Origin of the sequence: Paracoccus sp. AK26 (genome assembly GCF_011801365.1) — a bacterium.
GTDB classification, from domain to species: Bacteria; Pseudomonadota; Alphaproteobacteria; order Rhodobacterales; family Rhodobacteraceae; genus Paracoccus; species Paracoccus aerius.
The window spans coordinates 2,654,478-2,710,330 of record NZ_CP041041.1 but is presented as its reverse complement, the minus strand read 5'-3'; the positions used below and the strand labels follow the sequence as shown (position 1 = coordinate 2,710,330).

Genomic DNA, 55,853 nt, shown 5'->3' with positions numbered 1-55,853 from the left:
AGGGGGGAGAAGGTGAAGGCAATTTTCCACACGACCGTGGCCTTGGCCGCGTTGCTGGCGGGATCCGCGCAGGCCCAGCTTGTGATCGAAAAGGGCAGCGACGACCGCATCAACTGGCAAAGCCTCGAGGATTTCGGGGCGGCCCATGCCGATATCGACGGCCAGAGCGTCACCATCCTGGGCCCCTGGCTGGGCGCGGACCAGGAGCTTTTCGCCTCGATCATCGCCTATTTCGAGGACGCGACGGGCGCGACCGTCAATTATTCCGGGTCGGACAGTTTCGAACAGCAGATCGTCATCGACAGCGAGGCCGGGTCGCCCCCCGATATCGCCGTCCTGCCGCAGCCGGGCCTGGCGGCGGAACTGGCCGCCAAGGGCCATCTGCGCGACCTGGGCGAGGAAACCGCGCAATGGGTGCGCGACAATTACGCGGCAGGCGACAGCTGGGCCGAGCTTGGCACCTATGCAGGCGCAGACGGGGCCGACAAGTTCTTCGCCTTCCCCTACAAGGCCGACGTGAAGTCGCTGGTCTGGTATGTCCCCGAAAACTTCGAGGATGCGGGCTACGAGATCCCCGAAAACTACGAGGATCTGAAGGCGCTGACCGAACAGATCGCCGCCGACGGGGAAACCCCCTGGTGCATCGGCCTGGGGTCGGGCGGCGCGACGGGCTGGCCCGCGACCGACTGGGTCGAGGACCTGATGCTGCGCCTGAACAGCCCCGAGGACTACGACGCCTGGACCACCAACGCGCTGCCCTTCAACGACCCCAAGGTCGTGGCCGCCATCGAGGAGTTCGGCTGGTTCGCCAAGAACGAGGATTTTGTGGCGGGCGGGCCGGCCTCGGTCTCCTCGACCGATTTCCGCGAAAGCCCGAACGGTCTCTTTGAAAGCCCGCCCGCCTGCTACATGCACCGGCAGGCCAGCTTCATCCCGTCCTTCTTCCCCGAAGACATGATGGTGGGCGAGGATTTCGACTTCTTCTATTTCCCGGCGCCGGCTGATGGCAGCCTGGGCCAGCCGGTCCTGGGCGGGGGCACGCTGTTCGCGGTCTTTTCGGAAAATCCGGTCGCCACGGCCTTTATCGAGTTCCTGAAGACGCCCGCCGCGCATGAATTGTGGATGGCGCAGTCGGGATTTACCACGCCCCATACCGGCGTGAACATGGAGGCCTATGCCGACGACACCCGCCGCAAGATGGGCCAGATCCTGCTGGATGCCACGACCTTCCGCTTTGACGGGTCCGACCTGATGCCGGGCGCCATCGGCGCGGGCGCCTTCTGGACGGCCATGGTGGATTTCGTGGGCGGCGCCTCGGCACAGGATGTCGCCGATCGCGTCCAGGAAACCTGGGCTGCGCTGAACTGACGGCCGGGCGCGGCGGATCTTCCGCCGCCTTCCATCATGGGTGAGGGGTGAGGATGGAACTGTTCTGGCTGGCCATCGGCACGATCGTCGTCGGCGTCTTCGGCTGCGTGGCGTGGTTCTGGGGATCGAACATGATCCTGGACCGCGTCTATCCCCCGCGCGGCCCCAACGCGGGCGACAATATCCGCAAGGCCAACCAGATCCGGCCCTGGCTGTTCCTGGGGCCGGCGATCCTGTTTTTGGGCGTTTACCTGGTCTATCCGATCTTCGACAGCCTGTGGCGGTCCATGCATAACGCAAGGGGCAGCGAATTCGTGGGCCTGTCGAACTATGCCTGGCACATGGGCGACGGCAAGTTCCGCGAATCCATGCGCAACAACATGCTGTGGCTGCTGGTGGTGCCGGCGCTGTCCACGCTGTTCGGGCTGATCGCGGCGCAGCTGACCGACCGGCTGAAATGGGGCAATATCGGCAAGTCGCTGATCTTCATGCCCATGGCGATCAGCTTTGTGGGCGCCGGCGTGATCTGGAAGTTCATCTATGAATACCGCGCGCCCGGCGAAGAACAGATCGGGCTTCTGAACGCCATCGTGCAGGCGCTTGGCGGCGATCCGCAACTGTGGCTGACGCTGATTCCCTGGAACAACTTCTTCCTGATGATCGTGCTGGTCTGGATCCAGACAGGGTTCGCCATGGTCATCCTGTCCGCCGCCCTGCGCGGCATCCCCGAGGAAACCATCGAGGCCGCGATCCTGGACGGCGCATCCCCCTGGCAGGTGTTCTTCAAGATCAAGGTGCCGCAGATCATGGGCACCATCGCGGTGGTCTGGACCACCATCACCATCGTGGTCCTGAAGGTCTTCGACATCGTCTTCGTGATGACCAACGGGCAGTGGGGCACCCAGGTTTTGGCGAACCTGATGTATGATTGGATGTTCCGCGGCACGCCCGACTATGGCCGCGGATCGGCCATCGCCATCATCCTGATGCTGCTGGTCACCCCCATCATGATCTGGAACATCGTCAACGCGCGTCGAGAGGTTCGCTGATGGAAGGCATGGCCGGACAGAAATCCTCGCTGGTCTGGGCGGTCAACATCGCCGCCTTCCTGCTGGTGCTGCTGTGGACGATCCCGACGCTGGGGCTTCTTGTGTCGTCCTTCCGCGACCGCGACCAGATCCTGACCTCGGGCTGGTGGCAGTCCTTTTCCGCGCAAGAGGCAACGGGCTTCGTGCGCACCGGCACCGGCGACGACGCGGTCCAAGAGGACGGGCAATATGTCATCGAGGGCACCGTCTTGGAGGAAGGCCAGAGCCTGATCGGCTGGGGCATCCGCGCCCGCGAACCGGCCGCCTTCCAGCCCGGCGAGACGACCGAGATCGAGGACGGCTGGCAACTGACCGTGGCCGAGGACGGCAGCTATCGCCTGACCTCGGACACGCCCTTCGAGATGCGGCGGGGAGAGCGGATCTTCGTCACCACCGGCGCCCCCGCCCGGCTGACCACGGAAAACTACAATCGCGTGCTGACCGCCGAAGGCTTGGGCCGCGCCTTCATGAACACCATGACCGTGACCATCCCCGCCACCGTGATCCCGATCCTGATCGCGGCCTTCGCGGCCTATGCCTTGGCCTGGATGGAGTTTCCGGGGCGTGCCCTGCTGACGGCCGCCGTGGTTGGCCTCTTGGTCGTGCCCTTGCAAGTGGCGCTGATCCCGCTGCTGCGGCTGCACAACGAACTGGGCATCGGCAAGGGATACCTGGGGATCTGGCTGGCCCATACGGGCTTCGGCCTGCCCTTGGCGATATACCTGCTGCGCAACTACATGGTCGGCTTGCCGCGCGAGGTGATCGAGAGCGCCCGCGTGGACGGCGCGACCGAGTTCCAGATCTTCCGCAAGATCATCCTGCCGCTGTCCTTCCCGGCCCTGGCAAGTTTCGCCATCTTCCAGTTCCTGTGGGTCTGGAACGACCTGCTTGTCGCGACCGTGTTCCTTGGCAATACACGCGAACAGCTGGTCATGACCGGCGTGCTGCGCGAGTTGATGGGATCCAAGGGCGGTGAATGGGAAATCCTCGCCACCTCGGCCTTCATTTCCATCGCGGTGCCGCTGATCGTGTTCTTCGCGATGCAGAAATATCTGGTCCGCGGCCTTTTGGCCGGGTCCGTGAAAGGTGGATGAGACTTGACGGAAGTGAAAATCGACTGGTGGAAGGGTGGGGTCATCTATCAGATCTATCCGCGCAGTTTCCAGGACACGACGGGCGATGGCATCGGCGACCTGCCGGGCATCACGCAGCGCCTGCCCTATGTCGCTTCGCTGGGCGTGGATGCAGTCTGGATCTCGCCCTTCTTCACGTCGCCGATGAAGGATTTCGGCTATGACGTGTCCGATTACCGCGGGATCGACCCGCTGTTCGGCGACATGGAGGATTTCGACGCCCTGATCGCCCGCGCCCATGAACTGGGCCTGAAGGTGATGATCGACCTGGTGATGTCGCATTCCTCGGACCAGCACCCCTGGTTCGTCGAAAGCCGCGCCAGCCGCGACAATCCCAAGGCCGACTGGTATGTCTGGGCCGACCCGAAACCGGACGGCACGCCGCCCACGAACTGGCTGTCGATCTTTGGCGGACCGGCCTGGCAATGGGATGCGCGGCGGGAACAGTATTACCTGCACAACTTCCTGGCCTCGCAGCCCGACCTCAACTTCCACAACCCGGCCGTTCAGGACGAGCTGCTGGAGATGGCGCGCTTCTGGCTAAACCGGGGCGTGGACGGGTTCCGCCTGGACACGGTCAACTTCTATTTCCACGACGCTCAGTTGCGCGACAACCCGCCCCTGCCCAGGGAATTGCGCAAGGCGGACACCGCGCCTGCCGTGAACCCCTACAACCACCAAAGCCACAGATACGACAAGTCGCAGCCCGAGAACATCGCCTTCCTTGAACGCTTCGCGGCGCTGCTGCGCCAATATGGCGCCGCCGTCATCGGCGAGATCGGCGACAGCGAACGATCGCTGGAGCTGCTGGAGGAATATACCGGCGTCGCGGGCCGGATGCAGATGTCCTATGTCTTCGACTTCCTGTCCGGCAACGACCTGGCCGCAGCCCGCATCAGCGAGGTCTTCGACAGCCTGCACGCGGTGGCGCCCAATTCCTGGCCCTGCTGGGCGATGTCGAACCACGACGTCGTGCGCCATATCAGCCGCTGGAACCTGACCGACCAGGCCGCCAAGGCCTATGCCACGGTGCTTTTGTGCCTGAAGGGGTCCGTCTGCCTGTACCAGGGCGAGGAACTGGGCCTGCCCGAGGCAGACATTTCCTATGATGATCTGCAAGATCCCTATGGCAAGGAGTTCTGGCCCGAGTTCAAGGGCCGCGACGGCTGCCGGACGCCGATGGTCTGGGACATGGGCGTGAACGGCGGCTTCTCGACGGCCAAGCCCTGGCTGCCGGTGCCCCATGCCCATCTGCAACGCACCGTCGTGGGCCAGGAAGCCGACGCGCAGTCGATGCTGCACCATTACCGGTGGGCCATCGGGCTGCGGCGCAAGCATTCGGCGCTGCGAGGCGGCGACATGACCGACATCCATGCCGAAGGGCCGGTCCTGACCTTCAACCGCGCCGACAGCCAGCAATCGCTGCAGATCCGGGCAAACCTGTCGGCCGAAGAGGCGGGGGGCCTGCGCCCCTGGCAGGTGCAGATCATCGAGGGATAGGGTTCAACAGGGGGGACGCCGATGGCCGATCTTAAACTGACCGATGTCGCCAAGTCCTATGGCGAGGTGAACGTGCTTCGGGACATCAACCTGGATATCCGGTCCGGCGAGTTCATCGTCTTCGTCGGCCCCTCGGGGTGTGGCAAGTCGACGCTGCTGCGGATGATCGCGGGGCTGGAACGGATCAGCGGCGGCACGCTGGAGATCGACGGGCAGCGGATGAACGACATCCCGCCCAGCCAGCGGGGCATCGCGATGGTGTTCCAGTCCTATGCGCTGTACCCGCACATGACGGTGCGCGACAACATGGCCTTTGCCCTAAAGATCGCCGGCAAGTCCAAGGCCGAGGTGCAGGAGGCCACCGACCGCGCGGGTCGGATGCTGCAACTGACGCCCTATCTGGACCGCCTGCCCAAGGCGCTGTCGGGCGGGCAGCGGCAGCGGGTCGCCATCGGCCGGGCCATCGTGCGCGACCCCAAGGTCTATCTGTTCGACGAACCCCTGTCGAACCTGGACGCCGCGCTGCGCGTGGCGACCCGGATCGAGATCGCGCAACTGAAGGCCGCGATGCCCGACCGCACGATGATCTATGTGACCCATGACCAGACCGAGGCGATGACCCTGGCCGACCGCATCGTCGTGCTGGCCGGCGGGGGCATCGCCCAGGTCGGCGCGCCGCTGGAGCTTTACGAACGGCCCGTCAACGAATTCGTGGCCCAGTTCATCGGCAGCCCCGCCATGAACCTGCTGCCCGGACGCGTCACCGGCATCGGCCCGGTGACAACGGTCGAGCTGGCGGGCGGCGGCAGCGCCCAGGTTGCCATACCGACCCGCCCCGGGGACGAGGGGATGCGCGTCAACCTGGGCGTCCGCCCCGAGGATATGCGCGAAACCGACGGTCCAGCGATCTTCGAGGGGACGGTTGACCTGACCGAGGCCCTGGGCGAGGTCACGCTGCTGTATTTCGGCACGCGGGGCGAGAAGGCCCCTGTGATCGCCAAGCTGCCGGGCATCCATCCGGGCCTGGACGGCCGGTCAGTCCGCCTGACGGCCGACCCCGCGGCGCTGCACCTGTTCCACGACGGGCAGTCGCTGCTTTATCGGGCAGGGGTCGACCTGCCGCCCTATCAACCCCGCGTCGCCGGGCAGGCTGCGCGCCTTCCGGCATAGCCCCAGGGCGTTTTCGGGGAACAATGCTGACCGCACACGGTTCGGTGACCGAAAGGGGACAGGACCATGCGCATTTTCATGACCTTGCTGTTTGGCATCATCGGGGCCGTTTTGCTGGGGGGCGGGGTTTATCTGGCGACCCTTGGCGGAAGCCTCTTTTTCGGATTTTCGGGTCTGGCCCTGCTGGCGGTCGCGGTGCTGGTCTTCCGGCGCAACCCGGTGGCGCGCTGGATCTATGCGGCCTTCCTGGTCGTCCTGGCGGTCTGGTCCTGGCTTGATGCCGGATACGACTGGTGGGCGCTTGCCTCGCGCATGGGGCTGTTCCTGGTCCTGGGCCTGCTGCTGCTTCTGCCCTTCGGGGCGCGGAACCAGCGGTCCAGCCGGCTGGGCCTGTTCGCCGTCACGGCGGTCACCGGCCTGGCCCTTTTGGGCAGCATCACCACCGACCCGCACCGGATCGAGGGCGCGCTTCCCGAACAGGTCGCCAATGCCGAACCCGCCATGGGTCCGCCCGGCGGCCCCGAGGACTGGCTGGCCTATGGCCGGACCAGCTTCGGCCAACGCTTTTCGCCCGTAGACCAGATCACGGCCGAGAACGTCTCCTCGCTCGAGGCGGCCTGGACCTATCAGACGGGCGACGTCCGTCTGCCAGAAGACACGGACGAGACAACCTATCAGGCTACCCCGATCAAGGTCGGCAACACCCTTTACCTTTGCACGCCGCACAACTGGCTGGTGGCGCTTGATGCCGACACGGGGGCGGAACGCTGGGTCTACAAGGCGGCCATCGGCCCGCTGGCCCAGCGTCAGCACCAGACCTGCCGCGGCGTCAGCTATTGGCCGGGCGAGGGCGCGGCCCCGGCTGCGGCGCAGGCCCCCGTTCCCGCGGCCCCCGATGCCGCCCCTGCCGCACCCCCTGCGCCAGCGCCGGCCCCGGCCGTGCTGCCTGCCGACACCGAGCACCCCCAAAGCCCCGCCGTCAGCGCGGACACCCAGTCCTCGGGGCCCTGCACCGACCGGATCTTCATGCCGACCTCGGACGCGCATATGCTGGCGGTTAACCCGCAGACGGGCCAGTTGTGCAGCGACTTCGCCGACAACGGCATCCTGAACCTGATCCACAACATGCCCTTCCGGCAGGAAGGGTTCTATTATTCCACCTCGCCCCCGGTGATCGTCGGCAACGCCTTGGTCGTCGGCGGCGCGGTCAACGACAACTACAGCGTCAACGCACCGTCGGGTGTGATCCGTGCCTATGACGTGCGGGACGGGCGGCTGCTGTGGAACTGGGATTCCGGCAATCCCGAGGCCACCGAACCTTTCGACGTGAACGACCCGAACCAGACCTACACGCCCTCCTCGCCCAACAGCTGGGCGCCGCTGTCGGCCGATCCCGGCCTGGGGCTGGTCTATGTGCCGATGGGCAACCGCACGCCAGACCAGCTTGGCATGTTCCGCAACGAGGCCGAGGAAACCTATGCCAGTTCCGTCGTGGCCCTGGATGCGGCGACGGGCCAGGCCCGCTGGGTCCAGCAGTTCGTCCACCACGACCTGTGGGACATGGACACGCCTGCACAGCCGACGCTGCTGGACCTGGACATGCCGGAAGGCCGCGTGCCGGCCCTGGTGGTTCCCACCAAGCAGGGCGACATCTACGTCCTGAACCGCGAAACCGGCGAGCCGATCCTGCCCATCACGGAACGCCCCGCGCCCCAGGGCACCATCCCCGAGGATTTCGCGGCACCGACCCAGCCCGTGTCCGCATTGTCCTTCGAACCCGAGCCGCTGACCGAATCGCAGATGTGGGGCGCCACGCTGATCGACCAGATGATGTGCCGGATCCAGTTCCGCCAGTTGCGCTATGAAGGGCGCTATACCCCGCCGTCGCTGGAAGGCACGCTTGTCCATCCCGGCAATTTCGGCGTCTTCAACTGGGGCGGCATCGCTGTCGATCCGCGCCGGCAGGTGATGTTCGGGATGCCGCTGCAACTGGCCTTCACCTCTCGGCTTGTTCCGGCCGAGGAGATCGCCGGCCGCGCCACGAACTCGGGCGAACAGGGGCTCAATTCGAACGCGGGGGCGCCCTATGCAATCGAGATGGGGCCGTTCCTGTCGCCCCTGGGCGTCCCATGCCAGCAGCCGCCTTGGGGTTTCGTGGCGGGCGCGGACCTGCGCACGGGCGAAATCGCCTGGAAGCACCGCAACGGCACGACCATGGACATGACGCCGCTGCCCCTGCCGCTGCCCTTGGGGATGCCCGGGATCGGCGGGCCGATCATCACCGGCTCGGGCGTGGTCTTCATGGCGGCCGCGGTGGACAACTACCTCCGCGCCTATGACCTGACCACTGGACAGGAACTTTGGCGCGGCCGCCTGCCGGCTGGCGGGCAGGCGACGCCGATGACCTATCTGGACAGCCAGGGGCGCCAGATGGTCGTGCTGGTGGCGGGGGGTCACGGGTCCATCGGAACGGATCTGGGCGATCACGTGCTGGCCTGGCGGCTGCCTGATGCCAGGGGGGCCAATTAGCCCTTGGTCGAATTGCGCTGACGCGTGCTATAGTGCCAGCTACCGACCGAGGAGGAGCCGGCCCGGTATGCGTCACGCAGATCACGTCGCCAGAGAGTCGCAGTCCAATTCCGCGACCTCTGCCCTTGCCGCGTCATGGCGGCGATCGCTTCTGAAGCACGGGCTGGACCCGTCGGACGGGCGTCGCCCCGAACGCCTGACCTTCGAGGAACTTGCCCGCCGCCGCCAGGCGATGGAGCAGTTCCTGCGCGTGGCCGGCCCGCAGCTGGACCAGTTGTTCAGCCTGGTCGGCCTGTCGGGATGCAATGTCCTGCTGACCGATGCGGACGGGGTGGTCCTGGACCAGCGGGTGAACGGCGCCGATGCCGAGCAGTTTCGGGACTGGGGCCTTTGGCAGGGGGCCAACTGGTCCGAGGCCGCGCAGGGCACCAACGGCATCGGCACCTGCCTGGCTGAAGGTCGGCAGGTCACCATCCACCGCGACGAACATTTCCACACCCGAAACACCGCCATGTCCTGCATGGACGCGCCGATCTGGGGACCGGACGGGCGGCTGCTGGCGGCGCTTGATGTCAGTTCGGCCCGCGCCGACCAGACCGAGCGTTACAACCGCCTGATCGGCGCCCAGGTGGCCCAGACCGCCCGTGCCATCGAGGCGGTGTTCTTCCGCGCCAGCTTCCCCGAGGCGCGGATCATCGTCGCCTCCGAGGACAATTGCGACGCCACGGTGCTGCTGGCGGTGGACAAGGACGACCTGGCCATCGGCGCGACCCGCGCCGCCCGCCGCGCCCTGGGCCTGGAACGCGAGGGCGCGATCCGCCCGCGCCCGGCCGCCGACCTGCTGGGCCGCGACGACGACCTGACGGGTTTCGACAAGGCGGAACGCGCCGCCGTGGCGCGGGCGCTTGCGCGGGCGGATGGTAACGTCTCGGCCGCCGCGCGGGCGCTGCGGATCGGGCGCGCGACGCTGTATCGGCGCATGGCGAAGCTGGGTCTGGCCGAAAAATCCGGCTGACTGTCTCAATCGTGAGACAGTGTGAAGGCCGGGCGCGGCAAAGCCCTGTTGCAACGAATCGCGCGCTTGCCAAGCTTTCTTCCATGCCCGGAGAGGGAGAGACTCCGGGGTCTATCCAGAGGAGGAAACGATGCCGAACGACCAGACGCACGAGTTCAAGGGCGTGGGCGTGATGCCCTTTGCCAAGCGCTACGACAACTTCATCGGCGGGCAGTGGACCGCGCCGAAATCGGGCAGGTACTTCACCAACACGACCCCCATCACCGGCGCCGCCATCGGCGAGATTGCCAGGTCGAACGCCGACGACATCGAGGCTGCCCTTGACGCGGCCCATGCCGCCAAGGACAAGTGGGGCCAGACCTCGGCCGCCGAACGCTCGCTGGTCCTGCTGCGCATCGCGGACCGGATGGAGCAGAACCTGGAACTGCTGGCGACGGCGGAGACCTGGGACAACGGGAAGCCCATCCGCGAGACGATGGCAGCCGACCTGCCGCTGGGCATCGACCATTTCCGCTATTTCGCCGGTGTCCTGCGGGCGCAGGAAGGCGGCATCTCGGAAATCGACCACGACACCATCGCCTATCACTTCCACGAACCGCTGGGCGTGGTGGGCCAGATCATCCCCTGGAACTTCCCGCTGCTGATGGCGGTGTGGAAGCTGGCGCCTGCGCTTGCCGCCGGCAACTGCGTGGTGCTGAAGCCCGCCGAGCAGACGCCGGCCAGCATCATGGTCTTCGTGAACCTGATCGCCGACCTCTTGCCGCCGGGTGTGCTGAACGTCGTCAACGGCTTCGGCCTTGAGGCCGGCAAGCCGCTGGCCAGCAATCCGCGCATCGCCAAGATCGCCTTCACCGGGGAAACCACCACCGGCCGGCTGATCATGCAGTACGCGTCGGAAAACCTGATCCCGGTCACGCTGGAACTGGGCGGCAAGTCCCCCAACATCTTCTTCGAGGATGTCGTTCGCGAGGACGACGATTTCTTCGACAAGGCGATCGAGGGCTTCGTGATGTTCGCGCTGAACCAGGGCGAGGTCTGCACCTGCCCGTCGCGCGCGCTGATCCACGAATCGATCTATGACCGCTTCATGGAACGCGCACTCAAGCGCGTCGAGGCGATCAAGCTGGGCGACCCGCGCGACGCCGCGACCATGGTCGGCGCGCAGGCGTCGTCGGAACAGAAGGAAAAGATTCTCTCCTACTTCGACATCGGCCGCAAGGAAGGCGCCGAGGTTCTGATCGGCGGCGAGGCTGCGGATCACGGCGGGGAGCTGTCGAACGGCTATTACATCAAGCCGACCGTGTTCCGCGGCAACAACAAGATGCGCGTCTTCCAGGAGGAAATCTTCGGCCCAGTCGTGTCGGTGACCACCTTCAAGGACCAGGACGAGGCGCTGTCGATCGCCAATGACACGCTTTACGGCCTGGGCGCGGGCGTCTGGTCGCGCGAGGCCAATACCTGCTACCGCTTCGGCCGCGCGATCAAGGCGGGCCGGGTCTGGACCAACTGCTATCACGCCTATCCGGCCCATGCGGCCTTCGGCGGCTACAAGCAGTCGGGCATCGGGCGCGAGAACCACAAGATGATGCTGGACCATTATCAGCAGACCAAGAACATGCTGGTCAGCTACAGCCCGAAGAAGCTGGGCTTCTTCTGATCCGGCACAAGCAGGGGCGGGCCGCCGAGGCCCGCCCCGTCCGCGCAACCAACCACCGCCTGCAGCGTTGATCCCAAAGCCCATCCCGCTTTCGGAACAGCCATCATGCCCAAGGATGCCGTCATCTCGGACCCGCGCGACGCCGCCAAGGAGGCGGGGCTGGTCTATGTCAACGACGACATGCCGGGCATCACGCGCAGGAAATCGGGCAAGGGCTTTTCCTATCGCGGCCCCGACGGGCGCGCGATCACCGACAAGGCCGAACGCCAGCGCCTGGCATCCCTCGCGATCCCGCCGGCCTACACAGACGTCTGGATCTGCCCCGATCCGCGCGGCCATATCCAGGCCACGGGGCGCGACGACAAGGGGCGCAAGCAATACCGCTATCACCCCGACTTCCGCGCGGTCCGCGACAGTGCCAAATACGACCACATGCTGGAATTTGCCCATGTCCTGCCGCAGATCCGCGAACGGGTGGACCAGGACATGTCGCGGCGCGGAATGCCCGCCGAAAAGGTCGTGGCCACCGTTGTCCATCTGCTGGAAAACACCATGATCCGCGTGGGCAATGCCGATTACGTCAAGCAGAACAAGTCCCACGGGCTGACCACGCTGCGCGACCGCCACGTGACCTTTGAAGGCAACGAGGTCCGGTTCCGCTTCAAGGGCAAGTCCGGCAAGGAATGGAAGCTGGGACTGCGCGACCGCCGCGTCGCCCGGATCGTGCGCGCGGCCCAGGACATTCCGGGCCAGCACCTGTTCCAGTATCTGGATGACGAGGGGCAGCGGCAGAAGGTCACCTCGACCGAGGTGAACGCCTATCTGCGCGAAATCTCGGGCCGGAACGTCACCGCCAAGGATTTTCGAACCTGGACGGGGACCGTGCTGGCGGCGCTGGCGCTGATGGAATACGAGAAATGCGACAGCCAGGCCGCCGCCAAGCGCAACATCCGCGAGGCGATCGAACGCGTCGCGAGCCGCTTGGGCAACACCCCCACGATCTGCCGCAAATGCTATGTCCACCCGCAGGTGATCGACGCCTATCTGGCCGACGAGTTGAAGCTGGAATTGCGCGAAGAAATCGAGGACGATCTGCAACAATCCGGCCTGCGTCCCGAGGAACGGCAGGTGCTGGAGTTCCTGAAAAAGAGGTTGAAGGCATGAGCACGGTTTCCGCCACCCCCGCCGCCCTGGACCTGATCGCCGAGATCGTGGCCGATCACGGCCCCGTCCTGTTCCACCAGTCCGGCGGCTGCTGCGACGGATCCTCGCCCATGTGCTATCCGCAGGGCGATTTCCGGGTGGGCGAGCGCGACGTGAAGCTGGGCGAGATCGGCGGCGCGCCCTTCTATATCAGCGCATCGCAGGCCGCGGCATGGGCCCATACCGACCTGATCATCGACGTGGTGCCGGGGCGCGGCGGCATGTTCAGCCTGGACAACGGGCGCGAAAAGCGCTTCCTCACCCGCTCGGAAATCTGCCAGATCTGACTCCGCGCCGATTGGCAGGGGGCCAGGGCTCCCCTATAACCCCTGCACATTCTGCAGAGGACAGGACCATGGCATACAGCGTTTTCATCGATGGCGAGGCAGGCACAACGGGCCTGCAGATCCGCGAGCGGCTGGAAACGCGCGACGACATCCGCCTGATCGGGATCGACCCGGCACGACGCAAGGATGCCGATGCCCGGCGCGAAGCCTTTGCCGCGGCCGACGTCGCGATCCTGTGCCTGCCCGACGACGCCGCGCGCGAGGCCGTGGCCCTGGCGCAGGATCTGGACACGCGGATCATCGACGCGTCCACTGCGCACAGGGTGGATCCCGATTGGGCCTTCGGCTTTCCGGAACTGAATGCTGGCGCGCGCGACCGCATTGCCGGGGCGAAGCTGGTCAGCAATCCCGGCTGCTATTCGACCGGCGCCATCGCCATCATTGCGCCCCTGGCCGCCGCCGGCCTGATCGCGCCGGACGAGGGACTGACGATCAACGCCGTCAGCGGCTATACCGGCGGCGGCAAGGCTCTGATCGCGGAATACGACAGTGGCGAGGCTCCGGCACATTTCGTCTATGGCCTGACCCAGCGGCACAAGCACATCCCGGAAATCATGGTCCATGCGGGCCTGGACCGGCAGCCGATCTTCGCGCCCGCGGTGGGCAATTTCGCGCAAGGCATGGCCGTGCAGGTGCCGCTGTTCCTGAACGAACGCCGCACGATTGACGGCCTGACCGCCGCCCTCGATGACCACTATGCCGGGCAGCGCTTCGTGGAGGTGGCGCAGGGATCTGGCGCACGCATCGTGCCGACGGATCTGAACAACACAAACCGTTTGCGCATCACCGTGCAGGGCGATGCCCAGAACGGCTGCGCGACGGTGGTGGCGGTGCTGGACAACCTGGGCAAGGGTGCGTCGGGCGCGGCGGTCCAGAACCTCAACATCATGCTGGGCGTGGACGAAGGCCTCAGCCTGTAATGCCCAAGGCGGCACCGGCTGAACGCCGGTGCCTGCCATCTTATTCCGCCGCCTCGGCATAGCTTTCCAGGGGCGGGCAGGTGCAGATCAGGTTGCGGTCGCCATAGGCATTGTCAACCCGGCCCACCGGCGGCCAGTACTTGTCCACGCGGAAGGCACCCGCCGGGAAGCAGCCCTGTTCGCGCGAATAGGGGCGGTCCCAATCGGCCACCAGATCCTCGACCGTGTGCGGCGCATGGCGCAGCGGGCTGTCGGTGGCGGCGATGCGTCCTTCGGCCACGTCCGTGATCTCGTCCCGGATCGCCAGCAGGGCGGTGATGAAGCGATCGATCTCGGCCTTGGTTTCCGATTCCGTGGGTTCCACCATCAGCGTGCCGGCGACCGGCCAGCTCATCGTCGGCGCATGGAAGCCGTTGTCGATCAGCCGCTTGGCGATGTCGTCCACCGTCACGCCGTGATCGGCGAAGGGCCGCGTGTCGATGATGCATTCATGCGCCACCCGGCCCCGATTGCCCATGAACAGGATCGGATAGGCCCCGGCCAGGCGCGACGCGATATAGTTCGCGTTCAGGATCGCCACCCGCGTCGCCTGCGTCAGCCCCGCCCCGCCCATCATCAGGCAATAGGCCCAGGAGATCAGCAGGATCGAGGCGCTGCCATAGGGCGCCGCCGAAACCGCGCCCTCGCCCGTCTGCGGGTCGCCCGGCAGGAAGGGCGCCAGATGCGCCTTGACCCCGATCGGCCCCATGCCCGGACCGCCGCCGCCATGCGGGATGGCAAAGGTCTTGTGCAGGTTCAGGTGGCTGACATCGCCGCCAATCTCGCCCGGTTTCACCAGCCCGACAAGCGCATTCATGTTGGCCCCGTCGATATAAACCTGGCCGCCGTGCTTGTGGGTGATGTCGCAAACCTCGCGCACGGTATCCTCGAAGACACCGTGGGTGGAAGGATAGGTGATCATCACCGCCGCCAGCTTGTCACCGGCCTTGGCCGCCTTGTCCGCGAAATCCTCGAGGTCGATGTCGCCGTTCGGGGCCGATTTTACCACGACCACCTTCATCCCGCACATCTGCGCAGAAGCCGGGTTGGTGCCGTGGGCGGACACGGGGATCAGGCAGACATCGCGATCCTCGCCGCGCGACCTGTGATAGGCGGCAATCGTCAGAAGCCCCGCATATTCCCCCTGCGCGCCGCTGTTGGGCTGCATGGAGAACGCGTCATAGCCGGTGATCTGGCACAGCTTGTCGGTCAGATCGCCAATCGCTTCTGCATAGCCTGCGGCCTGGTCGGCGGGCGCGAAAGGATGCAGCGCACCAAACTCGGGCCAGGTGATCGGCATCATCTCGGCCGCCGCGTTCAGCTTCATGGTGCAGGACCCCAGCGGGATCATCGCCCGGTCAAGCGCCAGGTCCCGGTCCGACAGGCGGCGCATGTAGCGCATCATCTCGGATTCCGCGCGGTTCATGTGGAAGACCGGGTGGGTCAGGTAGTCGCTTTCCCGCAGCAAGTCATCGGGAATCGCCGGGCCGGTCGCGGCAGCCGCCGCCTCGGTGATGCCGAAGGCGTCCAGCAGCCGCGCGATGACGCCTGCATCGGTGGTCTCGTCCACGCTGATGCCGACCCGGTCGCGGCCCACCTTGCGCAGGTTGATGCCGCGATGGCGCGCAGCCGCCATGATGCCCGCCTGTCCCACGCCCACCTTGACGGTGATCGTGTCGAAGAACGCCTCGGGTGCAACCTCGGCCCCCGCCGCGCGCAGCGCATCGGCAATGGTGACCGCCTGCAGATGCACCCGCTGCGCAATGGCGCGCAGGCCAACCGGCCCGTGGAAGACGGCATAGAAGGACGCCATCACCGCCAGCAGCGCCTGCGCCGTGCAGACGTTGGAGGTCGCCTTCTCGCGCCGGATATGCTGTTCGCGCGTCTGCAGCGACAGGCGATAGGCCTTGTTGCCCTTTGCGTCGATCGACACGCCGACGATGCGGCCCGGCATGGCCCGCTTCAACTCGTCCCGGCAGGACATGAAGGCCGCGTGCGGCCCGCCATAGCCCATCGGCACGCCGAAACGCTGCGCCGATCCCACAGCGATATCGGCGCCCATCGCGCCCGGCTCCTTCAGCAGGCACAGCGCCAGCAGGTCGGTGGCCACGACGGCAAGCGCGCCTGCCGCGTGCAGCGCCTCGATTTCGGGCGTCAGGTCGCGGATGTGGCCATAGGTGCCCGGATACTGGAAGATCGCGCCGAAGACCTGATCGGCCTTCAGGTCATCGATGGAGGCCTTGACGATGCGGATGCCCAGGGGCGCGGCCCGCGTCTCGATCACGGCAATGGTCTGGGGATGCAGGTCATGGGCCACGAAGAAGGCGTCGGCCTTGGATTTCGACTGCCGCCGGACCATCGCCATCGCCTCGGCCGCCGCAGTCGCCTCGTCCAGCAGGGACGCGTTGGCAACCGGCAGCCCGGTCAGGTCTGCCACCATGGTCTGGTAGTTCAGCAAAGCCTCCAGCCGTCCTTGGGCAATCTCGGGCTGGTAGGGGGTATAGGCCGTGTACCAGGCCGGGTTTTCCAGGATGTTGCGTTGGATGGCGGGCGGCGTCACCGTGCCGTAATAGCCCTGGCCGATCAGGCTGGTCATCACGGTGTTCTTGGCGGCCACCTGCCGCATCCGGTCCAGCAGCGCCGCTTCGGACAGCGCAGGCCAATCGAGACTGCTGTCCTGCCGGATCGCGGCGGGCACGGTCTGGTCGATCAGCGCGTCCAGGCTTGGGGCGCCCACGACCTTCAGCATCTCGGCCATCTCGGCGGGCGAAGGGCCGATGTGGCGGCGGTTCGCGAAATCGTCGGGGTTATAGTCGGTCGGTTTCCAGCGGGTCATGCGCGCCACATCTTCTGTATAAAAATATCCTCGGGGGTCCGGGGGCAGACAGCCCCCGCGCGACATCAGCCGATCAGTGCCTGATAGGCGGCCTCATCCATGAAGCCCTCGATGGCCTTCGGATCGGCGGGCTTGATGCGGAAGAACCAGGCGGCCTGGGGGTCGTCGTTCACGCTGCCCGGCGCATCGGCCAGGGCTGCGTTCACCGCCGTGATAACGCCGGCGATCGGCGCGGAAATGTCGGATGCGGCCTTGACCGATTCGATCACCACGACCTCCTCGCCCGCCTCGACCTCGCGGCCCTCGTCGGGCAGTTCGATGAATACGACATCGCCCAGTTGCTCGCTGGCATGGGGGGTGATGCCGACGACGATCTCGTCACCCTCGGCGCGCAGCCATTCATGGTCTTCGGTATATTTCAGCATGGGATCCTCAGCGTTTGTAGGACGGGGTGACGAAGGGCAGGGCGGCTATGGCGACGGGAACGCGCTTGCCACGCAGCTCGGCATAAACGGTCGCGCCTCCCGGCAGATCGGCGGGCAGGCGCGCCATGGCGACGGGACCGCCGACCGAGGGGCCGAAGCCGCCCGACGACACCTGGCCGATAGATGCGCCGCCCGCGGCCTCGGCATAGATCGCGACGCCTTCGCGGATGGGCGCGCGACCCTCGGGGCGCAGTCCGCGCCGTGTCGTTGCAGGCCCAGCGGCCAATTCCGCCAGCACCGCATCGGCACCGGGAAAGCCGCCCGCGCGCGCGCCACCCGTGCGGCGGGACTTGGGAATGGACCAACCAAGCGCGGCCTGCGCCGGGGTCACGGCCGCGTCCATGTCATGCCCGTAAAGCGGCATCCCCGCCTCCAGCCGCAGGCTGTCGCGGGCGCCAAGGCCGATGGGGGCCACTTCCGGCTGGTCCAGAAGCGCCCGGGCGAAATCCGCAAGCCGCGCCTCGGGGACCGAGATCTCGAACCCGTCCTCACCCGTATAGCCCGACCGAGAAATCCACAGTTCGGCCCCGTCCCAGCCATGGCTTTGGCTGTCCATGAAGCGCATGTCGGCCACGGCAGGCACCAGTCGCGCCAGCGCTTCAGCCGCAAGGGGGCCTTGCAGCGCCAGCAGGCCGCGGTCGGTCACCGGCGTCACTACGACCCCCTCCATCGTCTGCAGATGCGCGATGTCCTGGTCTGCGCAGGCCGCATTTACCACCAGCAGGAAATGATCGCCCCGGTTGGCGAACATCAGGTCGTCCAGAATCCCGCCGGCATCATTGGTGAACAGCCCGTATCGCTGCCGCCCCTCCGGCAAGCCCAGCACATCGGCGGGGATCAGGCTTTCCAAGGCCAGGGCGGCAGTTTCCAGGTTGCCGTCCCTGGGCGTGACCAGCACCTGTCCCATGTGGCTGACGTCGAACAACCCGGCCTGGGCGCGGGTGTGCAGATGCTCGGCCATGACGCCCATCGGAAACTGCACCGGCATGTCCCAACCCGCAAAGGCCACCATGCGGGCCCCCAGCGAAACATGCAGATCGTAAAGCCCCGTCTTGCGGCTCTCGGTCCGGCGCGGATCGTCGGTCATGTGACCTCCCTCTCTAACAGCCGGACAGCCGGCATCGGATTGCGGGCGGATGCCCGTTCGATGCCCCCTCTGTCCCTGCCCCAGCGGGGCGCCTGAGATCGTTATCCCTTCGGCGGGCCGGATCGGCCACTCTCCAGAGTTCTAACGGAAAACGGTCCTTCTGCCTGAGAGTTCGCCGGGGCGGCTGCTCCTTCGGCACTGGCGCGGGGCCAGCTTCTCCCGAGTTCCGATGGCTGACAGCTATCCGGGCGCCGATTCCAAGGCAAGCCTTTTGTCGTAGCCGGCAACCTTGGCGCGATTGACAGCCCGCCGCACCCGCCGCAGGGTCGCCGCTCAACAAGGGGGGCGGCGTGGCGCGGAAATTCTTTCAGATCGGCTTCAACAAATGCGGCACGACCTTTATCGCCAAACTGTTCCAGATGAACGGCTATTCTGCTGTTCACTGGGCCGAGGGCGCCCTGGCCGAGGACATCGGCTATTCCAAGCTGGTCGGGCGCAAGCCCTTGCAACCCTGGGCCGGCGGCACGGTGGCCTTTACCGACATGGAATCGGTGCGCTACCTGAACATGCCCATCGTCCAGGGCTTCCGAGAGTTCCGCCTGCTTGACGAAAGCTATCCGGGCTCGGTCTTCCTGCTCAACACACGCCGTGTCGAGGACTGGATCATCAGCCGCTACAGTCACCGCGGCGGCAGCTATGCCCGCGCCCAGGCCCAGATCCGCGGCGTGGCCCTGGGCGATCTTGCCGACATCTGGGCCGCGGAATGGGAAAGTCACCTGGCTGATTGCCGGACCTATTTCGCGGGCCGGGCCGAGTTCGTCGAAATCGACATCGACCGCGCTGCCCCCGGCGATTATCGTGACGCGCTTGCGCCCTGGTTCCACCTGCCGCAATGCCCGCCGCGGCCCGACGCCAAGGCGCGCGCCAACCGCGCGTCCTATCTGCCGGGGCTGGCGAGGATGCTGACCGCCGCCGAACCCGCAATCGCGGCGGACGAGCGTGACGCGATGTCCGACGCGGTGGTCGCGGCCGCCTGTCCGGCGCGCCTTGCCGCGGCGGTGCATCGCCATGCCTCGCCCCAGGCAGCGGTGGTCGATCTCGACCGGGACGAGGTCCGTGATCCGGGCGGCGCGGCCCTGCCGCTGCGGCGGGGTCCTGACGGCTTCTTCCATGCCGATCCCGCGTTCCCGCGCCTGTTGCGGATCGCGACCGCCGCCAACGACATTGCGCAGGCTGCGGACCGGGGCATCTACCACATCGACATGACGCCGGGCTTTCCGGGCGATCAGGATGGGCCGCTGCTGGCAGGATGCCGCCGGGCGGGCGCTGCCAATGTCTTCCTGTGGCCGATGCCCTGGATCCACCGGCTGGGCAATGACGGGCATCTGGGTCGCCCCGGCCGCGCAGATCCGCCCTTCCCCGCAAAGCAGGATCGGGCGGTCTTTCGCGGCGGCTTGTCGGGGTATGCGCTTGATCCCGAAGGCCAGCCATTGCGGCCCGCGCATGAGGTAGTGGGGGACGTGTTGGTAGGCGCATCGAAAGCCGATCTGCGCGCGGTGACGCGGGTGGCCTTGGCCCTGCGCCATGCAGGGGCGGCGGATATCGACATCGGCCTGACCCCTGACGCACGCGGGGAAAGGGCGATGCATCGCGCGGGCCTGTCGCATCTGATCGCAGCCCGCGGGGGCGACGATTTCCTGCTGTCGCACCGCTATCTGGTCTGCTTGGGCGCGACCTCGGGCCCCGAGGATTTCCTGCCGCTTGCCAACAGCCATTCTGTCGTCCTGCTGGAGGAGGACGGGTGGGAGATGTTTTCCCGGGCACTGTTCAAGCCCTGGCAGCATTACATCCCCCTGCGCCCAGGTGGGGGCGATTTGCCCGAAAGGCTGGCCTGGGCGCGGGCAAACCCTGGCGAATGCCAGCAAATCTCTGCCCGCGCCCGGGCGCTGTGCAGGCTGCTGGGCGATCGCCGGGCGCGGCAGGACCAGCTTGCGCGGATCCTGCGCGATTATCGCCTGGCGACCGGGCAGGGGGCCTAGATCGTCACGTTCAGGGCGCCGCCGTCCAGCAGGATGTTCTGGCCCACGATGAAACGGGCCTGCTGGCTGCACAGAAAGGCGCAGGTCGCGCCGAAATCGCCGGCCGTGCCATAGGTGCCGGTGGGAATGCCCGCCTGCCGCTGGCGGCGTGCATCCTCGATGCTGATGCCCTGCTTGTCCGACACGCCCTTGTCCAGGCTGTCGGCCCGGTCAGTGGCGTGAATGCCGGGCAGGATGTTGTTCACGCAAACCCCGTGCCCCGCCACCTGCCGCGACATGCCGGCGACAAAGCCGGTCAGCCCGGCCCGCGCCGTGTTTGACAGCCCCAGCACCGCGATGGGAGAGCGGACGGATTGCGAGGTGATGTTGACCACACGGCCCCAGCCCCGGTCCATCATGCCCGGCACAAGTGCCTGCATCAGGGCCACGGCCGACAGCATGTTGGCGTCGATGGCGCGGATGAAGTCGTCGCGGTTCCAGTCGCGCCAGTCGCCCGGCGGCGGGCCGCCCGCGTTCGTCACCAGGATATCGGCCTGGCCTACCGCCTCCAGCACCCTGGCGCGGCCTTCGTCCGTGGTGATGTCGGCGGCGACGGGGGTAACGCTGACGCCGTATCTTGCCGCGATTTCATCGGCGGTGCGGGTGATGTCAGCCTCGGTCCGGCTGTTGATGACCAGATCCACGCCCGCCTCGGCCAGCGCTTCGGCGCAGCCGCGTCCCAAGCCCTTCGACGCCGCGCAGACCAGCCCGCGTTTTCCCCTGATGCCCAGATCCATTGCCATCTCCTGTTGCTGGCCGCAGGATGCGCGTGGAATGGAGAATGTCAAACCTTGCTCGCCATAAGGGTTGAGGTGGCATCCCGTCGCCTCGTCCCTTGCCTTCTGGAAAGCGGCGGTTCAGGGACGGGCTGCGAGGCTTGCGCGGGGGGAAGAATGGTCAAGCTGGTCCTGATGCACAAGGCGGGGTCGATCTATGACGATCTGCCCGACCAGGTTTACGATTTCCCGCGGCAGTATCTTAAGGCCATGAAAGAGGCTGTTGGCGACTGGATCGTTTACTACGAGCCGGTGAAGGCGGGACCACGCGGCTATTTTGCCACCGCGCAGATCGACCGGGTCATTCCAAAGCCGGATCAGGAAGGGCGCTTTCTTGCCCTGATCCGCCCCGGCAGCTTTTTGCCTTTCGACAGAGAGGTGCCGCGGCTGCTTGACGGCAGCCCGCTGGAGTCGGCATTGACAGCCCTTGACGGAACGCCGCTACCGGGCGGGCTTGCCCAGTCGGCTGTTCGCCGCATTCCCGAACCAGACTTTGCAAGGATCGTCGACCTTGGCCTGCCGCAGCAACTCGAGGAGATCGAGGCCAGGCGCTACGATCCCCGTTCCTTCGACATGGCCGAAGGCGCCCAAGCGTTCGAGCGCCCGGTGGTCGAGCGTCTGTTGCGCAGATCCTATCGGGACATCGCCTTCCGCCGTAAGGTTCGCGACGCCTATGACTATCGCTGCGCCATTTCGGGGTTGCGGCTGCGCAACGGCGGCGGCCGACCCGAGGTTCAGGCGGCCCATATCCGTCCTGTCGAGCATGGGGGGAGCGATTCCGTTCGCAACGGACTTGCCCTGTCCGGGACGCTGCACTGGATGTTCGACCGCGGTCTGATTTCTGTTGCGGAAGACTGTTCCATCCTTGTCTCGCGCAACAAGGTTCCGGCCGATGTTGTCGACCGGTTGCTCTTGCCCGGCGGCAAGTTGATCCCGCCTCACGACCCAACAGATGCGCCCCATCCCGAAAACCTGCGCTGGCATCGGGAAAACATCTTTGGCCAAACCGCACCGGGCGACGTGGCTTGGTGATCAGGCAGACAGCGCCAGCCCCTGTGCCGCCTCGCGGATGGCGCGGATGTTGCTGCCATAGACCCCCGGCTGGTCGACCGACCCGCCCTTGAACACCGCCGATCCCGCCACCAGCACATCGGCCCCGGCTTTCGCCACGATGGGCGCGGTCCTGGGATCCACGCCGCCGTCCACCTGGATATGGATGGGCCGGTCGCCGATCATGCCGCGCAGGCGGGCGATCTTGTCTACCTGGGAATGGATGAACTTCTGCCCGCCGAAGCCGGGGTTCACGGTCATCACCAGCACCATGTCGGCCAGATCCAGCAGGTATTCGACAGCTTCCACCGGGGTGCCGGGATTCAGCGCGATGCCGGCCTTCTTCCCTGTCGCGCGGATGGCCTGCAGGGTGCGGTGGGGATGCGGCCCGGCTTCGACATGGGCGGTGATCATGTCGGCGCCGGCCTCGGCATAGGCTTCGATATAGGGATCCACGGGTGCGATCATCAGGTGAACGTCCATGAAGGTCTTTACATGCGGGCGGAACGCCTTCACGGCGGGGGGGCCGAAGGTCAGGTTCGGCACGAAATGCCCGTCCATCACATCGACATGGACCCAGTCTGCGCCCTGATCCTCGATCGCCCGGATCTCTCGCCCGAAATCGGCGAAGTCGGCGGACAGGATCGACGGTGCGATCTTGATGCTGCGGTCGAAGGTCATGGCAGTCCCTTTCCCAATCATTCGGCAGCGGATTGGCGCTTTGCGTTCCGTCCGTCAAGCCTGTCCACATCCGGGCTGCCCAGGAAGACGCGGCTGGTGTTGATGCCGGGGTCAGAGATCAGGGACAGGCGGTCGGCCTCGATCGGCCTGTGGCTTCGTTTAACAGGCGATTTCGACAGGTGTTCCGGGGATGCGGGTCGTCCGGGCGTTCCACGGATACCACCCGGCCCTTGTCGATAGCAAAGTGGGCCTGCCCGCGGACGTCGTCATCCGAAAGATCCGGAAGAAAGCTGAACTGTCCTTGGCGCAGTTTCATGGGGATGTTCTTTCAGTTTCGCATCGACACCACGAGCCGGGGGCGAAGAGGGAGCGTCGGCCGAGGCATGGTTGAAGGACACGACCTTCCAAACATCCAGCGCCTGTTTCGGCGGCGGGCAGTCCTAGCCCGGGTCGCGCAGTGCCTCGATCTCGCGGGCCAAGGCCGAGCCGCCGCCCTGGAAGATCAGCTCGATCCCCATGGGCCCGACTTCGGCTTCGGCCACGCGGACATAGGCGCCCACGGGCGCCTTGGCGATGACCTCGCCCGCGCGGCTGCTTTCGATCACGAAGGAATAGCGGCCATCGGCCAGCTTTTGCCCCATGTCGTCGCGGCCCAGCCAGTCGATCTGCCCTTCCCCGGTGCCGATCTCTTCTCGCAGGACCTCTCGGCCCGATTCGTTCAGCGTGACCAGCGTGACGCTGTCGGCGCGGCTGTCGGGGGCGATGTCCAGCGTCAGGGGCTTGTCGCCGAACCAGACGGGACGGGCGGTGCGAACCTCTTTCCCGATCCAGTCGGCGACCTGGCCCAGGCTGCTGCCGGTCTGCATGATCATCATTTCCAGCAGCTTGTTCGTCTGGGCCTGCTGTTCGACCCCGGAAAAGGTCGCAAGCTGGACCGCGAAGTCGCTGCCCTCCATCGGGTTCAAGGGATCCTGGCTTTTCAGCTGCGTGGTCAGCATCTTCAGGAAGGTGTCGAAATTCGCCGAGGCCGCAGCCCCGGCAGCTGAGGCCGGTGAGCCGAAGGCCGCAGTGGCGTTGGTGGCCGGCATGTTGCCGATCGATGAAACCAAGGTGCTCTCCTTTCAGATGCGGATGTCCAGCCGGGCCGGGATCGCCAGGGGCGTCCAGGTTGGCGGTGCGGGGATCATGTCGGTGATATCGGTGCCGGGGCCGGCCGAATCGGGCAGGCGCTGCCGGTCGTCCGGCCCGGTTCCGGTCCCGCCGTCGCCTTGAAACTCGAACGAAGCCTCGGCCATGCCGGCATCGCCCAGGCATTCCTGCAGGAATGCCGAATTGCGGCGCAACTGGTCCAGCACCTCGGGCCGTTCGGCCCAGATCACCACATGCGGATTGTGATCGGGACCGGACATCACCATGCGGATCCGGCCAAGTTCCTCGGGGGCGAGGGCGATCTCGATCCGGTCCTCGCGCGCGGTGACCACTGCCTCGGCGATCTGGCGCACGATGGCCGCCACGGGAACCCTGCGGACCGGCTGGTCCGGTGGGACGCCATTCACCTCGCGCGCCGCAATGGGCAGGGGGGGTGCCAAGTCTGCAACCGGCATGTCGATCTGGATGGTGCCCGGATCCGCAGCAGGGCCCGGTTCGGGCAAGGGGGTGGGGGCGGGCGATGCAGGCAAGGCAGCCGGCGTAGTGGCGGGCTCGGCGGGAATGGCCGTGGTGACCGCGGCCTTTGGTTCTGCAACCATGCGAGGCTCCGGCAGGGTTGCCGGCGTTGCCTTGGGCCCAATCTGCGGCGACGGAGCCACGGCACTCGTGATCCCCGACAACTCTTCGATCAACATCTGCAGCCGGTCCGGTTGCGCGCGCGCTTCGACCGGCAGGTCGGGTGCGACATCCTCTGCAACCAGTATGTCCGGTTCCTCATCGATCGTGAATTCTGTGCCCGCCTCCTCCCCCTCCTGAACGGGTTCGGCAGGAATTGCGGCATGAACTATGCCTGTAATCGGTAAACAAAAACTTTCTGACATATCCCGATTCCCTTCGTGATGACCGCATAATTAAAGGGAAGTCATTACGAATTATTTACCGCAAACGGATAGCAGTGGAAATCATCGCCATTGGGAAAACATTCATGCAGGTTGATTCAAGATTTACGGTAAGCACTCCGGCTCCGGTCCCGCCTTCACCCGGCAAACAGCTGGAGCAGGCGTTTCTTGAGGAGATGTTGAAGTATTGCGGCCCCAAGTCGCTTTCCGGGTCGTTCGGCGGTGGCATCGGCGAGGACCAGTTCTCTTCCTTCATGATCCAGGAACAGGCGGCTGCCTTGGCCAGCCGGATCGACCTGGGCTTCGGGAAATGGATAAGCCAATGAAACCCAGGCATCGTGAACTGCTGGATGGCATCGGCCAGGCGATCATCGCGGGCGACGGCGGCCTGGCCCTTGGCCGGATCGACGCCCTTGCCAAACGATTCGAGCGTGACGGCCTGGACGCCGACGCCAAGGCCCAGATCGACCAATCTTTGCAACACCTGCTGCGCTTGGCCCAGGATTCGGCACGCGGCACGCAGCGGGCCATCGACCAGATCCGCGAGATCGTGCGGAACGCGCGCAGCCTGCAGACCTATGACCATGCGGGACATCGCCAAAGCACGCCAACCAATGCCGTGCTGCCGCAACGGTTTTAGATAAAATCCTTTGTTCTAAGGATTTGAGGCAGGGGGCTATATTCACTATCCGTAAATCACCGACTGCTAGGACTGTGGTCATGCCAAAAGCGGCACAGGGATAAACGCCCAAGGTCAGAAGGCCGATCGTCACAATCACGGATGCAAAGCATCCATTATTCACGAGGATAAGATGTCCAGTATTCTGACCAACAACGGCGCCATTGTTGCCCTGCAGACCCTGAAGAACGTGAACTCCAGCCTGAACAAGGCGCAGTCGGAGATTTCGACCGGCAAGTCGATCAACAACGCCCAGGACAATGCCGCGATCTGGGCTGTTTCCAAGATCATGGAAACTGACCAGTCTGCGAACAAAACCATCCAAAGTATGCTGAACGTCGCCGGTCAAACCGTCGCAACTGCCCGCGTTGGGGCAGAGGAGGTTGGTAAGCTGCTAACGGATATCAAAAATCTTGCAATCGGAGCTGCGAGTTCGACCACAGAGCCTGAAAAAGCAAAGATTACGAACGATATCAACCTCAAGTTCGAGCAGATCGCTGCTGTTATCAGCGGCACCCAGATGAACGGCGTAAATCTTCTGAAGAGTGCAACTGCCCCTGCAGGGGAACTGAAGGTCTTGGGGTCTCTGGACCGGGCGGCTGGAACGGCAGTAACGACCAAGAACATGATCACGGTCGACAACGTTGGGTTGGATACTGCCCTGAACCTCGATCTTACTACCGGTGCCACCACCTCATTTACTGCGACAACTCTCGATACTGATGCCGCCCGTCAAACATTCATTGGCGCTATGGAGACGGCGATCAGCAGTGTGGTGGCAAAAACTGCTGAACTGGGTTCAGCCGGAAAGAGAATCACCGACCAAGCCGATTTCGTCGGAAAGCTTGCGGACTCGCTCAAGCAGGGTATCGGTTCGCTGGTCGATGCCGACATGGAGGAAGCCTCGGCCCGCCTGCAGGCCCTGCAGACCCAGCAGCAGCTGGGCATCCAGGCGCTGTCGATCGCCAACCAGGCGCCTTCGGCGATCCTTAGCCTGTTCCGCTAAACGACCGGCTCATGGGGGCGCCCTGGCGGCGCCCCTGCTTGCTTGCCTTCAGATCAGGATGATCAACCTTGAACGCGGTTTCGTCTTTTTCCACCCCTCGATACGGAAACGGCATCCTTCGCACTGCAAGGGATGCGGAATATGACGTCTTCTCTCGTGTCACCCGGATGCTGCGCCATGCAGCAGGGGGAAGTCACGCTGACCTGATCCAGGCCGTCCACAAGAACAATGAACTCTGGACCATTCTGACCTCGGACCTGGCCAGCGACGGGAACCGCCTGCCTGACCAGCTTCGTGCCGGGCTGCTGTCGCTTGCCGGATTTGCGTTGCGTCACGGCCACCGCGCCTTGTCGGATGGCGCGGAACTTGCCCCGCTGATCGACATCAACCTGGCCGTCATGCGCGGCTTGCGCCAAGAGGCTGCGACATGAGCGGCCTTGTGTTGAAGCTGGCCCCGAACGAGCGGGTGCTTATCAATGGTGCAGTCGTCGAAAACGGCGATCGTCGGACCAAGATTGCCATTCGCACGCCCAATGCAAATGTCCTTCGGCTCAAGGATGCGATCCATCCGGACCGGGCAAATACCCCTGTCGGCAGGGCCTGCTATATTGCCCAGTTGATCCTGTCCGGCGATGCCGATCTGGCCGAGGGCAAACGCCAGTTGCTGCTGTCGATGGCCCAGCTTTCAATGGTTTTCGCGGATGGCCCCAGCCATGCCATCCTGCAGGAAGCCCGCAGCTATGCCGAGGACGCCGCAATCTATCCGGCGTTGCGCAGGCTGCGCGATCTGCTGCCGCAGGAAGATCTGCTGATCCAGGCGCGCCGCTCATGAGAACATCATGAGCGCAGCGATCGCGGTGGGATTGGGGGGGCTGGCCGGTTGGCGCGTCCTGCAGCGCATGGAGGCGCGGCATGTCGAAACCACGGCCAAGGATCCCCTTGTCCAGCGAGCCACCGGCTATTTCCGCGAAAACCTGACTGCCGCGACCTCGGCCGAGGATCTTGTGGGCGACTACAAGATGCTGCAGGTCGCCCTGGGTGCTTTCGGATTGGACAAGGACGCCGCGAACAAGGCCTTCATTCGGAAGGTCCTGGAATCCGATCTGGGCGATACAGCGTCCTTGGCCAATCGGCTGGGGGACAAGCGATACCTCAAGCTTGCCAAGGCCTTCCAAGGCCGCAGCAACGCGGGAGCAGCAAGCCAAGCCATAGCCGAGGCCTATGTCCAGCGGCAGTTCGAAAAGCGGGTAGGCGAGGGTAATGAAACATATCGCCTGGCGCTGAACGCCCGCAATGAGGTGAAGGCCTTTGCTGTTCGCGCGTCCAGCGACCGGACAATGTGGTTCGAGGTTCTGGGCAACGAACCTTTGCGGACGGTGTTCGCCGGGGCCTTCGGCCTGAACAAGGCGGTCGCCAACCTTCCCGTTGATCGGCAACTGGAACTGTTCATGTCGGCATCAGAGCGGGTGCTGGGAAGCAGCAGCTTTTCCAAGATCGCCGACGAGGCCTCGATTGACAAGCTGGTGACGCGCTATCTGGCCCTGTCCCAAGTACAGGCCAATACCTCCAGCAACCGCTATACCGCTGCCATGACATTGTTGTCCCGTTAAAGATGATGGAACGACAGTGGCAGGAACGAAATGTCTGCCAGCAGGACTTCGCTTCCCTTGTCAGGCATCGGCACTGCAAGGGCGAATTGTAGATGGCCCAAACCGCGGGTGGCGGCTGGGCGGCGGCCGCCGGTGATTTGGCCAAGTGGTCCCGCGCGAGGAAACGTCCGAGTCTGGCCTGGTCAACTCGGACCCCGCGATGATGATCCTGGGCCGAATATGGCAGAGGCGACCTGAACAAGCAGTCCGCCCTCTGGCCCGTCAGGCTTGGAGGCTGCGGACTCCCACTTCCCCTTCCTCGCGCGACTTGATCGCGGCAACGGCGGCGATGCTGCCGGCTGCGGTCGTGAAGTAAGGGATCTTGTCGTACAAGGCTACGGCACGGATTTCCCGCGAGTCGGCGATCGCCTGGGCGCCTTCGGTCGTGTTGAGGACCATCGCGATATCGCCATTCTTCAGACGGTCGACGATGTTCGGACGGCCTTCATATACCTTGTTCACGCGCACAGCCGCGACACCGGCGTCGGCCAGGAAATCGGCGGTGCCGCTGGTCGCGACCAGGGTGAAGCCCATGGCGACAAGATCGCGGGCGGCATCGGCCAGGGCGGCGGTCTTGTCGGTATCCTTGACCGAGATGAAGACCCGGCCTTCGGAAGGCAGTTGCGTGCCCGCCCCCATCTGCGCCTTGAGGAAGGCGCGGGCGAAGTTGCGGTCCCAGCCCATGACCTCGCCCGTCGAACGCATCTCCGGGCCCAGCAGCGTATCGACGCCGGGGAAGCGCGCGAAGGGCAGCACCGCCTCCTTGACCGAGAACCAGGGTGTGATCGGATCCGCCAGGGTCAGCGGATCGGCGAATGGCAGGTCGGTTTCGGGGCCGACGCCCGCGGGATAAGGATCGCGCAGCGGGAAGTTCGACAAGGGTTCCCCCGCCATCAGCCGTGCTGCGATGCTGGCGATGGCGCTGTCGGTGGCCTTGGCGACGAAGGGCACGGTGCGCGACGCGCGTGGGTTCACCTCGAGCACATAGATCGCGCCGTCCTTCAGCGCGAACTGCACGTTCATCAGGCCCTTGACCCTCAGCGCCCGGGCCATTGCGACCGTCTGGCGTTTCAGATCCTCGATGGTGGCGGCATCCAGCGTGTGCGGAGGCAGTGAGCAGGCCGAATCGCCCGAATGGACGCCAGCCTCCTCGATATGTTCCATGATGCCGGCGACATGGACATTCTCGCCATCCGACAGCGCGTCCACATCGACTTCGATCGCGCCGGACAGATAGCTGTCCAGCAGGACGGGATTCTTGCCGGAAACGCTGACCGCGTCCGTGATGTAGCGGCGCAGGTGGTCCATGTCGCGCACGATCTCCATCGCGCGCCCGCCCAGCACGTAGGAGGGGCGAATGACCAGCGGAAAGCCGATGCGCTCGGCGATCTGGATGGCCTGTTCGTCGCTGCTGGCGATGCCATTGATCGGCTGCTTCAATTCAAGGTCGTTCAGCAGTTTCTGGAACCGCTCGCGATCCTCGGCCAGGTCGATGGCGTCGGGGGTCGTGCCCAGGATCGGGATACCTTCGGCTTCCAATGCATTGGCCAGCTTCAAGGGCGTCTGGCCGCCGAACTGCACGATCACGCCATGCAGGGTGCCGTTCTCCTGCTCGACGCGCAGGATCTCCAGAACATGCTCCAGGGTCAGCGGCTCGAAGTAGAGACGGTCCGAAGTGTCATAGTCGGTCGAGACCGTCTCCGGGTTGCAGTTGACCATGATGGTTTCATAGCCCGCCTCGGTCAGGGCAAAGCAGGCATGGCAGCAGCAATAGTCGAACTCGATCCCCTGGCCGATGCGGTTCGGCCCGCCGCCCAGGATGACGACCTTCCTGGCCGCCGTTGGGCGCGATTCGCATTCCACGTCGCCCATCGCCGGGGCTTCATAGGTGGAATACATATAGGGGGTCTGGGCCTCGAACTCTGCGGCGCAGGTGTCGATGCGCTTGAAGACCGGCAAGATGCCGGCATTGCGGCGGGCGCGGCGGATTTCGGCCTCGTCGCGCTCGGTCAGATGGGCCAGCCGGGCGTCGGTGAAGCCCATCATTTTTAGACGCCGAAGCCCCTCGGGATCGGTGGGCAGGCCTTGGTGACGGACCTCATGCTCGGCATCGACGATCTCGCGGATCCGCGCAAGGAACCAGGGGTCGAAGCTGGTGACGCGTTGGATTTCGTCATTGCTCATGCCAAAGCGCATGGCCTCGGCGATGATGCGGATGCGGTCCGGGGTGGCGCGGGACAGCGCGGCGATCACGGCGGGCTTGCCTTGTTCGGCCGCCCCCTCGATGGCGATCTCGTCCAGCCCCGTCAGGCCGTTCTCCATCGAGGTCAGCGCCTTTTGCAGCGATTCGTGGAAGCTGCGGCCGATCGCCATCACCTCGCCCACCGATTTCATGGCCGTGGTCAGTTCGGGCTTGGAGCCGGGGAACTTCTCGAAGGCAAAGCGCGGGATCTTGGTGACGACATAGTCGATGGACGGCTCGAACGAGGCGGGCGTGACCTTCGTGATGTCGTTGTCCAGTTCGTCCAGCGTATAGCCGACGGCCAGCTTGGCGGCGATCTTGGCGATGGGGAAGCCGGTGGCCTTGGATGCAAGGGCCGAGGACCGCGACACGCGCGGGTTCATCTCGATCACGACCATGCGGCCATCGGCCGGGTTGATCGCCCATTGCACGTTCGATCCGCCGGTTTCCACGCCGATCTCGCGCAGCACGGCGATGCTTCCGTTGCGCATGATCTGGTATTCGCGGTCGGTCAGGGTCAGCGCCGGGGCCACGGTGATGGAATCGCCCGTATGGACGCCCATCGGATCCACGTTCTCGATGGAGCAGACGATGATGGCATTGTCGTTGCGATCCCGCACGACCTCCATCTCGTATTCCTTCCAGCCCAGCAGGCTTTCATCGACCAGAACCTGTGCCACAGGGCTGGCATCCAGGCCCGAACGCACGATCCGTTCGTAATCGTCGCGGTTATAGGCGACGCCGCCGCCGGTCCCGCCCAGGGTAAAGGCGGGACGGATGATCGCGGGCAGGCCAATCTCCTCCAATGCGTCCATCGCCTGCTGGACGCCCGCGTTGACGTCGTATTTCCCGCTGGGCAGCTTCGGCGCGGCGACGATGGTGGCCTTGGGGTTTTCCAGCCCGATCCGGTCCATCGCCTCGCGGAACAGCTTGCGATCCTCGGCCATCTCGATGGCGGCACGCTGCGCGCCGATCAGTTCGACGCCATAGCGGTTCAGCACGCCCATGTCGGCCAGGGCAAGGGCCGTGTTCAACCCGGTCTGCCCGCCCATCGTGGGCAGCAGCGCGTCGGGGCGTTCCTTGGCGATGATCTTTTCAACGATTTCAGGGGTGATCGGCTCGATATAGGTCGCGTCGGCCATTTCCGGGTCGGTCATGATGGTCGCGGGGTTCGAGTTCACCAGGATCACCCGGTAACCTTCCTCGCGCAGGGCCTTGCAGGCCTGGGCGCCGGAATAATCGAATTCGCAGGCCTGGCCGATCACGATGGGGCCTGCGCCGATGATCAGGATCGACTTGATATCGGTTCTTTTCGGCATGATGGTCCCTCGGGGCTGGCGGCTTGCAAATCGTCCGGGGTTATAGCCATGCGCGGTGGGACCGCAAGGCAAGACAACGGGCTTTTGCCCGTTTGTTGCAGAAACCAGAACAGGCCGCAGCCAATCGACAGCAGGATGGCAAATCGCTGACGGGTGGACAACCCGCCCCGACGCGCATTCCGCTGCCGGAAGGCCGGCCGTGGTTTCTGCAAGGGATGTGGAGGGCAGGGGCGTCAGCGGATCGACCACAGCACCCGGATCCCCGGTGCCTAGCCGCGCAGGGCAGCGCCCAGTTCGCGGTCCAGCACCTGCAGGAACCGCGACCGGTCAGCCTTCGAGAAGCCCGCGCCCCCGCCCTGCATGAAGGGGTTCGAGGCCCGCAGATCCGCCATCAGGTCGCGCGTGGCCAGCCGGGGGCCGATATTGGCGACGCTCAGCACCTCGCCGTCATGGGTGACGACCCGCGCCCCAGCCTTGAGGCAGCGGTCGGCCAGCGGCAGGTCGGCCGTCACCACCACATCGCCCGGCCCGCATTGATCGGCGATCCACTTGTCGGCCTCGTCCGGGCCTTCGGCAACGACTTTCAGCGTGACCAGCGGATTGGCGGACGGCCGCAGCCCGCCGTTGCACACCAGCACCATCGGCACCCGCAGGCGCGTCGCCACGCGCTCGGCCTCGGCCTTGACCGGGCAGGCGTCGGCGTCGATATAAAGCGTCGTCAATCCCGCAACAGTTCGTTGATCGAGGTCTTGGACCGCGTCTGCGCATCCACCCGCTTGACGATCACCGCGCAATACAGGCTGACGCCGTTCTTGGACGGCATCGACCCCGCGACGACGACCGATCCGGCCGGAACCTCGCCATACATCACCTCGCCGGTCTCGCGGTCGACGATCTTGGTGGACTGGCCGATGAAGACGCCCATCCCCAAGACCGAACCCTCGCGGATGATGCAGCCCTCGACCACCTCTGACCGGGCGCCGATGAAGCAGTTGTCCTCGATGATGGTGGGGCCGGCCTGCAGGGGTTCCAGCACGCCGCCGATGCCCACGCCGCCCGACAGGTGGACGTTCTTTCCAATCTGCGCGCAAGAGCCGACGGTGGCCCAGGTATCGACCATCGTGCCCTCGCCCACATGGGCGCCCAGGTTCACGAAGGAGGGCATCAGCACCGCCCCCTTGCCGATAAAGGCGGACCGGCGGACAATGGCGCCCGGCACCGCGCGGAAACCGGCCGCGCGCCACTGGTTGTCGCCCCAGCCTTCGAACTTCGAGGGCACCTTGTCCCACCAGTTGGACCCCTGCGGGCCGCCCGACATCTGTTCCATGTCGTTCAGGCGGAAGGACAGCAGCACGGCCTTTTTCGCCCACTGGTTCACGTGCCAGTCGGTGCCGCGCTTTTCGGCCACGCGCAGGGCGCCGCTGTCCAATTGCGCCAAGGTTTCCTCGACCGCCTCGCGCACGAAGCCGGTCGTGGCGCTGTCGATATCGGCGCGGGCCTCCCACGCGGCCTCGATGGCGGTCTCAAGTGCTTGGGTCATGGCCTCTCCTGGATCACTGCGGCGGGTGGAAACTGTCACCCCGGGGCTATAAGCCTGGGACAAGGCCCGTGCAATCAGAGGATCCGATGAACGACGCCAGCAAGACCGCCGAAGACCGCGCCCATCCCTTTCCGCACAGTGACGAGGACGCGGCGCGCGCGACCCAGATCCCCGACACGCCCCAGACCCGATCGCCTTCCTACCAGCTGGCCTTCACCGACCGCGATTTCCTGCTGAGAGAGGAACTGCGCCCGGTCCGCCTGCAACTGGAACTGCTGAAGCCGCAGATGCTGCTGGACGAAGCGGGGGTGGAATCGACGGTGGTGATGTTCGGCGGCGCGCGCATCCCTTCGCCGGAAAACGCCGCGACCGCCCGCACCCCGGCGCTGGCCAAGCTGTCCGCCTATTACGAGGAAGCGCGCCTCTTCGCGCGAGAGATGACCCGGCGCAGCCTGGAAACCGGCGGGCGCGACTTCGTCATCACCACCGGCGGCGGCCCCGGCGTGATGGAGGCCGGCAACCTGGGCGCGCACGAGGTCGGCGGCAAGTCCATCGGCCTGGGCATCGTGCTGCCCCACGAACAGGCGCCGAACCTTTATGTGACGCCCGAGCTTTGCTTCAACTTCCACTATTTCGCGATCCGCAAGATGCATTTCCTGATGCGCGCGCGGGCCATCACCATCTTTCCCGGCGGCTTCGGTACCCTGGACGAAACCTTCGAGGCCCTGACCCTGATCCAGACCGGCCGCATGGCCCGCGTCCCCTTCCTGATGTTCGGGGCCGAGTTCTGGGACAGCATCATCAACTGGAAGGCCCTGGCCGAGTCGGGCACGATCTCGGAAGAAGACCTTGGCCTGATCCATTATGTCGAAACGGCGCAGGAGGCGGTGGAGATCATCGACGGGTGGGAAAAGCCGCGCTGATACCCAGCGTTCCGGGCGGTTTGCGCAAAGGCAGCGAAGGCGCTAGATCTTGGTGACCTTCAGGTGCCCGCAGACCGTCTCGAGGCGGCAATCCGTTCTCGAACCGAAAAACTCATCAACGGCCTTCCTGCATCCACCCCAGTCGAAGTAATCGTCGAAGATGATGATGCCGCCGGTCGAGAGGACGGGCCAGATCCTGGAAATACTGAAGCTTACGGGATCGTACCAGTCGACGTCGATATGGGCGAAGGCGACCGGGCCGTCGATCTTCATGGTGTCCTGCAACAGGCCCTTGTGGAACAGGATGCTGTCCAGCGCCTCGTCGCCCAGGATCTCGGCGACCTGCGACCTGACGAATGCCAGCAGATCCTGCCTGTAGCCGTAATATTCGTCGCCGCCGATGCCCTTGCTGTTGCCGCTTGCGATGATCGCGTAGCGTTCGTGAACATCCGGCGGATCCTCCGGACCCGGAGGCGGGATCATCTCGAACGTGTCGTATTCGTTGATGATCCTGCCTTGGGCATAGGCCGCGATGACCACGAGCGATCCGCCAAGCGCGCAACCGGCTTCGATCACCTGCCCCTAAACACCTTTCCTTCCAATCTCGTCCAGCGAAGAGATCAGGTTCCTCAGCTTGTCATCGGCCAGATAGCTCAGGCGCCTCTTCCTGACTTTCGGGACCACATCCAGTCGGTCGGTCGAGCGGAGCTTCGCGGCGGACCGGATCCGGGACGCATGAAGGCGTGCAGACCTCAGGATGTTCATGTTGCCCACGTCCCGCCGGACCCCGGTCCTTGAAATCAGACTGGACGAGGGTTGCCGACGGTCGCGAACCTGTCAACATGGCCAAACGGCCGAGGAAATGGCTTCCTGGCCAAGGGACCAGGTCATGACGATCCCAAGGCTCGGCGGCGCCGAGCTAGTGGACGGGAAATGGAAACCCGATCAGCCCGCCGCCTCTGCCGCGATCTCGGCCCGCGACTTGCGCCCCCGTTCGGTCGCCGACTTCAACTGCCCGCAGGCCGCCATGATGTCCTCGCCGCGCGGTGTCCGGATCGGGCTGGCATAGCCCGCCTTGTAGATGATGTCGGCAAAGGCGTGGATGCGGTTGTTGCTGGATCGCTTGTAGGGCGCGCCGGGCCATTCGTTGAAGGGGATCAGGTTGATCTTGGCGGGGATGCCGCGGATCAGATCCACCAGGCGATGCGCGTCCTCGTCGCTGTCGTTCACGCCGGCCAGCATCACATATTCGAAGGTGATCCGCTCGCTGTTCGACAGCCGCGGATAATCGCGCAGCGCGTCAAGCAGCGTTGCGATGTTCCAGCGCTTGTTGATCGGCACCAGAACGTTGCGGACCTCATCGGTGGTGGCGTGGAAGCTGACGGCAAGCTGGCAGCCGATCTCCTCGGCCGTCCGCGCGATTTCGGGGACCACGCCGCTGGTGGACAGGGTGATGCGGCGGCGCGAAAGCGACAGCCCCTCGTTGTCCATGCAGACGCGCATCGCGTCGCGCACGGCGTCGAAGTTGTAGAGGGGCTCGCCCATGCCCATCAGGACGATGTTGCTGACAAGGCGGGTCTCGTCCTTCGGCGCGCCGGGCTCGGGCCATTCGCCCAGGTCGTCGCGCGCCAGCATCAGCTGGCCCACGATCTCGCCCGCGGTCAGGTTGCGCACCAGCTTCTGCGTGCCGGTATGGCAGAAGGAACAGGTCAGCGTGCAGCCGACCTGGCTGGACACGCACAGCGTGCCGCGCCCTTCCTCGGGGATATAGACCGTCTCGACCTCGTGGCCCCCGGCAATGCGGACCAGGTATTTGCGGGTGCCGTCGCTGCTGATCTGGCGGGTGACGATCTCGGGCAGGGTGATCTCGAACCTGTCGGCCAGCAGCGCGCGGTAATCCTTGGCAAGGTTCGACATCTGCGCGAAATCGCGTACGCCCCAGTGATAAACCCACTGCCAGACCTGGCCCACCCGCATCTTGGCCTGCTTCTCGGGCGTGCCCGCGTCGATCAGCGCCTGGCGCAACTGGTCGCGCGTCAGCCCAACGATGTTCACCCGCCCGCTGTCGGGCAGCTTGCGGGGAAGGGTCAGGACGTCCTGCGTGATGGGCGCATTCATGGCATTACCGATCTGGGGCGAAAGACCCGCAGATAAGCGAAACGAGGCCGAAAATCAACCCGGCCCCGCTGCATCTTCTGTATTCAAATATCCCGGGGTGAGGAGCACCAGGAAAAAGGTCCAGTGGACCTTTTTTCAGGGACGAACGGGCGAAGCCCAGCGAAGGGACGGGGGCAGCGCCCCCATGCCTTACTGGCAGCGCGACCGGGCCGTATTGGTGGCCGCGGTGATGCCCGCCAGGCTGAACGTATCCTTGGTCACGGTGCCGCGCGACGACCGCCCGGTAATGACCGCATTCGATCCGCCGCGCAGGGCCGTGATCAGGCGTTCGTCATCGGATGCGCTGCCGGTCCAGGCGCTTTCGCCCTCGGTGAACAGGTTGAACTTGTTGCCGCCGATATCGACCTCGACCGTGCTGTCAGGGGCGAAGGGATAGCCGCCGCTGAAGCTGACCTCGCCGTTCTGGCCGGGGCGATAGGCCACATACAGGCGGATGTCGCCGCGCGTCACCTCGCGCGGGGCGCCATTGGCGTCGGTGTTCTGCGTGGCCTTGGGCGGCGACACGGCCCAGCACTCCTTGGGATTTTCGGCGGCAAAGACGGTCCAGTCGCCTTCGGTCGCGACGACGTTCGTGGATTCCTGCGCCACTGCTGTCCCCAGTCCGGCCATCAGGACAAGGGCGGCGGTCATGCCGCGCAGCGTGGTGTTGGTCATGCTCTGGCCTCCTGCCATGGGTTTCGCCTCATCTGCGGGCGTTGTTCCCGATTGCTGTGGTCTTTTCAACCTTCTGCGGTCAGGATAGCCAAAATCATTGCGCGAGAAAGAGCGCAAGGCAGGAAATCGCGCAATTGTCAGGGGAAGGACAGGCGATGCGTTCAGCCGAGTTGATCGAACTGTGGCGCGGCGGTCAGCGCGAAAGCCTGCACCGCGGCGATGCGGTGATCTGCGACACCAAGGGCGTGGTCGAAGCCTGGGGCAGGCCCGACCGGATCGTCTTTCCGCGATCGTCCTGCAAGATGATCCAGGCGCTGCCCTTGATCGAAAGCGGCGCGGCCGACGCGGCGGGCCTGACCGACCGCCAGCTTGCCCTTGCCTGCGCCAGCCACAGCGGCGCGCGGATCCATGTCGATGCGGTGGACCAGTGGCTGCGCGGGCTGGATCTGGGCGAGCCTGACCTGCGCTGCGGATGCCACATGCCCCGCGACACGGATGAAAACCGCCGCCTGACCTGCGGCGACGAAAGCCCCTGCCAGTTGCACAACAACTGCTCGGGCAAGCACGCTGGCTTCCTGACGCTGAACCGGCATCTGCAGGGCGGGCCGGAATACGTGGAGCCGGACCATCCGGTCCAGACCGCCGTGAAGGCCGCCTTCGAGGAAGTCACGGGTGAAGTCAGCCCCGGCTACGGCATCGACGGCTGCTCGGCCCCGAACTGGTCCTGTTCGCTGGCGGGGCTTGGCCGGGCGATGGCGGCCTTTGCCGATCCGGGCCAGGATCGGCGCGGCCAGGCGATGCGGCGGCTGGTGGATGCCATGCGCACCCAACCCGAGATGGTCGCGGGCGAAGGGCGGGCCTGCACGATCCTGATGCGCGCCATGGGCGGCCGCGTCGCCGCCAAGACCGGGGCCGAGGCGGTCTTTGTCGCCATCCTTCCCGACCAGGGCCTGGGCGTCGCGCTGAAGATCCGTGACGGCGGCACCCGCGCCGCCGAGGCCGCGATCACCGCGCTGCTGGTCCATCTGGGCGTGCTGGCCGACAACGACCCCGCGGTCGGCCGCTTCCTGACGGACCCGATCCGAAACTGGCGCGGCATCGTTACCGGAGAGATGCGGACCTCGCCCGGCTTTCCCGCCTAGATCATCTGCCAGATCAGCCGCAGCGCAAGCGCGGTCGAGGTGACGACCAGCAGCGGCTTGATCAGCCGCGCCCCGATCCGCGAGGCCAGCCGCGACCCCAGCGTCGCCCCGGCGATCTGCGCGGCGCCCATCACGATCCCCACCACCCAAAGGGGCTGGCCCACAAGCGCGAAGGCCAGCAGTCCGCCCAGGTTCGAGGCGAAGTTCAGAAGCTTCGTATGGGCGGTGGCCTTCAGCACGCCGTAGCCCGCCAGGGTCACGAAGGCGATCATGTAGAACGATCCCGCACCCGGCCCCAGGACGCCGTCATAGAAGCCGACCAGCGGAACGGCTGTCGCCGCGAAAACCGCGGGCGCGACCCTCTGGACGCGGTCGAGGTCGTTCAGGCCCGGCTTCAGCGCGAAGAAGGCGGCGATGCCGATCAGGATCACCGGCAGGACCAGCCGCAACTGGTCGGTCGGCAAAAAGCTGACAAGGCCTGCCCCTGCTGCCCCGGCAGCCCCCGCGATCAATGCAGATTTCCACTGGCTGCGCAGATCCACCAGCCCGCGCGAGGCATAGCTGATCGCCGCCGTGGCGGCCCCGAAGACCCCCTGGACCTTGTTCGTGGCCAGGGCCTGTGCAGGCGGAATGCCGGCAAGCATCAGCGCGGGCAGGGTGATCAGCCCGCCGCCGCCCGCGATGGAGTCGATGAAGCCCGCCGCAAAGCCCGCGGCGGCCAGAAGAACAACAAGCTCAAGGGAAAGGTCCAGCATGATCCGCGCCATGCGCCTTTGGCAGGCGTTTGTAAAGCTGGGGGTTTCACACCCCCGGACCCCTGTGGGATACTTGCGCACAGAAGATGGAGGCGGCCGATGTTAAACACCCTGACGCATCGCGTGGTGCAGGCGCCCATGGCGGGAACCTCGACGCCGGAGATGGCGGTGGCGGTCTGCGAAGCGGGCGGGCTTGGCTTTCTGGCTTTGGGTGCCCTGGATGCTGTGGGCGCGGCCAAGGCAATCCGCGCCGTTCGGCAGGGCACGGAAAGGGACTTTGGCGTCAACCTGTTCTGCCATGCCCCTGCCCGCCGCGATGCTGCGCGCGAAGCGACCTGGATCCAGACCCTTGAACCGGAATTCGCCCGGTTCGGCGCCAGCCCGCCGCGTGAACTGGCCGAGATTTACCCCAGCTTCCGTGGTAATGACGCGATGCTGTCGGTCCTGCTGGCCGAACGGCCTGCCATCGTTGGCTGTCACTTCGGGCTGCCCGGCCCCGACCAAATCGCGGCGCTAAAGGCTGCGGGCTGCGCGCTTTGGGCGACGGCAACCTCGCTGGCCGAGGGGAAGGCGATCGTCGATGCGGGCTTCGACGTGATCGTGGCGCAGGGCTTCGAGGCAGGCGGGCATCGGGGCATCTTCGAACCGAATGGCCCGGACGAACGGCAGGATCATCTGGCCCTGGCGCGGGCGCTGCTGCCGCTGGGACTTCCGGTCGTGGCGGCGGGGGGGATCATGGACCGCGGCGCGGCGCGGGCGGCGATGGATGCGGGCGCGGCGGCCGTGCAATGCGGCACCGCCTTCCTGCGCGCGCCCGAGGCCGCGACGCCCCCGGCGCATCGCGCCGCGCTGTCGGGCGGCCGGACCGTGATGACGCGCGCGATTTCGGGACGTCCTGCACGGTGCCTGGTCAACGATTTTACGGCCATCGCGGATGCGGCGGCCGCAGATTATCCGGTCGCCTATGACATCGGCAAGGCGCTGCACGCTGCCGCATCGGCACAAGGGCATCACGGATACGGCGCCTTCTGGGCCGGGACGGGTGCCGCAGCCAGCGTCGCGCGGCCTGCGGCGGACACGGTTCTGGCGATCAGCCCGTGACGAATTCGGCGGCGGAATAGCCCTGAAGATACAGAAGCGCGGTCAGGTCGCCGTGGTTGATGCGGATGGGCGCCTGCGCGGCGACGGCGGGCTTGGCGTGCAGCGCGACGCCGGTTCCGGCCATCTGGATCATCCCCAGGTCGTTGGCCCCGTCGCCTACGGCAATGACATCCGACGGCGTCAGGCCGCGTGCCTTGGCGATCTGGATCAGCGCCTCGACCTTGGCCTCGCGACCCAGGATCGGCAGCGCCACCTGCCCGGTCAGCAGGCCCCCTTCGGCCAGCAGGGTATTGGCGCGGTGTTCGTCGAAGCCCAGGCGGGCGGCCACGGCTTCAGTGAAGGCGGTGAAGCCGCCCGACACAAGCGCGGCATAGCCGCCATTCGCCCGCATCGTCGCCACCAGTTCAGCGCCGCCCGATGCCATGGTGATGCGCGACGCCAGCACATCCGCGATCACGCTGTCCTTCAGCCCGGCCAGCAGCGAGACGCGTTCCGTCAGGGCGCCGTTGAAGTCCAGTTCGCCGTTCATGGCGCGGGCGGTGATATCGGCCACGCGGGGACCGACGCCCGCCATGTCGGCCAGTTCATCGATGCATTCCTGGCCGATCATGGTCGAATCCATGTCCGCCAGCAGAATCCGCTTGCGGCGGTCCTGCGCGGGCTGGACCGCCAGATCCAGCGTCTGCTGCTGAAGCGCAGCCCAGGCGGCTTCGGTATCGGCTGGACGGGCTTCGACGTCGAATTCGACCGCGACGCCGGGGTTCAGCCACCGCAGCGGCCCGCCACCCCAGCGATCGGCCAGGGCTTGCGCCACATCCCGGGCCAGGTTGGCGCGCAGGGGCGATGCGATCAGCGAAACGGTGAACATGGGCCGGGCCTCCTTTTCGGCGGGGTCTAGGCCAAGGCGGCAGGCTGCGCCAGAGGCGGGCGGCGGATGCCCAGGAAGGGCCCGTCGCCGCCCGCGTCGATCCGGGCGATGGCGTCGGCGATGGGTTCCACGATCACCGCCATGGCGAAGGCCGTCGCGTGGATCATCCGGTCGGGCGACATCGCAAGCGCGACATGGCCCGGCCAGAACAGCAGGTCGCCGCGCCGGATGTCATCCGCCGCAGGGAAGGCATCGCGCTGCAGATCGCTGTCGCCGGGGCAGGGGATGCCGCAGGCGGTCAGCGCGGCCTGCACGAGGCCCGAACAATCGATCCCCCAGCGGCTGTTGCCACCCCACAGATAGGGCGTGCCCAGCAGGCTTTCGGCGACGGGCACCGGGTCCGTGGCGGGTCCGTCGCCCACATGCTGGGCGGGGACGAAGCCGCCGGTGGCCAGGCGGGCAAAGCGCCCCTCGACCCCCGTCACGGACAGGCGCGCGCCGATGGACAGGCTGGCCAGTTCCCGCTGCTTCATGTCCGGTGCAGGATAGACATGGGTGGCGGGGGCGGTGACGCGGTGGGTGATCGGCGGCAGGCCCTGGCCCAGAGACGCTGCGGGCAGCCAGCCGCAATAGCCGTCAAGGGCTGCCTGCACGAAGCACCAGTCGCCCCGGGTCTCGATCACAGTCACGTCGGCGCCGAAATTGACCTGCCGGTCGCGGCGGCCCTCGGGGGCGGTCATCAGGTCGGCCAGCGGCACGGTCAGCCGCGCGGCATGGCCCGGCGTGTAGGCGGGACGTTCCAGCACGCCCGCCAGGCATTCAAGCGCAACGCGGTCGGTCGCAGGGGTCAGGCGGCGGTCCAGCGTCATGCGAGGATCCGGGGCAGGGCGGCCAGGATCGCGCGCGCGCCCTGGCCCAGGCCCCCCTTGGGACGGCCTGGGGTCAGGACCGGCTGCCAGCCGTAGATGTCCATGTGGACATAACGCCCGGCGCCTTGGGCAAAGCGGCGCAGGAACAGCGCGGCGGTGATCGACCCTGCCATCCCGCCCGAGGGGGCGTTGTCCAGATCCGCGATCGGCGGCTCGATCTGCGATTCGTAGCCGTCCCAGAAGGGCATCCGCCACAGGGGATCGCGCGCGGCCATCGCGGCGCGGGACAGGGCATCCGCCGTCGCATCGTCGTCGCAATAGAAGGGCGGCAGATCGGGCCCAAGCGCCACCCGCGCAGCCCCCGTCAGCGTCGCAAGCGAGATCATCAGGTCGGGCGATTCCTCGGCCCCCAGGGTCAGGGCATCGGCCAGGATCAGGCGGCCTTCGGCATCGGTGTTGTTCACCTCGACCGTCAGGCCCTTGCGGCTGGTCAGCACGTCGCCCGGTCGGAAGGCGTTGCCCGCGACGCTGTTCTCGACCACCGGCAGCAGCACGCGGATCCGCATCCGGTCCGCTGCGCCAGTCAGGGCCAGCATCTTCAGCAGGCCAAGCGCGGTCGCCGCGCCGCCCATGTCCTTCTTCATCAGCAGCATGGATGCCGAGGGCTTGATGTCCAGCCCGCCCGTGTCGAAGCAGACCCCCTTTCCGACGATGGTCAGCCGCGGCCCGGCATCGCCCAGCCGGATGTCGATCAGGCGCGGGGCCTGTTCCGCCGCCCGGCCCACGGCATGGATCATCGGCAGGTTCGCGTCCAGCAGATCCCCGCCGGTCGTGACGGCGACGCTGGCGCCCGCTTCCCCTGCCAGGGCACGGGCTGCGGCTTCCAGGGCGTCGGGGCCCATGTCATTGGCCGGGGTGTTGATCAGGTCACGGGTCAGGAACTCTCCCGCCGCCTGGGCCGCGATCCTATGCGCGTCGGCGCCCTGGGGGCAGATGAAACGCGCCCCGTCATGGGGCGTGCCCTTGTAGCGGGTGAAGCGGTACTGACCCAGCAGCAGGGCGAGCGCGGCCTCGTCCAGGTCCAGGTCGTCCGGAAGGAATGGCCGCCACAGGCCCTTGGGCAGGCCCGCCGCATGGGCCATCGCGAAGCGGTGGCGGCTGGCCTGCGCCCGGTCCCCCAAGCCCAGAAGCGCCCCGGACAGCCCGCCCGACGCATCGGGCAGCAGGCAGATTTCCCCCAGCTTGCCCGAAAAGCCGCTGGCCGCGGGCCAGGGGCCGGCTTGTTCGGCCAGCGGATCGCCTTTCCACACCGCCCAGAGCGGCAGGGCATCGGGTGAATCGGGCGCGAAATCGGGTGTCATGGCCTGTCCTTGATCTGTCGGGCCGAGATTACAGGCTGGATGCCCACCCGCAACCCCGGCCTCAGGCCAACTGGCTGCGGTCCCAGATCGCCGTCAGCGAGCGGTTGCCCACCCGCATCAGCCGCGCATGGACCGCCCCGATCGGCACGGCTTGGCCCCGTTCGGCGCAGAAGCCCAGATCCATCGCCACCCCGGCCAGCGACAGAAGCCCGATCTGCCAGGCCAGCCGCGCAAGCAGGTCGCATTGCCGCGCGGCCTCGGGCAGGTTGTTCGCGCGGATTGCGTTGTCGGCCAGGGTCAGTGCCGTGGCCAACTGTTCCAGGGCCAGGCCGATGACGTTCTGCGCCGCGGTTTCGCCCAATTCGGTGACGATGTCGCCCAGCCGGCGGGAATCCACCCGGACCGGTTCCGATACGGCCAACGCCATGATCTGTGCCATCTGCCTTACCCTTGCCTTCTTGCACGTCCAGTCCCGGCAAGATGGCCTTTTGCCGTGAAAAAAGCCTTGATGGCGCCGAAAGAAACCTCTCGAATTTATCTCAATCTCCGCCTATCAAACGCGGGATCAAAGGGGTGAGACATGCACAACATCCGTCCTCTGCCGCAATATCTTGTTGGCCGCTTTCACGGCTGGCGGGCCACGTCCTATTCGGAAAACAGCGCCTGGTATCGCCGCTTGGCGACCGACGGCCAGAGGCCGCGGGCCATGGTGATTTCCTGCTGCGACAGCCGCGTCCATGTCACCAGCATCTTCGGCGCGGATTCGGGCGAGTTCTTCATCCACCGCAACATCGCCAACCTGGTGCCGCCCTATGCGCCCGACGGGTTGCAGCACGGCACCTCGGCTGCGGTCGAATATGCGGTGACGGCGCTGAAGGTCGCCCATCTGATCGTGGTGGGCCATACCAGCTGCGGTGGCGTGGCGGGATGCCACGCGATGTGTTCGGGCCGCGCCCCCGAGCTGGAGGAGAAGACCAGCTTCGTCGGCCGCTGGATGGATGTGCTGCGCCCCGGCTATGACCGCGTGAAGGACCTGCCCGAGGACCAGCAGGTCGCGGCCCTGGAACGCGAGGCGGTGCTGGTCTCGATCGAGAACCTGATGACCTTCCCCTTCGTGAAGCAGGCGGTCGAATCCGGCCAGATGTCGATTCACGGGCTTGTCCACGACATCAGCGAAGGCACCCTGGTCCAGGCCGTCGAAGGCGGCCGCAACTGGGTGGAAGTCTGATCGCGAAGAAGGTCGCCCGGCGCCCTTCAGGCGTCGGGCTTCCAGCGGATCACGCGCCACAGATAAAGCGCGATGATCCCGATCACCACCGCCGTGGACAGCGGGTCGATCCAGTGTTCCACGTTTTCGTACTGGTCTTCCAGCAGATAGCCCGCAAGCGCCAGCCCGCCCGACCAGATGAAGCTGCCAAGCGCGGTGAACAGCAGGAACTGGCCCTGCGGCATCCGTTCGATCCCGGCGGGGATCGAGATCAGCGTGCGCACGGTGGGGACGAAGCGGCCGAAGAAGACGACCGCGCGCCCGTGGCGCTGAAACCAGCCCTCGGCCGCCTCGAATTCGGACAGCGTCAGGGTCAGCCAGCGGCCGTGGCTTGCGATCAGGCGGCGCAGCCGGTGGGCGCCAAAGGCGCGGCCCGCCAGGTACCAGAAATAGGCGCCCGCCAGCGATCCCAGGCCGCCGGCCAGGATCGCCAGCCACAAGGGCGTGCCGCCGCGCGCGGCGTTGAAGCCCGCCAGCGGCATGATCAGTTCCGACGGGATCGGCGGAAAGACGTTTTCCAGCAGCATCAGCGCGGCGATGGCCAGGGCCCCGCCGCTGTCCAGGAAACTGGTGATCCAGTCGAACACCGCGTCAGCCCTTCTTCAGGACGCGGTTGCCCAGCAGTTCGGCGATCTGCACCGCGTTCAGCGCCGCGCCCTTGCGCAGGTTGTCGCTGACGCACCACAGGTTCAGGCCGTTTTCGACCGTCACGTCCTGCCGGATGCGGCTGACGAAGGTGGCGAAATCACCCACGCATTCGACCGGCGTCGTGTAGCCGCCCGGCTCGCGCTTGTCGACGACCAGGATGCCCGGCGCCTCGCGCAGGATGTCGCGGGCCTCGTCCTCGTCCAGGAAATCCTCGAACTCGACGTTGATGGATTCAGAATGGCCGACGAAGACCGGGACGCGCACGCAGGTCGCGGTGACCTTGATGGACGGGTCGAGGATCTTCTTCGTCTCGGCCGTCATCTTCCATTCTTCCTTGGTGTCGCCGCTGTCCAGGAAGACGTCGATCTGCGGGATGACGTTGAAGGCGATCTGCTTCTGGAACTTCTTGGCCGCGACTTCCTGGCCCGGGACATACATGCCCTTGGTCTGGTCCCACAGCTCGTCCATGCCCTCCTTGCCGGCGCCGGACACGGACTGGTAGGTGGACACGACGACACGCTTGATGCGCGCGCGATCGTGCAGCGGCTTCAGCGCCACCACCATCTGCGCGGTCGAGCAGTTGGGGTTCGCGATGATCATCTTGTTCTTGTAGTCGTGGATCGCGTCGGGGTTCACCTCGGGCACGATCAGCGGGATCTGCGGGTCATAGCGATACAGCGACGAGTTGTCGATCACCACGCAGCCGGCCTGGGCGGCACGGGGGGCATGGACCTTGGTCGCGTCCGATCCGATCGCGAACAGTGCGATGTCCCAGCCGGTGAAGTCGAACTGCTCGATGTCCTTCACCTTGATGGTCTTGTCGCCAAAGCTGACTTCGGTGCCCTGCGACCGGCGCGAGGCCAGTGCGGCAATCTCGTCCACCGGGAACATGCGTTCCTCGAGGATGTTCAGCATTTCGCGGCCCACATTCCCCGTGGCGCCGGCGACGACGACTTTGTAGCCCATCTCCTTGGGACTCCTTTTCTGGCGGTCGGCTGCGTTTAGCGCATGGGGGGGTGCAAGGAAAGGGGAAAGGCCCGGCAGCCGGACCGGCGCCGGGGTCACGCCAATGTCATCCGCCGGCCGGGCAGGGCGCGCTATCCTTGGGCGACCAAACGGGAAAGGCCGGCCCATGTTCAGCATCCTTCGCCCCGCGCTTCTGGCCCTTGCGGTCATGGTTCCTGCGGCGCACCCCGCCCTGGCCCATCACGGCTGGTCCTGGGCCGAGCCCGAGCAATCGCGGCTGGAAGGGGTGATCGAGGAGATCTCGATGGCTCCGCCCCATCCCAGCCTGTGGGTCAGGGCGGCCGACGGCACCGTCTGGTTCGTGGAACTGGGCAATCCGGGCCGGACGACGCGGTCGGGTTTCGGGCCGGACACCGCGGCGATCGGCGATGCGATCACCGTGATCGGCAACCGCGACCGCGACCGGGCCGAGGCGCATATCAAGGCCGTCCGCATCGTCATCGACGGCCGGAACTATGACATGTATCCCGAACGCATCCGGTCTGACTGACGGGTGATGGAGCTTGCGGCCTGGATCGAGGCGTCAAGCCTGGCCCGGATGCTGCGCGGGTCCGGCACCGTCTACATGGTCCTGAACGCCACACATATCCTAGGGATCGGGCTGCTGCTGGGCGCGATCCTGCCGCTGGACCTGCGGATGCTGGGCGTGCTGCGCGGGCCGTCCTTGGCCGTGATCGGCCCCTTCCTGTCGCGCATGGCGGGCGCGGGGCTTGGCCTGGCGATGCTGACAGGGTTCTGCCTGTGGTCGGTCGGCGCGACGGAATACCTGGGCAACGCCGCCTTCCGCTGGAAGTTGGTCCTGCTGGTGGCGGCGCTTGGCAATGTCGCCCTGCTGCACCGGCTGGGCTGGCAAAGGGTCGTGGTCACCGGGGTTGCTGACACGGCCACGCGGGTGCTGGCCGGGATCTCGGCGGTTCTGTGGCTGTCGGTGCTGCTGGCGGGTCGCTGGATCGGGTTTCTTTAGGCCAGCGTCAGGCGGGCGTCTCTGCGGCGCAGATCCGCGACCCAGGCGGCTTCGGCGCCGAAGTCGTGGGGCACCTGGTCGGCGGTGCGCCGGCCCGACAGGCTTTGGCTGGCGAAGAAATCGAAGCCGTAAAGGGTCAGGCTTGCCAGCGACGACCGCAGCAGCAGGTCGATCAGCATCGCCCCCGTGGTGGGCGGCGCGGCCAGCCTGTCCTTCAGCGCGTGATAGTCGGGCAGGGGATGCAGATAGAAACCGGGGCTGCTGGCGACCTGCCAGCCCAGCCTCTTGCGCTTGGGCGACATCCACAACAGGCGCGAGGGGTTCAGCCGGGTGCGATCCTCGTCCGCCAGGCGGACCGCCAGGGCCAGCCAGTCGGTGCGGGTGCCGTGGCTGTCGGGGCTGGGCATCGGCGCACGGTTGATGCGGATCACCAGATCCACGGCATCGATGGCCGCGCCGTGACGGGTTTGCGCCAGAGACCGGGCATTGCCGATCAGCGCGACCCGCTTTCCTTCCAGATCCGCCAGCAGGTTGCCCTGCGGGACCGACAGGGATTGCAGCGCGGTTTCATCGCGCATCAGGCGGGCGGAATAGAAGAACAGCTTGTTCATGGCCGGGCCAGCAAATCGTTGTAGATTGCCACCAGGGCACGGGCCTCGCCTTCTATCGCGTGGTTGGTGGCGACATGGTCGCGGGCGGCGCGTCCTGCGGCGGCGCGGACCGCGTCATCGTCCAGCCAAAGCCGCAGGGCTTCGGTCAGCGCATCCAGATCGTCGGGCGGCACCAGGCTGCCGGTGACCCCATCGCGGATCAGCGTCTCGTAGGCGCCGACGCGGGCGGCGACCGCGGGCACGCCGCAGGCCATCGCCTCCAGCGGCGTCAGGCCGAAGCCCTCCCACCGGGCGGGGGCCGCGAACAGGTCGAGCGCCTGGTAATGGCGCACCACCTGGTCCCAGGGAAGTTCGCCCAGGAAGCGGATGCGGTCTTCCAGCCCCGCCGCGCGGATTTCACTTAGCAATTCGTCGGCGAAGGCGCGGTTGTCGGGCGTGATGCGGCCGGTGAAGACGATCTTCACGCGCGGGCGGTCCGGCAGCAGCCGCAGCCCCGCGCGGACCAGAAGATCCACGCCCTTCTGCGCGCGCACCCGGCCGAAGCAGCCGATCAGCACGGCATCGGGGTCAAGGCCCAGTTCGCGCCGCAGCGCGGCCTTGTCGGCGGGTGGCTGGAAGACCGTGGTATCCACCCCGTGCATCACCACCGTCGCGGGCCGGTCCAGATAGCTGGCCGCCTTGTCCGATGTCGCGACAAGCGCGTCCTGTTGGCGGATCAGCCATTTGGTGAAGCCCGTATGGCGGCGCTGCGCGGCGGATGTGAACAGCAGCCGGTACTTGCGCCGCAGCAGGTGGCGCAGGATCAGGCCAAGCGCCATTTCCGTGTTGCGTCGCGCGTGCCAGACCCGCCACCGGTCGCGCGGCATCAGTGCGGCGCGGGCCAGGGGGATGTGCGGCACCTCGGGCGGAAGGCCGGGGCCGGTGGCGCGGATCGCGATGGTGCGGGCCTGCACCGGGATCAGCCGGACCACGGTCGCGGTGACGCCCGACAGGCGGCGCTTGAGGTTGGGGGCGACGACCAGCGGGTCCGTCATCGGATCAGGCATTCCGGGCCTCGGGCGTCAGGAAGTACAGGGCGAACCCGATGGCAAGCGGGACCGCGAAGAACCCGAACAGCATAGCGAAAGCCTGCGGCGGGGCATAGGCCGCAGCGGCTGCCTGGAACACGGGCCGGGAAGCGAACTGCATCACGCCGACGCCGCCGATCGAGATCATGTTCAGGAAGGTCACCCCCCGCCCCACAAGGTGATCCGGCAGGAAGGACCGCCCATGCGCCATCAGCAGCACATAGCCCGCCCCCGACAGCCCGATCAGCGCCAGCATCACCACCGCAAGCCCCAGCCCCGGATCGGGGTTCATGACCAGGAACCCCATCACCGCCAGCGTGCAGCCGGTGAAGATCAGCACCGTCCGTCGCAGGCTGCCCACCAGCCGCACGGCTGGGGCCACCAGGAAATTGCCCAGGATCATCGCCACGCCCATGGCCAGCGTCGCCCGCCCGATCAGGATCGCATCCGCGTCGAAGACCCGTTCCAGGTAGGGTGCCGCCCAAAGCCCCCGGATCGCGCCCGAAGCCGCGTAGTTCACGAAGAACAGCGGCAGGATGAACCACAGGGCGCGCAGGCGCAGCACCTCGGCCAGCGACCCCTGCGGATGACCGGCGCCCAGCTTCGCAGGATCGCGCACGGTGCCCGCGATCAGCAGCGCCACGCCGACTGTGGCAAGGCCAAGGCCCGCGATGCTGGCGCGCCAGCCCAGCGTCTCGATCGCCCAGACCAGGGGCGTCGCACCCAGGATGTTGCCCAGCGAGCCAAAGCCCACGATCATCCCCGCCATCGCCCCAAAGGCCGAGGCCGGATATTCCCGCGCGACGATGTAATAGGATCCCATCAGCGCCGGCGCGCAGCCCACGCCCAGCAGCGCCATCGCCAGATGCAGGTGCCACGGCGCCCCGGCCAGGGCAAAGACCGCCGCCCCTGCGCCGCCCGCGCCGCCCAGCAGCAAGGCCACCGTCAGGCGCGGCCCGATCCGGTCCAGCATCCGCCCCACCGGGATCTGCATGGCCGCAAAGGCCGCGAACCACAGCCCCGACGACAGCGCCAGATCCCCCGGCCTGGCCCCCAGTTCCACCCCAAGGACCGGCGTCAGGACCGCCAGGAACGCGCGGTAGAACTGGCTGAGGACATAGGCCAGCACCAGGCTGACGATGCCCAGGGATAGGACCGGCATTCTTTGCGCTCTCCCGTCGCGGTTCGGGCGCAGGCTGTGCGATCGCCGCAAAAGGTGCAAGACGTGCAATCGTCCCCGCGCGTCAACTTGACCAGCCCCGGCCAGCGGACTAGCACCAAACGCGACGGCGCGACCAAGGACCGGAGGAACCATGTCCGACAGCTATTCGCTTCTCATCCTGCCCGGCGACGGGATCGGCCCCGAAGTCATGGCCGAGGTCGTGAAGGTCATCGACTGGTTCGGGGCCAATCGCGGCATGTCCTTCGACATCAGCGAAGGCCTGGTCGGCGGCGCCTCGTACGACGCGCATGGAACGCCCCTGACGGATGAGACGATGGCCAAGGCGCAGTCGGTGGACGCGGTGCTGCTGGGCGCGGTGGGCGGCCCGAAATACGACGTGCTGGATTTCAGCGTGAAGCCCGAACGCGGCCTGTTGCGCCTGCGCAAGGAAATGGACCTTTACGCCAACCTGCGCCCCGCGCAATGTTTTGACGCGCTTGCCGATTTCAGCAGCCTCAAGCGCGAGGTGGTGGCGGGGCTGGACATCCTGATCGTGCGGGAACTGACCTCGGGCGTTTATTTCGGCGAACCGCGCGGCATCCATTCCGACGACAACAATCCCGACAACGAGGGCGGCCGCGTCGGCATCAACACCCAACGCTACACATCCGGCGAAATCCGCCGCGTGGCCCGTTCGGCCTTTGAACTCGCGCGGCGCCGCAACAACAAGGTCTGCTCGATGGAGAAGGCCAACGTGATGGAATCCGGCATCCTCTGGCGCGAGGAGGTGCAGTGGGTCCATGACAACGAATACCCCGACGTGGACCTGACCCACATGTATGCCGACAACGGCGCGATGCAGCTGGTGCGCAACCCGCGCCAGTTCGACGTGATCGTGACCGACAACCTGTTCGGCGACCTTCTGTCGGATGCCGCCGCCATGCTGACCGGCAGCCTGGGGATGCTGCCCTCGGCATCATTGGGCGCGCCGATGGCGAATGGCCGGCCCAAGGCGATGTACGAACCCGTCCACGGATCCGCCCCCGACATCGCGGGCCAGGGCAAGGCCAACCCCATCGCCTGCATCCTGTCCTTCGCCATGGCGCTGCGCTATTCCTTCGACCAGGGCCAGGCCGCCTCTGATCTGGAACGGGCGGTGGAAAAGGTGCTGGCCGACGGCGTGCGGACCGCAGACCTGATGGGACCGGAAGGCGGCACGCCCGTGTCCACCGCCGAGATGGGCGACCGGATCGTTGCGGCCCTGTCGCAAGCCTGATGGAAGCCGCGTCCAACGTCCGTGGCGCGGCCCTGGCCCTGCTGGCGATGGGCATCTACGCGACGCATGACGTGGTCATCAAGGTGCTTGGGGCGCAGTATCCTGCGCTGCAGGTGCTGTTCTTCTCGTCACTGCTGTCCTTCCCGCTGGTGATGGTCATCATCATGCGCGACCCCACGCCGGGCACGCTGCGTCCCGCCAATCCCGGCTGGGTCGCGGTGCGCACGGTGGTGGGGGTGATCGCCGGGATGGGCAGCTTCTTCGCCTTTTCCCGACTGCCATTGGCGCAGGTTTATTCGATCCTGTTCGCAGCGCCGCTGCTGGTCACGATCCTGTCGATCCCGATCCTGGGGGAAAAGGTTGGCCTGCATCGCTGGGCGGCGGTGGTGATCGGCCTTCTGGGGGTGCTGGTCGTGCTGCGCCCGGGCGCACAGCCGCTGGAATGGGGCCACCTTGCGGCGCTCGCCTCGGCCATCGCTTCGGCCACGACGGCGGTGATCCTGCGCAAGCTGGGCCGGTCGGAACGCCCGCTGGTGCTGTTGATGTGGCCGATGCTGGGCAACTTCCTGGCCACCGGAGCGTCGCTTGCGGTTGATTACCGGCCGATGGAACTGGCGCATCTGGCGCTTGCAGGGGTGATCGCCTGCCTTGGCCTTGTCGCGGGCTTCCTGCTGATCCTGGCCTACCGGGCCGGAGAGGCCGCGATCGTCGCGCCGATGCAGTATTCCCAGATCCTCTGGGCCACCGCCTATGGCTGGATCTTCTTCAACGAGGTTCTGGACCTGCCCACCTTCGGGGGCGCCACCATCATCATCGCATCGGGCATCTATATCGTCTGGCGCGAAGGCCGTGGCGGCAATTCCGCCAACCGCCCGGTGATCGCCTCGCGCATCCGCGCGGAAACGGTAACGGCGCCACGCACGACGCTTCTGCAAAGAATATGGCCGCCGCGGCCCTGACGGGGCTTGCAATCCGCCCGGCCCCGCGCTACCTGCCCCGTCACGGTCGGAGCGTAGCGCAGCCTGGTAGCGCACCTGCTTCGGGAGCAGGGGGTCGGAGGTTCGAATCCTCTCGCTCCGACCATTTATCCCGATAATCCCTTCAGGCCTGCCCGATCAGCAGCATTACCAGCGGTATCGTCACGATGCTGGCTGCGGTCGAAATCAGGATTGCCGCCGATACCCTCTGCTGGGCCACGCCGAAATACTGCGCCAGGATATAGACATTGCCCGCCACCGGCAGGGCCGCCGCCGCGACCATGACGCCTGCCGCCACCGGCTCGACGCGCAGCGCCCAGGCTGCCAGTCCCACGGCCAGCGGATGCAGGACCAGCTTGGCTCCGCTTAGCCAGGCCGAGGCCGCAAGCCGCCCGATCCGCCGCCCCGCCAGGCTGGCGCCGATGGCGAACAGCGCGCCGGGCGTGGCCGCAGCACCCAGCATGGCCAGGAACTCGTCCAGGGGGACGGGCAGGGGCAGGCGCATCTGCGCCCAAGCCAGGCCCGCCACCATCGACAGGATCATCGGGTTGGCGACGATGCCCCGCAGGATCGGGATCACCGTCGCCAAACGCAGCCCGCCGCTGCGGCCGGCATGGATGATCAGGGTGATCAGGGTGGAAAAGACCAGCATGTCGATGGTCAGCACCATCAGGACCGGCCCGACGGCCCGTTCGCCCAGCAGCACCACCAGCATCGGCACCCCCAGAAAGCCGGTGTTGCCGATCATGCAGCACTGCGCCTCCATCGCCGCCTCGGCCACGGGCAGGCCGCGGGCCCGGGCGGCGGCCAGGCCGATCATCCAGACCGCAAGCGACCCCCCCAGATAGGCCAGGACGAACCGCCCGTCGAACAGCGCCGCCAGATCCAGCCGGGCGGCAAAGCGGAACAGCATCGCCGACAGCGCGAAATAGAAGACGAACTTCGTCAGCCATGCCGCGCCTTCCTGCGGAAAGAACCGCGTGCGGGCGGCCAGCCAGCCCAGCCCGATCAGCCCGAAGAAGGGCAGGGTTTTCAGAAAGACCGCCAGCATCTTCTGTGCCTAAACATCCTCGGGGGGTGAGGCCGCCACGGCAGCCGCGGGGGCGGAAGGCCCCCTTTCCACGGTGAATTCGCGAACGCCGCCACCGATGTCGCTCTGACTGACCAGGCGGTGCCCGCCGGTGTCGCAGAAATGCGGAACATCGACCTGCGCCATGGCATCCGTGGCCCACAGCCGCACCCGTGCCCCCGGCGGCTGGTCCAGCAGCAGCTTGCGCAGCCGCAGCACCGGCAGCGGGCACAACAGCCCGCGCGCATCGATCACCGGGTCTTCGGTCACTGCACGCCCGTGACCTGATCCAGGCACCATTCCGCCAGGGCCCCCGGGGCGACATGCTGGCCCATCCCGTCGCAAAAGCGGGCGAAATCCTCGCGCTGTTCAGGGGGCACATGCAGCAGGACCGGCACGTCCTGTGCCACGGCCTGCGCAATCACGCTGCGAAAGCCGCGGCCGATGGCCTCTTGCCGGCCGAACTTGGGCAGGATCAGCAGTTCCGCCCCCGCTAGCCGGACCGAGACTCGCGCCGCCGCCATTTCCAGCGCACCGGGATCCAGCCGACAACCGCTGGACCCGCCCCCCAGTGACTGGGATATGCGGATCGGCATGTCCTCCTCGCCGATGACAAGCACGTCCATGTCGCAGGCGCAGTCGGCGCCACGATCCGTATTGACCTGCACGGCCCCGGCCAGCCGCAGCCCCGCATCGGCAAGGCTGGCGGTCAGGCGGGCGAGGATCCGGTCGGCCTCGCCTGGCGGGGCGTCGTCTTCAAGGCTGAACCATCCCAGCATGGCCGTCATACCCCGCTGTCCAGGGCGAATTTCATCAGCCCGTTGATACCGTCCACGCCCAGCTTCTTCTTCAGCGCCGACGAGGTATTGGCTGCCGTCTTGTAGCTGACCTCCAGCTCGTCCGCGATGGCCTGCAGGCTGAAGCCCCGGCCGATCAGCGCCAGAACCTGCCGCTCGCGGTCCGACAACGCCCCCAGCGGATCGGCCGAGGCCCCCGCCCGCAGCGTGGCAAGCGCCATCGCGTGCTTGGGCGACAGATAGAATTCACCCGTTTCCAGAACCCGCACCGCCTCGCGGAAATCGGCGGGGGGCGCGTTCTTGGACAGGAAACCCTGCGCGCCGGCCTGCAGGGCACGGGCTGCAAAGCCGGTCTGGTCGTTCATCGAGAAGATCAGGATCCGCGCATCGGGCGCGGCGTCGCGCAAGGGCGTCACCAGGTCCAGCCCCCCCGCCCCCGGCAGGCTGATGTCCAGGACGATCAGGTCCGGCGCCTCGCCGTCCGACAGTTGTGCAAGGGCATCCTCGCCCGACATGGCCTGGCCGATCCGGTCGTATCCCAGGTCGCGCAAAAGGCGGTTCGCGCCCAGGTGGGTGATCGGGTGGTCGTCGATGACAAGCGCGGATTTCATCTGGTCTTGGCCTTCATTCCGCCTGCGGCAGGGGCAGGCTGGCGCTGATGGTGGTTCCCCCCGCCCCCGAGGACAAGGTCAAATCGCCGCCCAGCAGGGTGATGCGTTCGCGCATCCCGGTCAAGCCGGTGCCTTCGCGGCTGCCCGGCGCCATGCCACGGCCGTCGTCGGACAGCACCATCCGCCAATGCGCGGGATCTGTCCACAACCGTACGATGACGCGTTCCGCCCCGGCATGGCGCAGGGCGTTGGTGGTGCCTTCCTGCAGGATGCGGAACAGGGTCAGGGCAGTCGCCTCATCCGGTTCGGGCATGCCGGGGGCCAGGTCCAGGTCGATATCCAGATCCGGGAAGCGCCGCCCCAGGTCGGCCACGTAATCCCCCAGGACCGTGGCCAGCGGCAACTGCCCGATCGCCATCGGCCGCAGGTCGCCCAGCAGGGCGCGGTTCACGCGGGCGATTTCCTCGGCGATCTGGGCAATGGCCTGGGCATGGGCCTCGACGGCGGGGGTGGTTGCGGCTTGGCGCAGGGCGTCGGCCTCGACCCGCAGGCCGAACAGGCAGGGGCCCATCTCGTCATGAAGGTCGCGGGCGACCGCCTTGCGTTCCTCGTCGCCGCGCGTCACCACGCGGCGCTGCAGCCGGGCGCGGTCGGCCTGCGCCTGTTGCAAGGCCTGCGCCAGGTCGTCCACACCTGCCGCGATGGGGGTCAGGTCGCGCTGCGCCACCGGCCCCACGCGCGCCGCAAGGTCTCCGCGGCGCAGGTCGGCCAAGCGGCTGGCGATCGCCATGACCGGGCGCAGCGCCTGCCGCGTCGCCAGCAGGATCAGCAGCCCTTGCACCACCGAGGCCAGGGCTGCCAGCCCTAGGAAGGCCGACAGGTTGCGCCAGGCCAGGGCGATCTCCTCGGCGGGATCCGTGGCGATGAAGACATAGCCACGCGGGCGGCCCTGGATCACCACCGGCAGCCGCGTTTCCAGCAGATCCGGCGCAACCAGCAGGGCGAACCATCCCGGCGCCGACCGATGCGCGGCGGCGGGCGCGGGGGCGCGGCGCACGACGCCGTCCAGGATGTCCACCGTG

At 66.4% G+C, this 55,853-nt stretch carries 55 protein-coding genes, 1 tRNA gene and 1 riboswitch (1 of these 57 only partly in view); of the genes, 28 read left to right on the top strand and 28 right to left on the bottom strand.

Annotation, left to right across the window (positions count from 1 at the left end):
- Positions 1-12 precede the first annotated feature (12 nt).
- The 11 genes from FIU66_RS13510 to argC all read left to right on the top strand — a co-directional run bounded on the left by FIU66_RS13510 (position 13) and on the right by argC (position 13,930).
- A complete protein-coding gene (locus tag FIU66_RS13510; RefSeq protein ID WP_167623251.1) occupies positions 13-1,368 on the top strand; it encodes an ABC transporter substrate-binding protein in 1,356 nt (451 codons plus the stop codon).
- A gap of 53 nt (positions 1,369-1,421) precedes the next feature.
- Positions 1,422-2,417 (top strand): carbohydrate ABC transporter permease, encoded by a 996-nt coding sequence (locus FIU66_RS13505; protein ID WP_167623250.1) that lies wholly within the window; start codon positions 1,422-1,424, stop codon positions 2,415-2,417.
- Positions 2,417-3,550, top strand: coding sequence for a carbohydrate ABC transporter permease (locus FIU66_RS13500; protein WP_167623249.1), 1,134 nt, complete (start codon positions 2,417-2,419; stop codon positions 3,548-3,550). The genes FIU66_RS13505 and FIU66_RS13500 overlap by 1 nt, the downstream gene beginning before the upstream one ends.
- A gap of 3 nt (positions 3,551-3,553) precedes the next feature.
- Positions 3,554-5,089: an alpha-amylase family glycosyl hydrolase gene (locus FIU66_RS13495; RefSeq protein ID WP_167623248.1), complete on the top strand. Its 1,536-nt coding sequence runs from the start codon at positions 3,554-3,556 to the stop codon at positions 5,087-5,089.
- A gap of 21 nt (positions 5,090-5,110) precedes the next feature.
- Entirely contained in the window at positions 5,111-6,259 is a 1,149-nt protein-coding gene (locus FIU66_RS13490; protein ID WP_167623247.1) for an ABC transporter ATP-binding protein, read from the top strand.
- Between the two features lie 78 nt (positions 6,260-6,337).
- Positions 6,338-8,788 (top strand): membrane-bound PQQ-dependent dehydrogenase, glucose/quinate/shikimate family, encoded by a 2,451-nt coding sequence (locus FIU66_RS13485; protein WP_201281067.1) that lies wholly within the window; start codon positions 6,338-6,340, stop codon positions 8,786-8,788.
- Positions 8,789-8,855: 67 nt separating this feature from the next.
- Positions 8,856-9,803 carry a GAF domain-containing protein gene (locus FIU66_RS13480; protein ID WP_167623245.1) on the top strand — a complete coding sequence of 316 codons (948 nt, stop codon included), beginning with the start codon at positions 8,856-8,858 and terminating at the stop codon, positions 9,801-9,803.
- A gap of 130 nt (positions 9,804-9,933) precedes the next feature.
- Positions 9,934-11,460 (top strand): aldehyde dehydrogenase, encoded by a 1,527-nt coding sequence (gene adh, locus FIU66_RS13475; RefSeq protein WP_167623244.1) that lies wholly within the window; start codon positions 9,934-9,936, stop codon positions 11,458-11,460.
- A 105-nt stretch (positions 11,461-11,565) separates the two neighbouring features.
- On the top strand, positions 11,566-12,624 hold the full coding sequence (locus FIU66_RS13470) for a DNA topoisomerase IB (RefSeq protein ID WP_167623243.1): 1,059 nt from the start codon (positions 11,566-11,568) through the stop codon (positions 12,622-12,624).
- On the top strand, positions 12,621-12,950 hold the full coding sequence (locus tag FIU66_RS13465) for a DUF779 domain-containing protein (RefSeq protein WP_167623242.1): 330 nt from the start codon (positions 12,621-12,623) through the stop codon (positions 12,948-12,950). Before FIU66_RS13470 ends, FIU66_RS13465 begins: the two co-directional genes overlap by 4 nt.
- A 68-nt stretch (positions 12,951-13,018) precedes the next feature.
- Positions 13,019-13,930, top strand: a complete 912-nt coding sequence (gene argC, locus FIU66_RS13460; RefSeq protein WP_167623241.1) for an N-acetyl-gamma-glutamyl-phosphate reductase — start codon at positions 13,019-13,021, stop codon at positions 13,928-13,930.
- A gap of 40 nt (positions 13,931-13,970) precedes the next feature.
- Here argC and gcvP read toward each other — a convergent pair whose 3' ends face one another.
- From gcvP to gcvT, 3 genes are all read right to left on the bottom strand, one after another.
- On the bottom strand, positions 13,971-16,805 hold the full coding sequence (gcvP, locus tag FIU66_RS13455) for an aminomethyl-transferring glycine dehydrogenase (protein ID WP_167623240.1): 2,835 nt from the start codon (positions 16,803-16,805) through the stop codon (positions 13,971-13,973).
- A 65-nt stretch (positions 16,806-16,870) separates the two neighbouring features.
- Complete coding sequence (gene gcvH, locus FIU66_RS13450) at positions 16,871-17,230, bottom strand: glycine cleavage system protein GcvH (RefSeq protein ID WP_191307927.1); 360 nt, start codon at positions 17,228-17,230, stop codon at positions 16,871-16,873.
- Positions 17,231-17,237: 7 nt separating this feature from the next.
- On the bottom strand, positions 17,238-18,377 hold the full coding sequence (gene gcvT / locus FIU66_RS13445; protein WP_167623239.1) for a glycine cleavage system aminomethyltransferase GcvT: 1,140 nt from the start codon (positions 18,375-18,377) through the stop codon (positions 17,238-17,240).
- Positions 18,378-18,519: 142 nt separating this feature from the next.
- Positions 18,520-18,609: riboswitch (glycine riboswitch) on the bottom strand.
- A gap of 118 nt (positions 18,610-18,727) precedes the next feature.
- On the opposite strand from gcvT, the gene FIU66_RS13440 reads away from it, so the two are divergent.
- Entirely contained in the window at positions 18,728-20,416 is a 1,689-nt protein-coding gene (locus tag FIU66_RS13440; protein WP_167623238.1) for a glycosyl transferase family 90, read from the top strand.
- On the opposite strand, the gene FIU66_RS13435 is transcribed toward FIU66_RS13440, so the two are convergent.
- The gene (locus tag FIU66_RS13435) at positions 20,413-21,192 is read right to left on the bottom strand and encodes an SDR family oxidoreductase (RefSeq protein ID WP_167623237.1); all 780 of its coding nucleotides are present in this window, start codon (positions 21,190-21,192) and stop codon (positions 20,413-20,415) included. The genes FIU66_RS13440 and FIU66_RS13435 overlap by 4 nt on opposite strands.
- A gap of 156 nt (positions 21,193-21,348) precedes the next feature.
- Here FIU66_RS13435 and FIU66_RS13430 point away from each other — a divergent pair, with 156 nt between their 5' ends.
- Positions 21,349-22,263: an HNH endonuclease gene (locus FIU66_RS13430; RefSeq protein ID WP_167623236.1), complete on the top strand. Its 915-nt coding sequence runs from the start codon at positions 21,349-21,351 to the stop codon at positions 22,261-22,263.
- On the opposite strand, the gene rpe is transcribed toward FIU66_RS13430, so the two are convergent.
- From rpe to FIU66_RS13410, 3 genes are all read right to left on the bottom strand, one after another.
- Entirely contained in the window at positions 22,264-22,962 is a 699-nt protein-coding gene (rpe, locus tag FIU66_RS13425) for a ribulose-phosphate 3-epimerase (protein WP_167623235.1), read from the bottom strand. It abuts the gene before it with no gap.
- A gap of 440 nt (positions 22,963-23,402) precedes the next feature.
- Complete coding sequence (locus tag FIU66_RS13415; protein ID WP_240544700.1) at positions 23,403-24,071, bottom strand: flagellar hook capping FlgD N-terminal domain-containing protein; 669 nt, start codon at positions 24,069-24,071, stop codon at positions 23,403-23,405.
- Positions 24,072-24,083: 12 nt separating this feature from the next.
- A complete protein-coding gene (locus FIU66_RS13410; RefSeq protein ID WP_167623233.1) occupies positions 24,084-24,710 on the bottom strand; it encodes a flagellar hook-length control protein FliK in 627 nt (208 codons plus the stop codon).
- Between the two features lie 356 nt (positions 24,711-25,066).
- Between FIU66_RS13410 and FIU66_RS18175 the strand changes: the two genes are divergently transcribed.
- The 6 genes from FIU66_RS18175 (at position 25,067) to FIU66_RS13380 (ending at position 28,305) form a co-directional block, all read left to right on the top strand.
- The gene (locus FIU66_RS18175; protein ID WP_240544699.1) at positions 25,067-25,336 is read left to right on the top strand and encodes a rod-binding protein; all 270 of its coding nucleotides are present in this window, start codon (positions 25,067-25,069) and stop codon (positions 25,334-25,336) included.
- Entirely contained in the window at positions 25,333-25,650 is a 318-nt protein-coding gene (locus FIU66_RS13400; protein ID WP_167623232.1) for a hypothetical protein, read from the top strand. The genes FIU66_RS18175 and FIU66_RS13400 overlap by 4 nt, the downstream gene beginning before the upstream one ends.
- Before the next feature lie 172 nt (positions 25,651-25,822).
- Positions 25,823-26,695: a flagellin gene (locus FIU66_RS13395; RefSeq protein WP_167623231.1), complete on the top strand. Its 873-nt coding sequence runs from the start codon at positions 25,823-25,825 to the stop codon at positions 26,693-26,695.
- Positions 26,696-26,763: 68 nt separating this feature from the next.
- Entirely contained in the window at positions 26,764-27,126 is a 363-nt protein-coding gene (gene flaF, locus FIU66_RS13390; protein WP_167623230.1) for a flagellar biosynthesis regulator FlaF, read from the top strand.
- The gene (locus FIU66_RS13385; RefSeq protein WP_167623229.1) at positions 27,123-27,527 is read left to right on the top strand and encodes a flagellar biosynthesis repressor FlbT; all 405 of its coding nucleotides are present in this window, start codon (positions 27,123-27,125) and stop codon (positions 27,525-27,527) included. Before flaF ends, FIU66_RS13385 begins: the two co-directional genes overlap by 4 nt.
- Positions 27,528-27,534: 7 nt before the next feature.
- Entirely contained in the window at positions 27,535-28,305 is a 771-nt protein-coding gene (locus FIU66_RS13380; RefSeq protein WP_167623228.1) for a DUF1217 domain-containing protein, read from the top strand.
- Positions 28,306-28,566: 261 nt separating this feature from the next.
- Here FIU66_RS13380 and carB read toward each other — a convergent pair whose 3' ends face one another.
- The 3 genes from carB to dapD all read right to left on the bottom strand — a co-directional run bounded on the left by carB (position 28,567) and on the right by dapD (position 33,445).
- Positions 28,567-31,905 (bottom strand): carbamoyl-phosphate synthase large subunit, encoded by a 3,339-nt coding sequence (carB, locus tag FIU66_RS13375; RefSeq protein WP_167623227.1) that lies wholly within the window; start codon positions 31,903-31,905, stop codon positions 28,567-28,569.
- 269 nt (positions 31,906-32,174) lie between these two features.
- A complete protein-coding gene (locus FIU66_RS13370) occupies positions 32,175-32,627 on the bottom strand; it encodes a YaiI/YqxD family protein (protein ID WP_167623226.1) in 453 nt (150 codons plus the stop codon).
- Positions 32,624-33,445 carry a 2,3,4,5-tetrahydropyridine-2,6-dicarboxylate N-succinyltransferase gene (dapD, locus tag FIU66_RS13365; protein ID WP_167623225.1) on the bottom strand — a complete coding sequence of 274 codons (822 nt, stop codon included), beginning with the start codon at positions 33,443-33,445 and terminating at the stop codon, positions 32,624-32,626. Before dapD ends, FIU66_RS13370 begins: the two co-directional genes overlap by 4 nt.
- 86 nt (positions 33,446-33,531) lie before the next feature.
- Here dapD and FIU66_RS13360 point away from each other — a divergent pair, with 86 nt between their 5' ends.
- Positions 33,532-34,368: an LOG family protein gene (locus FIU66_RS13360; RefSeq protein WP_167623224.1), complete on the top strand. Its 837-nt coding sequence runs from the start codon at positions 33,532-33,534 to the stop codon at positions 34,366-34,368.
- 42 nt (positions 34,369-34,410) lie between these two features.
- Here FIU66_RS13360 and FIU66_RS13355 read toward each other — a convergent pair whose 3' ends face one another.
- The 3 genes from FIU66_RS13355 to FIU66_RS13345 form a co-directional block, all read right to left on the bottom strand.
- The gene (locus tag FIU66_RS13355) at positions 34,411-34,944 is read right to left on the bottom strand and encodes a TylF/MycF/NovP-related O-methyltransferase (RefSeq protein ID WP_167623223.1); all 534 of its coding nucleotides are present in this window, start codon (positions 34,942-34,944) and stop codon (positions 34,411-34,413) included.
- A gap of 369 nt (positions 34,945-35,313) precedes the next feature.
- Complete coding sequence (rlmN, locus tag FIU66_RS13350) at positions 35,314-36,486, bottom strand: 23S rRNA (adenine(2503)-C(2))-methyltransferase RlmN (RefSeq protein WP_167623222.1); 1,173 nt, start codon at positions 36,484-36,486, stop codon at positions 35,314-35,316.
- 189 nt (positions 36,487-36,675) lie between these two features.
- Positions 36,676-37,200: an invasion associated locus B family protein gene (locus FIU66_RS13345; protein ID WP_167623221.1), complete on the bottom strand. Its 525-nt coding sequence runs from the start codon at positions 37,198-37,200 to the stop codon at positions 36,676-36,678.
- 155 nt (positions 37,201-37,355) lie between these two features.
- On the opposite strand from FIU66_RS13345, the gene FIU66_RS13340 reads away from it, so the two are divergent.
- Complete coding sequence (locus FIU66_RS13340) at positions 37,356-38,342, top strand: asparaginase (protein ID WP_167623220.1); 987 nt, start codon at positions 37,356-37,358, stop codon at positions 38,340-38,342.
- Here FIU66_RS13340 and FIU66_RS13335 read toward each other — a convergent pair.
- Positions 38,339-39,097, bottom strand: coding sequence for a TSUP family transporter (locus FIU66_RS13335; protein ID WP_167623219.1), 759 nt, complete (start codon positions 39,095-39,097; stop codon positions 38,339-38,341). The genes FIU66_RS13340 and FIU66_RS13335 overlap by 4 nt on opposite strands.
- Positions 39,098-39,196: 99 nt before the next feature.
- Here FIU66_RS13335 and FIU66_RS13330 point away from each other — a divergent pair, with 99 nt between their 5' ends.
- On the top strand, positions 39,197-40,198 hold the full coding sequence (locus FIU66_RS13330) for a nitronate monooxygenase family protein (protein WP_167623218.1): 1,002 nt from the start codon (positions 39,197-39,199) through the stop codon (positions 40,196-40,198).
- On the opposite strand, the gene serB is transcribed toward FIU66_RS13330, so the two are convergent.
- From serB to FIU66_RS13310, 4 genes are all read right to left on the bottom strand, one after another.
- Positions 40,188-41,066 carry a phosphoserine phosphatase SerB gene (gene serB, locus FIU66_RS13325; RefSeq protein WP_167623217.1) on the bottom strand — a complete coding sequence of 293 codons (879 nt, stop codon included), beginning with the start codon at positions 41,064-41,066 and terminating at the stop codon, positions 40,188-40,190. The two genes, FIU66_RS13330 and serB, sit on opposite strands and share 11 nt — an antisense overlap.
- A gap of 26 nt (positions 41,067-41,092) precedes the next feature.
- Complete coding sequence (locus FIU66_RS13320) at positions 41,093-41,935, bottom strand: NlpC/P60 family protein (protein ID WP_201281066.1); 843 nt, start codon at positions 41,933-41,935, stop codon at positions 41,093-41,095.
- Entirely contained in the window at positions 41,932-43,296 is a 1,365-nt protein-coding gene (locus FIU66_RS13315; RefSeq protein ID WP_167623216.1) for a M17 family metallopeptidase, read from the bottom strand. Before FIU66_RS13315 ends, FIU66_RS13320 begins: the two co-directional genes overlap by 4 nt.
- A 61-nt stretch (positions 43,297-43,357) precedes the next feature.
- A complete protein-coding gene (locus tag FIU66_RS13310) occupies positions 43,358-43,735 on the bottom strand; it encodes a hypothetical protein (RefSeq protein ID WP_167623215.1) in 378 nt (125 codons plus the stop codon).
- Positions 43,736-43,876: 141 nt separating this feature from the next.
- On the opposite strand from FIU66_RS13310, the gene FIU66_RS13305 reads away from it, so the two are divergent.
- A complete protein-coding gene (locus tag FIU66_RS13305) occupies positions 43,877-44,524 on the top strand; it encodes a carbonic anhydrase (protein WP_167623214.1) in 648 nt (215 codons plus the stop codon).
- 26 nt (positions 44,525-44,550) lie between these two features.
- Here FIU66_RS13305 and FIU66_RS13300 read toward each other — a convergent pair whose 3' ends face one another.
- Positions 44,551-45,150 carry a DedA family protein gene (locus tag FIU66_RS13300; protein WP_167623213.1) on the bottom strand — a complete coding sequence of 200 codons (600 nt, stop codon included), beginning with the start codon at positions 45,148-45,150 and terminating at the stop codon, positions 44,551-44,553.
- 4 nt (positions 45,151-45,154) lie between these two features.
- Complete coding sequence (locus FIU66_RS13295) at positions 45,155-46,177, bottom strand: aspartate-semialdehyde dehydrogenase (protein WP_167623212.1); 1,023 nt, start codon at positions 46,175-46,177, stop codon at positions 45,155-45,157.
- A 166-nt stretch (positions 46,178-46,343) separates the two neighbouring features.
- Here FIU66_RS13295 and FIU66_RS13290 point away from each other — a divergent pair, with 166 nt between their 5' ends.
- Both FIU66_RS13290 and FIU66_RS13285 read left to right on the top strand, forming a co-directional pair.
- Positions 46,344-46,727 carry a DUF6152 family protein gene (locus FIU66_RS13290; RefSeq protein ID WP_167623211.1) on the top strand — a complete coding sequence of 128 codons (384 nt, stop codon included), beginning with the start codon at positions 46,344-46,346 and terminating at the stop codon, positions 46,725-46,727.
- Between the two features lie 6 nt (positions 46,728-46,733).
- Complete coding sequence (locus FIU66_RS13285; RefSeq protein WP_240544698.1) at positions 46,734-47,201, top strand: DUF6644 family protein; 468 nt, start codon at positions 46,734-46,736, stop codon at positions 47,199-47,201.
- On the opposite strand, the gene FIU66_RS13280 is transcribed toward FIU66_RS13285, so the two are convergent.
- Genes FIU66_RS13280 through FIU66_RS13270 form a run of 3 tightly spaced genes read right to left on the bottom strand, consistent with a single transcriptional unit; the run spans position 47,198 to position 50,041 of the window.
- Positions 47,198-47,812, bottom strand: coding sequence for a glycosyltransferase family 29 protein (locus tag FIU66_RS13280; protein WP_167623209.1), 615 nt, complete (start codon positions 47,810-47,812; stop codon positions 47,198-47,200). The two genes, FIU66_RS13285 and FIU66_RS13280, sit on opposite strands and share 4 nt — an antisense overlap.
- On the bottom strand, positions 47,809-48,846 hold the full coding sequence (locus FIU66_RS13275) for a glycosyltransferase family 4 protein (RefSeq protein ID WP_167623208.1): 1,038 nt from the start codon (positions 48,844-48,846) through the stop codon (positions 47,809-47,811). The genes FIU66_RS13280 and FIU66_RS13275 overlap by 4 nt, the downstream gene beginning before the upstream one ends.
- Positions 48,847-48,850: 4 nt before the next feature.
- The gene (locus tag FIU66_RS13270; protein ID WP_167623207.1) at positions 48,851-50,041 is read right to left on the bottom strand and encodes an MFS transporter; all 1,191 of its coding nucleotides are present in this window, start codon (positions 50,039-50,041) and stop codon (positions 48,851-48,853) included.
- Between the two features lie 151 nt (positions 50,042-50,192).
- Here FIU66_RS13270 and leuB point away from each other — a divergent pair, with 151 nt between their 5' ends.
- From leuB to FIU66_RS13255, 3 genes are all read left to right on the top strand, one after another.
- The gene (gene leuB / locus FIU66_RS13265) at positions 50,193-51,317 is read left to right on the top strand and encodes a 3-isopropylmalate dehydrogenase (RefSeq protein ID WP_167623206.1); all 1,125 of its coding nucleotides are present in this window, start codon (positions 50,193-50,195) and stop codon (positions 51,315-51,317) included.
- Entirely contained in the window at positions 51,317-52,276 is a 960-nt protein-coding gene (locus tag FIU66_RS13260; protein WP_167623205.1) for a DMT family transporter, read from the top strand. Before leuB ends, FIU66_RS13260 begins: the two co-directional genes overlap by 1 nt.
- A gap of 47 nt (positions 52,277-52,323) precedes the next feature.
- A tRNA-Pro gene (locus FIU66_RS13255) sits at positions 52,324-52,400 on the top strand.
- A gap of 18 nt (positions 52,401-52,418) precedes the next feature.
- Here FIU66_RS13255 and FIU66_RS13250 read toward each other — a convergent pair.
- The 5 genes in view from FIU66_RS13250 to FIU66_RS13230 are tightly spaced (at most 13 nt apart) and all read right to left on the bottom strand, a layout consistent with a single transcriptional unit that may run on beyond the window.
- The gene (locus tag FIU66_RS13250; RefSeq protein ID WP_167623204.1) at positions 52,419-53,345 is read right to left on the bottom strand and encodes an AEC family transporter; all 927 of its coding nucleotides are present in this window, start codon (positions 53,343-53,345) and stop codon (positions 52,419-52,421) included.
- Positions 53,346-53,354: 9 nt separating this feature from the next.
- Positions 53,355-53,633, bottom strand: a complete 279-nt coding sequence (locus FIU66_RS13245) for a sulfurtransferase TusA family protein (RefSeq protein WP_370528921.1) — start codon at positions 53,631-53,633, stop codon at positions 53,355-53,357.
- Complete coding sequence (locus FIU66_RS13240; protein WP_167623202.1) at positions 53,630-54,142, bottom strand: DUF2478 domain-containing protein; 513 nt, start codon at positions 54,140-54,142, stop codon at positions 53,630-53,632. Before FIU66_RS13240 ends, FIU66_RS13245 begins: the two co-directional genes overlap by 4 nt.
- A 5-nt stretch (positions 54,143-54,147) precedes the next feature.
- The gene (locus tag FIU66_RS13235; RefSeq protein ID WP_167623201.1) at positions 54,148-54,771 is read right to left on the bottom strand and encodes a response regulator transcription factor; all 624 of its coding nucleotides are present in this window, start codon (positions 54,769-54,771) and stop codon (positions 54,148-54,150) included.
- 13 nt (positions 54,772-54,784) lie between these two features.
- Positions 54,785-55,853: the 3' portion of an ATP-binding protein gene (locus FIU66_RS13230; protein WP_167623200.1), read on the bottom strand. The gene runs 254 nt beyond the window's last position; the window shows 1,069 of its 1,323 coding nt (coding positions 255-1,323); the start codon falls outside the window, past its right edge; it ends in the stop codon at positions 54,785-54,787.

Coding starts and splice junctions, on each gene's coding strand:
- FIU66_RS13505 (WP_167623250.1), top strand. CDS start 1,422: ATGGAACTGTTCTGGCTGGCCATCGGCACGATCGTCGTCGGCGTCTTC.
- FIU66_RS13500 (WP_167623249.1), top strand. CDS start 2,417: ATGGAAGGCATGGCCGGACAGAAATCCTCGCTGGTCTGGGCGGTCAAC.
- FIU66_RS13490 (WP_167623247.1), top strand. CDS start 5,111: ATGGCCGATCTTAAACTGACCGATGTCGCCAAGTCCTATGGCGAGGTG.
- FIU66_RS13485 (WP_201281067.1), top strand. CDS start 6,338: ATGACCTTGCTGTTTGGCATCATCGGGGCCGTTTTGCTGGGGGGCGGG.
- FIU66_RS13480 (WP_167623245.1), top strand. CDS start 8,856: ATGCGTCACGCAGATCACGTCGCCAGAGAGTCGCAGTCCAATTCCGCG.
- adh (WP_167623244.1), top strand. CDS start 9,934: ATGCCGAACGACCAGACGCACGAGTTCAAGGGCGTGGGCGTGATGCCC.
- FIU66_RS13470 (WP_167623243.1), top strand. CDS start 11,566: ATGCCCAAGGATGCCGTCATCTCGGACCCGCGCGACGCCGCCAAGGAG.
- FIU66_RS13465 (WP_167623242.1), top strand. CDS start 12,621: ATGAGCACGGTTTCCGCCACCCCCGCCGCCCTGGACCTGATCGCCGAG.
- argC (WP_167623241.1), top strand. CDS start 13,019: ATGGCATACAGCGTTTTCATCGATGGCGAGGCAGGCACAACGGGCCTG.
- gcvP (WP_167623240.1), bottom strand. CDS start 16,805: ATGACCCGCTGGAAACCGACCGACTATAACCCCGACGATTTCGCGAAC.
- gcvH (WP_191307927.1), bottom strand. CDS start 17,230: ATGCTGAAATATACCGAAGACCATGAATGGCTGCGCGCCGAGGGTGAC.
- gcvT (WP_167623239.1), bottom strand. CDS start 18,377: ATGACCGACGATCCGCGCCGGACCGAGAGCCGCAAGACGGGGCTTTAC.
- FIU66_RS13435 (WP_167623237.1), bottom strand. CDS start 21,192: ATGGATCTGGGCATCAGGGGAAAACGCGGGCTGGTCTGCGCGGCGTCG.
- FIU66_RS13430 (WP_167623236.1), top strand. CDS start 21,349: ATGGTCAAGCTGGTCCTGATGCACAAGGCGGGGTCGATCTATGACGAT.
- rpe (WP_167623235.1), bottom strand. CDS start 22,962: ATGACCTTCGACCGCAGCATCAAGATCGCACCGTCGATCCTGTCCGCC.
- FIU66_RS13410 (WP_167623233.1), bottom strand. CDS start 24,710: ATGGTTGCAGAACCAAAGGCCGCGGTCACCACGGCCATTCCCGCCGAG.
- FIU66_RS13400 (WP_167623232.1), top strand. CDS start 25,333: ATGAAACCCAGGCATCGTGAACTGCTGGATGGCATCGGCCAGGCGATC.
- FIU66_RS13395 (WP_167623231.1), top strand. CDS start 25,823: ATGTCCAGTATTCTGACCAACAACGGCGCCATTGTTGCCCTGCAGACC.
- FIU66_RS13385 (WP_167623229.1), top strand. CDS start 27,123: ATGAGCGGCCTTGTGTTGAAGCTGGCCCCGAACGAGCGGGTGCTTATC.
- FIU66_RS13380 (WP_167623228.1), top strand. CDS start 27,535: ATGAGCGCAGCGATCGCGGTGGGATTGGGGGGGCTGGCCGGTTGGCGC.
- carB (WP_167623227.1), bottom strand. CDS start 31,905: ATGCCGAAAAGAACCGATATCAAGTCGATCCTGATCATCGGCGCAGGC.
- dapD (WP_167623225.1), bottom strand. CDS start 33,445: ATGACCCAAGCACTTGAGACCGCCATCGAGGCCGCGTGGGAGGCCCGC.
- FIU66_RS13360 (WP_167623224.1), top strand. CDS start 33,532: ATGAACGACGCCAGCAAGACCGCCGAAGACCGCGCCCATCCCTTTCCG.
- rlmN (WP_167623222.1), bottom strand. CDS start 36,486: ATGAATGCGCCCATCACGCAGGACGTCCTGACCCTTCCCCGCAAGCTG.
- FIU66_RS13345 (WP_167623221.1), bottom strand. CDS start 37,200: ATGACCAACACCACGCTGCGCGGCATGACCGCCGCCCTTGTCCTGATG.
- FIU66_RS13340 (WP_167623220.1), top strand. CDS start 37,356: ATGCGTTCAGCCGAGTTGATCGAACTGTGGCGCGGCGGTCAGCGCGAA.
- FIU66_RS13335 (WP_167623219.1), bottom strand. CDS start 39,097: ATGCTGGACCTTTCCCTTGAGCTTGTTGTTCTTCTGGCCGCCGCGGGC.
- FIU66_RS13330 (WP_167623218.1), top strand. CDS start 39,197: ATGTTAAACACCCTGACGCATCGCGTGGTGCAGGCGCCCATGGCGGGA.
- serB (WP_167623217.1), bottom strand. CDS start 41,066: ATGTTCACCGTTTCGCTGATCGCATCGCCCCTGCGCGCCAACCTGGCC.
- FIU66_RS13320 (WP_201281066.1), bottom strand. CDS start 41,935: ATGACGCTGGACCGCCGCCTGACCCCTGCGACCGACCGCGTTGCGCTT.
- FIU66_RS13315 (WP_167623216.1), bottom strand. CDS start 43,296: ATGACACCCGATTTCGCGCCCGATTCACCCGATGCCCTGCCGCTCTGG.
- FIU66_RS13310 (WP_167623215.1), bottom strand. CDS start 43,735: ATGGCACAGATCATGGCGTTGGCCGTATCGGAACCGGTCCGGGTGGAT.
- FIU66_RS13305 (WP_167623214.1), top strand. CDS start 43,877: ATGCACAACATCCGTCCTCTGCCGCAATATCTTGTTGGCCGCTTTCAC.
- FIU66_RS13295 (WP_167623212.1), bottom strand. CDS start 46,177: ATGGGCTACAAAGTCGTCGTCGCCGGCGCCACGGGGAATGTGGGCCGC.
- FIU66_RS13290 (WP_167623211.1), top strand. CDS start 46,344: ATGTTCAGCATCCTTCGCCCCGCGCTTCTGGCCCTTGCGGTCATGGTT.
- FIU66_RS13285 (WP_240544698.1), top strand. CDS start 46,734: ATGGAGCTTGCGGCCTGGATCGAGGCGTCAAGCCTGGCCCGGATGCTG.
- FIU66_RS13280 (WP_167623209.1), bottom strand. CDS start 47,812: ATGAACAAGCTGTTCTTCTATTCCGCCCGCCTGATGCGCGATGAAACC.
- FIU66_RS13275 (WP_167623208.1), bottom strand. CDS start 48,846: ATGACGGACCCGCTGGTCGTCGCCCCCAACCTCAAGCGCCGCCTGTCG.
- FIU66_RS13270 (WP_167623207.1), bottom strand. CDS start 50,041: ATGCCGGTCCTATCCCTGGGCATCGTCAGCCTGGTGCTGGCCTATGTC.
- leuB (WP_167623206.1), top strand. CDS start 50,193: ATGTCCGACAGCTATTCGCTTCTCATCCTGCCCGGCGACGGGATCGGC.
- FIU66_RS13260 (WP_167623205.1), top strand. CDS start 51,317: ATGGAAGCCGCGTCCAACGTCCGTGGCGCGGCCCTGGCCCTGCTGGCG.
- FIU66_RS13250 (WP_167623204.1), bottom strand. CDS start 53,345: ATGCTGGCGGTCTTTCTGAAAACCCTGCCCTTCTTCGGGCTGATCGGG.
- FIU66_RS13240 (WP_167623202.1), bottom strand. CDS start 54,142: ATGCTGGGATGGTTCAGCCTTGAAGACGACGCCCCGCCAGGCGAGGCC.
- FIU66_RS13235 (WP_167623201.1), bottom strand. CDS start 54,771: ATGAAATCCGCGCTTGTCATCGACGACCACCCGATCACCCACCTGGGC.